Annotated in this window: 51 protein-coding genes (1 of these 51 only partly in view); 21 read left to right on the forward strand and 30 right to left on the reverse strand. The window is 70.1% G+C overall.

The window, feature by feature from the left end; all coding sequences use genetic code 11:
* The first annotated feature begins 159 nt into the window (after nucleotides 1–159).
* From ACUTR7_RS16225 to ACUTR7_RS16250, 6 genes are all read left to right on the forward strand, one after another.
* Entirely contained in the window at nucleotides 160–423 is a 264-nt protein-coding gene (locus tag ACUTR7_RS16225) for a hypothetical protein (protein ID WP_071957157.1), read from the forward strand.
* A gap of 42 nt (nucleotides 424–465) precedes the next feature.
* Nucleotides 466–1,080 carry an RNA polymerase sigma factor gene (locus tag ACUTR7_RS16230; protein ID WP_445609275.1) on the forward strand — a complete coding sequence of 205 codons (615 nt, stop codon included), beginning with the start codon at nucleotides 466–468 and terminating at the stop codon, nucleotides 1,078–1,080.
* Entirely contained in the window at nucleotides 1,077–1,604 is a 528-nt protein-coding gene (locus ACUTR7_RS16235; protein ID WP_445609276.1) for a hypothetical protein, read from the forward strand. The genes ACUTR7_RS16230 and ACUTR7_RS16235 overlap by 4 nt, the downstream gene beginning before the upstream one ends.
* 2 nt (nucleotides 1,605–1,606) lie before the next feature.
* Nucleotides 1,607–2,164: a periplasmic heavy metal sensor gene (locus ACUTR7_RS16240; protein WP_445609277.1), complete on the forward strand. Its 558-nt coding sequence runs from the start codon at nucleotides 1,607–1,609 to the stop codon at nucleotides 2,162–2,164.
* 62 nt (nucleotides 2,165–2,226) lie between these two features.
* Nucleotides 2,227–3,597 carry a DUF1800 domain-containing protein gene (locus tag ACUTR7_RS16245; RefSeq protein WP_445609278.1) on the forward strand — a complete coding sequence of 457 codons (1,371 nt, stop codon included), beginning with the start codon at nucleotides 2,227–2,229 and terminating at the stop codon, nucleotides 3,595–3,597.
* Nucleotides 3,598–3,602: 5 nt separating this feature from the next.
* Nucleotides 3,603–4,844, forward strand: a complete 1,242-nt coding sequence (locus ACUTR7_RS16250) for a DUF1501 domain-containing protein (protein WP_445609279.1) — start codon at nucleotides 3,603–3,605, stop codon at nucleotides 4,842–4,844.
* Between the two features lie 110 nt (nucleotides 4,845–4,954).
* Here ACUTR7_RS16250 and ACUTR7_RS16255 read toward each other — a convergent pair whose 3' ends face one another.
* The 3 genes from ACUTR7_RS16255 to ACUTR7_RS16265 form a co-directional block, all read right to left on the reverse strand.
* Nucleotides 4,955–5,284 carry a hypothetical protein gene (locus tag ACUTR7_RS16255; RefSeq protein ID WP_445609280.1) on the reverse strand — a complete coding sequence of 110 codons (330 nt, stop codon included), beginning with the start codon at nucleotides 5,282–5,284 and terminating at the stop codon, nucleotides 4,955–4,957.
* A 117-nt stretch (nucleotides 5,285–5,401) separates the two neighbouring features.
* Complete coding sequence (locus ACUTR7_RS16260; RefSeq protein ID WP_445609281.1) at nucleotides 5,402–6,385, reverse strand: hypothetical protein; 984 nt, start codon at nucleotides 6,383–6,385, stop codon at nucleotides 5,402–5,404.
* Nucleotides 6,386–6,423: 38 nt separating this feature from the next.
* Entirely contained in the window at nucleotides 6,424–6,750 is a 327-nt protein-coding gene (locus ACUTR7_RS16265) for a hypothetical protein (protein ID WP_225971107.1), read from the reverse strand.
* Nucleotides 6,751–6,850: 100 nt separating this feature from the next.
* Here ACUTR7_RS16265 and ACUTR7_RS16270 point away from each other — a divergent pair, with 100 nt between their 5' ends.
* Entirely contained in the window at nucleotides 6,851–8,020 is a 1,170-nt protein-coding gene (locus tag ACUTR7_RS16270) for a hypothetical protein (RefSeq protein ID WP_445609282.1), read from the forward strand.
* 21 nt (nucleotides 8,021–8,041) lie between these two features.
* Nucleotides 8,042–8,869 (forward strand): isocitrate lyase/PEP mutase family protein, encoded by an 828-nt coding sequence (locus ACUTR7_RS16275; RefSeq protein WP_216294299.1) that lies wholly within the window; start codon nucleotides 8,042–8,044, stop codon nucleotides 8,867–8,869.
* Here the strand turns inward: ACUTR7_RS16275 and ACUTR7_RS16280 are convergent.
* From ACUTR7_RS16280 to ACUTR7_RS16315, 8 genes are all read right to left on the reverse strand, one after another.
* Nucleotides 8,854–9,159 (reverse strand): hypothetical protein, encoded by a 306-nt coding sequence (locus tag ACUTR7_RS16280; protein WP_216294300.1) that lies wholly within the window; start codon nucleotides 9,157–9,159, stop codon nucleotides 8,854–8,856. The two genes, ACUTR7_RS16275 and ACUTR7_RS16280, sit on opposite strands and share 16 nt — an antisense overlap.
* Nucleotides 9,156–10,820 carry an SWIM zinc finger family protein gene (locus tag ACUTR7_RS16285; protein WP_445609283.1) on the reverse strand — a complete coding sequence of 555 codons (1,665 nt, stop codon included), beginning with the start codon at nucleotides 10,818–10,820 and terminating at the stop codon, nucleotides 9,156–9,158. Before ACUTR7_RS16285 ends, ACUTR7_RS16280 begins: the two co-directional genes overlap by 4 nt.
* Nucleotides 10,817–12,010, reverse strand: coding sequence for a VWA domain-containing protein (locus tag ACUTR7_RS16290; protein WP_445609284.1), 1,194 nt, complete (start codon nucleotides 12,008–12,010; stop codon nucleotides 10,817–10,819). The genes ACUTR7_RS16285 and ACUTR7_RS16290 overlap by 4 nt, the downstream gene beginning before the upstream one ends.
* Before the next feature lie 47 nt (nucleotides 12,011–12,057).
* Nucleotides 12,058–14,472 carry a DUF5682 family protein gene (locus tag ACUTR7_RS16295; RefSeq protein ID WP_445609285.1) on the reverse strand — a complete coding sequence of 805 codons (2,415 nt, stop codon included), beginning with the start codon at nucleotides 14,470–14,472 and terminating at the stop codon, nucleotides 12,058–12,060.
* On the reverse strand, nucleotides 14,462–15,586 hold the full coding sequence (locus ACUTR7_RS16300; protein ID WP_445609286.1) for an ATP-binding protein: 1,125 nt from the start codon (nucleotides 15,584–15,586) through the stop codon (nucleotides 14,462–14,464). Before ACUTR7_RS16300 ends, ACUTR7_RS16295 begins: the two co-directional genes overlap by 11 nt.
* Complete coding sequence (locus ACUTR7_RS16305; protein WP_445609287.1) at nucleotides 15,586–18,513, reverse strand: DUF4132 domain-containing protein; 2,928 nt, start codon at nucleotides 18,511–18,513, stop codon at nucleotides 15,586–15,588. Before ACUTR7_RS16305 ends, ACUTR7_RS16300 begins: the two co-directional genes overlap by 1 nt.
* 23 nt (nucleotides 18,514–18,536) lie before the next feature.
* Nucleotides 18,537–21,533, reverse strand: a complete 2,997-nt coding sequence (locus ACUTR7_RS16310) for a DUF4132 domain-containing protein (protein WP_445609288.1) — start codon at nucleotides 21,531–21,533, stop codon at nucleotides 18,537–18,539.
* A 70-nt stretch (nucleotides 21,534–21,603) separates the two neighbouring features.
* The gene (locus tag ACUTR7_RS16315) at nucleotides 21,604–24,546 is read right to left on the reverse strand and encodes a DUF4132 domain-containing protein (RefSeq protein ID WP_445609289.1); all 2,943 of its coding nucleotides are present in this window, start codon (nucleotides 24,544–24,546) and stop codon (nucleotides 21,604–21,606) included.
* Between the two features lie 385 nt (nucleotides 24,547–24,931).
* Here ACUTR7_RS16315 and ACUTR7_RS16320 point away from each other — a divergent pair, with 385 nt between their 5' ends.
* Complete coding sequence (locus tag ACUTR7_RS16320) at nucleotides 24,932–25,102, forward strand: hypothetical protein (RefSeq protein WP_445609290.1); 171 nt, start codon at nucleotides 24,932–24,934, stop codon at nucleotides 25,100–25,102.
* A gap of 38 nt (nucleotides 25,103–25,140) precedes the next feature.
* On the forward strand, nucleotides 25,141–25,851 hold the full coding sequence (locus tag ACUTR7_RS16325; protein WP_216294308.1) for an alanyl-tRNA editing protein: 711 nt from the start codon (nucleotides 25,141–25,143) through the stop codon (nucleotides 25,849–25,851).
* A gap of 28 nt (nucleotides 25,852–25,879) precedes the next feature.
* Here ACUTR7_RS16325 and ACUTR7_RS16330 read toward each other — a convergent pair whose 3' ends face one another.
* Nucleotides 25,880–26,170, reverse strand: a complete 291-nt coding sequence (locus tag ACUTR7_RS16330; protein WP_043821386.1) for a hypothetical protein — start codon at nucleotides 26,168–26,170, stop codon at nucleotides 25,880–25,882.
* Nucleotides 26,171–26,498: 328 nt separating this feature from the next.
* Here ACUTR7_RS16330 and azu point away from each other — a divergent pair, with 328 nt between their 5' ends.
* On the forward strand, nucleotides 26,499–26,957 hold the full coding sequence (gene azu, locus ACUTR7_RS16335) for an azurin (RefSeq protein WP_216294309.1): 459 nt from the start codon (nucleotides 26,499–26,501) through the stop codon (nucleotides 26,955–26,957).
* A gap of 142 nt (nucleotides 26,958–27,099) precedes the next feature.
* On the opposite strand, the gene ACUTR7_RS16340 is transcribed toward azu, so the two are convergent.
* From ACUTR7_RS16340 to ACUTR7_RS16350, 3 genes are all read right to left on the reverse strand, one after another.
* Nucleotides 27,100–27,609 carry a hypothetical protein gene (locus tag ACUTR7_RS16340; protein WP_216294310.1) on the reverse strand — a complete coding sequence of 170 codons (510 nt, stop codon included), beginning with the start codon at nucleotides 27,607–27,609 and terminating at the stop codon, nucleotides 27,100–27,102.
* Complete coding sequence (locus ACUTR7_RS16345) at nucleotides 27,596–28,933, reverse strand: hemolysin family protein (protein WP_216294311.1); 1,338 nt, start codon at nucleotides 28,931–28,933, stop codon at nucleotides 27,596–27,598. Before ACUTR7_RS16345 ends, ACUTR7_RS16340 begins: the two co-directional genes overlap by 14 nt.
* Nucleotides 28,934–29,113: 180 nt before the next feature.
* Nucleotides 29,114–29,476 carry a hypothetical protein gene (locus tag ACUTR7_RS16350; RefSeq protein WP_216294312.1) on the reverse strand — a complete coding sequence of 121 codons (363 nt, stop codon included), beginning with the start codon at nucleotides 29,474–29,476 and terminating at the stop codon, nucleotides 29,114–29,116.
* A gap of 133 nt (nucleotides 29,477–29,609) precedes the next feature.
* On the opposite strand from ACUTR7_RS16350, the gene ACUTR7_RS16355 reads away from it, so the two are divergent.
* From ACUTR7_RS16355 to ACUTR7_RS16365, 3 genes are all read left to right on the forward strand, one after another.
* The gene (locus ACUTR7_RS16355; RefSeq protein ID WP_012206033.1) at nucleotides 29,610–30,116 is read left to right on the forward strand and encodes a hypothetical protein; all 507 of its coding nucleotides are present in this window, start codon (nucleotides 29,610–29,612) and stop codon (nucleotides 30,114–30,116) included.
* Nucleotides 30,117–30,340: 224 nt separating this feature from the next.
* Nucleotides 30,341–30,949 carry a cysteine hydrolase family protein gene (locus ACUTR7_RS16360; RefSeq protein ID WP_216294313.1) on the forward strand — a complete coding sequence of 203 codons (609 nt, stop codon included), beginning with the start codon at nucleotides 30,341–30,343 and terminating at the stop codon, nucleotides 30,947–30,949.
* 147 nt (nucleotides 30,950–31,096) lie between these two features.
* Complete coding sequence (locus ACUTR7_RS16365; RefSeq protein ID WP_216294314.1) at nucleotides 31,097–31,984, forward strand: class I SAM-dependent methyltransferase; 888 nt, start codon at nucleotides 31,097–31,099, stop codon at nucleotides 31,982–31,984.
* Nucleotides 31,985–32,051: 67 nt separating this feature from the next.
* On the opposite strand, the gene ACUTR7_RS16370 is transcribed toward ACUTR7_RS16365, so the two are convergent.
* The 8 genes from ACUTR7_RS16370 to ACUTR7_RS16405 all read right to left on the reverse strand — a co-directional run bounded on the left by ACUTR7_RS16370 (nucleotide 32,052) and on the right by ACUTR7_RS16405 (nucleotide 39,006).
* Nucleotides 32,052–32,693: a nitroreductase family protein gene (locus tag ACUTR7_RS16370; RefSeq protein WP_216294315.1), complete on the reverse strand. Its 642-nt coding sequence runs from the start codon at nucleotides 32,691–32,693 to the stop codon at nucleotides 32,052–32,054.
* Nucleotides 32,690–33,193 carry a ferric iron uptake transcriptional regulator gene (gene fur, locus ACUTR7_RS16375; RefSeq protein ID WP_034394641.1) on the reverse strand — a complete coding sequence of 168 codons (504 nt, stop codon included), beginning with the start codon at nucleotides 33,191–33,193 and terminating at the stop codon, nucleotides 32,690–32,692. Before fur ends, ACUTR7_RS16370 begins: the two co-directional genes overlap by 4 nt.
* The gene (locus tag ACUTR7_RS16380; RefSeq protein ID WP_198819070.1) at nucleotides 33,190–33,795 is read right to left on the reverse strand and encodes a DUF2325 domain-containing protein; all 606 of its coding nucleotides are present in this window, start codon (nucleotides 33,793–33,795) and stop codon (nucleotides 33,190–33,192) included. Before ACUTR7_RS16380 ends, fur begins: the two co-directional genes overlap by 4 nt.
* Nucleotides 33,796–34,098: 303 nt before the next feature.
* On the reverse strand, nucleotides 34,099–35,130 hold the full coding sequence (locus tag ACUTR7_RS16385; protein ID WP_445609291.1) for a c-type cytochrome: 1,032 nt from the start codon (nucleotides 35,128–35,130) through the stop codon (nucleotides 34,099–34,101).
* A 17-nt stretch (nucleotides 35,131–35,147) separates the two neighbouring features.
* Nucleotides 35,148–35,909, reverse strand: coding sequence for a c-type cytochrome (locus ACUTR7_RS16390; RefSeq protein WP_445609439.1), 762 nt, complete (start codon nucleotides 35,907–35,909; stop codon nucleotides 35,148–35,150).
* A 157-nt stretch (nucleotides 35,910–36,066) separates the two neighbouring features.
* On the reverse strand, nucleotides 36,067–37,608 hold the full coding sequence (locus ACUTR7_RS16395) for an ATP-binding protein (RefSeq protein ID WP_088164478.1): 1,542 nt from the start codon (nucleotides 37,606–37,608) through the stop codon (nucleotides 36,067–36,069).
* A complete protein-coding gene (locus ACUTR7_RS16400) occupies nucleotides 37,605–38,267 on the reverse strand; it encodes a response regulator (RefSeq protein ID WP_012206042.1) in 663 nt (220 codons plus the stop codon). The genes ACUTR7_RS16395 and ACUTR7_RS16400 overlap by 4 nt, the downstream gene beginning before the upstream one ends.
* 151 nt (nucleotides 38,268–38,418) lie before the next feature.
* On the reverse strand, nucleotides 38,419–39,006 hold the full coding sequence (locus ACUTR7_RS16405) for a TetR/AcrR family transcriptional regulator (protein ID WP_088164477.1): 588 nt from the start codon (nucleotides 39,004–39,006) through the stop codon (nucleotides 38,419–38,421).
* Nucleotides 39,007–39,150: 144 nt separating this feature from the next.
* Between ACUTR7_RS16405 and ACUTR7_RS16410 the strand changes: the two genes are divergently transcribed.
* From ACUTR7_RS16410 to ACUTR7_RS16425, 4 genes are all read left to right on the forward strand, one after another.
* On the forward strand, nucleotides 39,151–40,350 hold the full coding sequence (locus ACUTR7_RS16410) for an MFS transporter (protein WP_445609292.1): 1,200 nt from the start codon (nucleotides 39,151–39,153) through the stop codon (nucleotides 40,348–40,350).
* A gap of 85 nt (nucleotides 40,351–40,435) precedes the next feature.
* Nucleotides 40,436–41,434 carry a TlpA family protein disulfide reductase gene (locus ACUTR7_RS16415; protein WP_445609293.1) on the forward strand — a complete coding sequence of 333 codons (999 nt, stop codon included), beginning with the start codon at nucleotides 40,436–40,438 and terminating at the stop codon, nucleotides 41,432–41,434.
* Entirely contained in the window at nucleotides 41,431–42,237 is an 807-nt protein-coding gene (gene dsbG / locus ACUTR7_RS16420; RefSeq protein ID WP_445609294.1) for a thiol:disulfide interchange protein DsbG, read from the forward strand. The genes ACUTR7_RS16415 and dsbG overlap by 4 nt, the downstream gene beginning before the upstream one ends.
* Before the next feature lie 11 nt (nucleotides 42,238–42,248).
* Entirely contained in the window at nucleotides 42,249–42,650 is a 402-nt protein-coding gene (locus tag ACUTR7_RS16425) for a DsrE family protein (protein WP_445609295.1), read from the forward strand.
* On the opposite strand, the gene ACUTR7_RS16430 is transcribed toward ACUTR7_RS16425, so the two are convergent.
* Nucleotides 42,635–43,099 carry a hypothetical protein gene (locus ACUTR7_RS16430; RefSeq protein ID WP_012206046.1) on the reverse strand — a complete coding sequence of 155 codons (465 nt, stop codon included), beginning with the start codon at nucleotides 43,097–43,099 and terminating at the stop codon, nucleotides 42,635–42,637. The two genes, ACUTR7_RS16425 and ACUTR7_RS16430, sit on opposite strands and share 16 nt — an antisense overlap.
* 366 nt (nucleotides 43,100–43,465) lie before the next feature.
* Here ACUTR7_RS16430 and dsrO point away from each other — a divergent pair, with 366 nt between their 5' ends.
* The 3 genes from dsrO to ACUTR7_RS16445 all read left to right on the forward strand — a co-directional run bounded on the left by dsrO (nucleotide 43,466) and on the right by ACUTR7_RS16445 (nucleotide 48,650).
* Nucleotides 43,466–44,311 carry a sulfate reduction electron transfer complex DsrMKJOP subunit DsrO gene (gene dsrO / locus ACUTR7_RS16435; protein ID WP_063325938.1) on the forward strand — a complete coding sequence of 282 codons (846 nt, stop codon included), beginning with the start codon at nucleotides 43,466–43,468 and terminating at the stop codon, nucleotides 44,309–44,311.
* A 16-nt stretch (nucleotides 44,312–44,327) separates the two neighbouring features.
* Nucleotides 44,328–45,371 (forward strand): NrfD/PsrC family molybdoenzyme membrane anchor subunit, encoded by a 1,044-nt coding sequence (gene nrfD / locus ACUTR7_RS16440; RefSeq protein WP_097202135.1) that lies wholly within the window; start codon nucleotides 44,328–44,330, stop codon nucleotides 45,369–45,371.
* A 78-nt stretch (nucleotides 45,372–45,449) separates the two neighbouring features.
* On the forward strand, nucleotides 45,450–48,650 hold the full coding sequence (locus tag ACUTR7_RS16445; RefSeq protein WP_445609296.1) for a tetrathionate reductase subunit A: 3,201 nt from the start codon (nucleotides 45,450–45,452) through the stop codon (nucleotides 48,648–48,650).
* On the opposite strand, the gene ACUTR7_RS16450 is transcribed toward ACUTR7_RS16445, so the two are convergent.
* The 6 genes from ACUTR7_RS16450 to ACUTR7_RS16475 all read right to left on the reverse strand — a co-directional run.
* The gene (locus tag ACUTR7_RS16450) at nucleotides 48,651–50,087 is read right to left on the reverse strand and encodes an efflux transporter outer membrane subunit (protein ID WP_313235557.1); all 1,437 of its coding nucleotides are present in this window, start codon (nucleotides 50,085–50,087) and stop codon (nucleotides 48,651–48,653) included. It lies immediately after the preceding gene.
* Nucleotides 50,084–51,271 carry an HlyD family secretion protein gene (locus ACUTR7_RS16455; protein WP_445609297.1) on the reverse strand — a complete coding sequence of 396 codons (1,188 nt, stop codon included), beginning with the start codon at nucleotides 51,269–51,271 and terminating at the stop codon, nucleotides 50,084–50,086. The genes ACUTR7_RS16450 and ACUTR7_RS16455 overlap by 4 nt, the downstream gene beginning before the upstream one ends.
* Nucleotides 51,272–51,300: 29 nt before the next feature.
* Nucleotides 51,301–53,076, reverse strand: coding sequence for an MFS transporter (locus tag ACUTR7_RS16460; RefSeq protein ID WP_445609298.1), 1,776 nt, complete (start codon nucleotides 53,074–53,076; stop codon nucleotides 51,301–51,303).
* A gap of 1 nt (nucleotide 53,077) precedes the next feature.
* Nucleotides 53,078–53,626: a TetR/AcrR family transcriptional regulator gene (locus ACUTR7_RS16465; protein ID WP_034394679.1), complete on the reverse strand. Its 549-nt coding sequence runs from the start codon at nucleotides 53,624–53,626 to the stop codon at nucleotides 53,078–53,080.
* Between the two features lie 105 nt (nucleotides 53,627–53,731).
* Nucleotides 53,732–54,649: a pseudouridine synthase gene (locus tag ACUTR7_RS16470; RefSeq protein ID WP_445609299.1), complete on the reverse strand. Its 918-nt coding sequence runs from the start codon at nucleotides 54,647–54,649 to the stop codon at nucleotides 53,732–53,734.
* A gap of 12 nt (nucleotides 54,650–54,661) precedes the next feature.
* On the reverse strand, nucleotides 54,662–54,696 hold the final stretch of the coding sequence (locus ACUTR7_RS16475; RefSeq protein ID WP_012206055.1) for a putative toxin-antitoxin system toxin component, PIN family. It continues 382 nt past the right edge of the window; 35 of the gene's 417 nt are visible here — the last part of the coding sequence; its start codon lies off the right edge, out of view; the stop codon is at nucleotides 54,662–54,664.

Consider the following 54,696-nt stretch of genomic DNA (forward strand, 5'->3'; position numbering starts at 1 on the left):
ATCCCACGGACCGCCTTCCGCGCGGGCCCGATCTCTCCCGCCTCCGACGGCACCCCCGCTTTTCTCCGCGACATTTTTTCGCTCCTCCGCGACGGATCCGTGCTGCCCGCGCGTTGAACGCAATAAGGCCGCCTGATGTGGCCGATGCAGGAGTCTTTCATGTCCTCATTGCGTTTGACTGTTCGCCGCGCCGTCCGTCCGCTTGCGCTGGCGCTTGCCGCCGGCAGCCTGGCCGCGCTGGCCGGCTGCGTGGTAGCGCCTGTTGCCCCCGTGGCGCCCGGCCCCTATGTGGTGCCGCCGGGCGTCGCCTATGTGGCGCCTGCCTATCCGATGCCCAGCGTCGGCTTCGTGTGGCAATACCACCCGCGCTACGGCTGGGGCTGGCACCATCCGGTCTACGGCTGGCATCGCGGCTGGCGTTGAGCCGCGCGACACTGGCTGACCCCGCCACTACACCGATGCCCTTTGGCTGAAATCGATGACCCGGATGCCGACCTGCTGGCGAGACTGGCCCGCGGTGAGCCGCAGGCCGCCCGCGAACTGGTGGAGCGCAAGCTGCCACGCATGCTGGGTCTGGCCCAGCGCCTGCTGGGCAACCGGGCAGAGGCTGAAGAGGTGGCGCAGGAAGGCCTGGTGCGCGCCTGGCAGCAGGTTGGCCACTGGCGGCCGGGCCAGGCCCGCTTCGACACCTGGCTGCATGAGGTGGTGCTCAACCTGTGCCGCGACCGGCTCCGCCGGCGCGCGGTGCGGCGCGAAGAAGCGCTGGACGAGCACGCCGAAGCCGCCGCCTTCGCCGACCCCGGGCCCACACCGGAGCAGCAGCTGGACCACGCGCAGCACAGCGCCCGGGTCGCCGCAGCCCTGGATGCACTGCCGCCGCGCCAGCGCGAGGCGCTGGTGCTGCACTACTACCAGGCGCTGCCCCAGGCCGAGGCGGCAGCACTCATGGGCGTCTCCGTGGATGCCCTGGAAAGCCTGCTGGCCCGTGCGCGGCGCAGCTTGCGCGCCCGCCTGCAGGACGCAAGCACGAGCACAATCGCTGCACCCGCACCCGCAGACCCTGGAGGATCACCGCCATGACGCCAGAACGCTTTGAACAATTGGCCGACGCCTGGGGCGCCGACCTGCGGCACTGGCCGGCACAGGAGCAGGCTGCGGCACGCGCGCTGATGGAACAGCCGGCCTTTGCGCCTGCGGCCCGGGCCTTGCTCGCCCGTGCAAATGAACTCGACACGCTGCTGGACAGCCATGCCGTCGCGCCCCCCAGCGCAGCGCTGGCAAGCGCAGTGCTGGCCGGTTTGCAAGCTCGCCCAGGCATGGCGACTGCACCAGGCCAACCATTGCCGCATGCATGGCCGCAGCCCCGTGGTACTGCGCCCGCACGGCCGGTGCGCGCCAGCGGCCGCAAGCCCTGGCATGGCTGGTGGTCCGGCGCCAGCATCGCCGGTGCGGGCCTGGCCGGTGTGGCCGCAGGCGCCCTGGCCGTGGCCTTGCTGATAGGCACGGCCTTGCCCACGGCCCGGCCGGCACAGTCCGAAGGCGGCTGGTGGCCCGGCACCGCCTTCGACACGGGTGGCGCCTTGGTGGAAGGAAGCGAGGAATGACGATGAACGAATCCCCCATCGGCGACGCCCCCCGCACGACGCACCTGCGCCGCTGGCTGTGGGCCTCTGCCCTGCTGAATCTGTTTCTGGTGGGCGGCATTGCCGGTGGCACCTGGCGCTGGTGGGCACACCAGGCCGAGGCCAGGTCGGTAGCCGCATCCACGCAGACAGGAACGCCCACCGGAGCACCGGCGGGCAGCCCCCCGGCCACTGCGCGCGGACTGCGCTTTGCCGCAGACGGCCTGCCGCCCGAGCGGCGCCAGGCTTTCCGTACAGGACTGCGTGAAGTGCGGCGCGAGGCTGCTGCGCTGACCCAAGGCAGCCGCGAAGGCCGCGCCGAGGTGGTTCGCCTGCTGGCTGCGCCGCAGTTCGATCGCGCTGCCGTCGAGGCTGCATTGGCACGCACCCGGGCCGCCGACACGGCGGTGCGCGAGCGCGTGGAAGCGCACGTGGTCGACTTCGCGGCCCAGCTCACGCCGGCCGAGCGACAGACACTGGTGCAGGGGCTGGCAGCGCAGCAAGGCCCCTTCCATGTGCCCGCATCCCCGGCCAGGCGCTGAGGAGCACAGGACACGCCTGCCACGCCCGCCCCGCCCCGCCCGCGATTTTTCGAGGTGAAGCCATGAATTCTGCCGCCATCGCCCTGAACCGATTCGGGCTGGGTGCCCGCCCTGACGAAGCACTGCCTGCCGACCCGCAGCGCTGGCTGCTGGACCAGTTCGCGCGCTACCAGCCACAGCCCCCTGCCTGGGCCGGTCACACGGAAACGGACGCGCTGCTGTCCGACTACCAGTCCCGGCAGCGCGAGCTGCGCAGCCTGCCTGAAGACCAGCGCGCCGCCGCCCGCCAGCAGCTGCGCCGTGGCGCACGCAACGGCTACCTGGACGCAGTGAACGCGCGCCTGGCCAGCGCCATCGACACACCCGCGCCGTTTGTGGAACGCCTGGTGCATTTCTGGTCGAACCACTTCGCGGTCTCGGTGGAAAAGCCCGTGGTGCTCGACCTGGCCGGCGCCTACGAGGCCGAGGCCATACGCCCGCACGTGCTGGGCCGATTCGAGGACCTGTTGCTTGCCGCCGTGCGCCACCCGGCCATGCTCGTCTATCTGGACCAGGCCCAGTCGGTGGGACCCGCCAGCCCCGCTGCACAGCGCGCCGCCCGGCGCAACCCGGACAAGACACGCGGCCTGAACGAAAACCTGGCGCGGGAAATCATGGAGCTGCACACCCTGGGCGTGCGCAGCGGCTACACCCAGCAGGACGTGACCGAGTTCGCCCGCGCGCTCACTGGCTGGAGCCTGGGCAATGACGCAGGCAGCCCGGCCGCCGGCGCCGGCTTCCAGTACCGCCCGGCATTGCACGAGCCCGGACCGCGCCGCCTGCTGGGCCGCAGCTATGCCGCAGGCGGGCAGGAGCAGGCGCTGGCCATCCTGCGCGACCTGGCGGCCTCCCCCGCTACCGCGCTCCATGTCGCGACCAAGCTGGCACGGCACTTCGTCGCCGACGATCCGCCGCCCGCGCTGGTGCAGCGCCTTGCGGCCGCCTACCAGCGCAGCGGCGGGGACCTGCCAGCCGTCTACCGCGCGCTGATCGATTCGCCAGAACCCTGGGCCGCGCCAGCCACGAAGTTCAAGACACCCTGGGAATGGGCCGTCTCTTCCATGCGCGCACTGGGCCGGCGCGAGTTGAAGGGTGCTCAGGCCGCCGGCCTGTTCAACCAGCTCGGCCAGCCGGTGTGGCGCCCCGGCTCGCCGGCCGGCTACGACGACATCGCCGCCAGCTGGGCTGCGCCCGATGCGCTGGTGCGCCGTGTCGAGCTGGCGCAGCGGCTCGCAGCCCAGGCCGGCAACAGCGTCGATGCGCGCGCGCTGGCACCCCGATTGCTGCCCGGCGATGCACTGGGCGCGGGCACGGCCGAGGCCATTGCCCGATCCGAAAGCGGCAGCGGCGCACTCGCGCTGCTGCTGGTCTCGCCCGACTTCCTGCGCAGGTGAACACCATGACCACGATCCATACGACCGCCACGAACATCGCGACCAGCACGGCGATCGCGGCCACCACGATGGCCAGGCGCAATCGCCGACATTTCCTGGGCCTGCTGGCCGCAGGAACCGGGCTGGCACTGGCCGCGCCCCACCTGGCGCTGGCGCGTGTTGCCACCGAGCGCCGCTTCGTGTTCATCATCCAGCGCGGCGCGGCCGACGGGCTGGAGACCCTGATTCCCTATGCCGACCCCGGCTACGCCCGCCTGCGCGGCGCCATCGCCGTGGACACGGCTGCGGCCACGCGGCTGGACGGCATGTTCGCGCTGCATCCCTCGTTGGCCGAGACCGGCAGGCTCTACGCCCAGGGCCAGGCGCTGTTCGTGCACGCGGTCGCATCGCCCTACAGCGACCGCTCGCATTTCGACGGTCAGAACGTGCTGGAAACCGGAGGCAGCGCGCCCTACCAGGTCAAGGACGGCTGGCTCAACCGCCTGGTCGCCCAGTTGCCGCACCGGGAAGAGGCCATTGCCTTCGCGCCCACCGTGCCCATGGCGCTGCGCGGGGCGGCGGAAGTGGCCTCCTACGCGCCTTCCTCCCTGCCCCAGGCCAGTGACGACCTGCTGCTGCGCGTGGCCAGGCTCTACGAGGGAGATGCGCAGCTGCATGCTCTCTGGACTTCCGCCATGGACACGCGCGGCGTGGCCATGGACGGTGGCAACAACCGGCCGCGCCTGGATGGCGCCAGCCTGGGCAAGCTGGCAGCCGGCTTTCTTGCCCGCCAGGACGGGCCGCGCATCGCCATGATCGAAACCGGCGGCTGGGACACGCACAGTGCACAAAACAACCGGCTGGCAGCCCAGCTCAAGAACCTCGATGCACTGATTGCGGCGCTGCATGACGGCCTCGGCGATACCTGGTCGCAGACCGTGGTGCTGGTGGCCACCGAGTTCGGCCGCACGGCCGCGGCCAACGGCACCGGCGGCACCGACCACGGAACAGGCGCCGTCGCCATGCTGATGGGCGGCGCGGTTCAGGGCGGCCGCGTGCTGGCCGACTGGCCTGGCCTGCAGCCCGGCCAGCTATTGGAGAACCGGGATCTGAAACCGACCACCAGCGTCGATGCGCTGATTGCCTCGGCAGCCGGCGAGTGCTTCGGCATCGACCCGCAGCGGCTGGCGCGCAACCTGTTCCCCCAAGGCCATGCCCTACCAGGCGGTGCCCCGGCGCGGTCGCTGCCGCCATTGCTGAGGTCCTGAACGCGGGCCGCACGCCAACATGAAAAAGGGCCGGCGCCTCAAGGCGGCCGGCCCTTGTGTCATGTGCGCAAGATCTGGCGAGATCTGACCGGTGGCTGCTCGGTGCCTGCTCAGTGGCCGATCTCACGGCTGACCTGGTTCTCCTGCTGGTTCAGCACATGCTGCTCGCTGCGCGTGACATGACCGCCGTTCTGGCTGGCCATGAGGCGTTCTTCCTGGCGGATCTTGCGGTCCTGCTGGTGCAGCGCAGCCGCCTGGCCATGGCTGATCTCGCCCTTGCGCACTTCGTTGTGGATGCGGCGGTCCTGGTTGGCCAGGCGGCCGTTGACCTCGGCACGGCGCGGATGGGTCTGGTCCCAGGTGGCGGCGGATGCGGCACTGCCGAGGCCGGCCAACGAAGCAGTGGCAATGACGAGCATGAAGGCTTTGCGCAGGGACATGGTGTTTCTCCTTGAAAGGATGTGGACGGACGTTGCTTGCAGAAAGCCGATGTCGGCTTGCCACATCACTTCAACGCACGGCCAAGGTCAATCCGTCGCGGCGCTTGTGCGGGGCTGCTACGCCTCGTCCTCCGCATCCCCGGTATCCCCGGTATCCCCCTCCGGCCCTACCCACCAGGCCCAGCTTTCTTCCTCGTCGGGCACGGGCAGTTCGCGGGTCTGCACTGCGTCGATACGGCGCCCGGCGCCACCGGCTTGCCATGCGTTGAGCAAGGCATCGACGGCGGCGCGGTCCACTGCGGCGATGCCCAGGTTGCGATCGGTCTGCCAGGGCGGTTCGCCCTCGCGTGGCGAAGCTTCCTCGGCATGCTGGTGGGGCGTGCCGTAGCTGCAGCGCATGCAGTAGTGGCGGATGCTGGCCGTCCAGTCCTCGGCATAGCCGATGCCCGGGGCTTCGGTACCCAGCAATTCCTGCAAGTCCTGCGCATTGGCGCAGGTGATGAAGACCACGAAGGTCTGGAATGCCGAGGGCTCCAGCCGCTGCAGCTCGTTGAAGACCGGCACTTTGCGCTGGCCGTTGAACCGCTGGCCGGTGGAGGCGCCGTCGTGCAGCACGATGTCGCCGAAACGATGGCCGCTTTCGGGCAACGGCACGTTGAGCAACTGGGCGCGCACGGGGTCGATGCGGCGCATGAACACGGTCTCGCCGCCTTGCCAGGGGTGCAGGCGCACCACGGCCACGCCGTAGTCACCCTCGATGGGGCCCTGCTCACCGGGCACCTGGATGCCGCAGGCCTTCCACAGCCTGCGCGCCGTGGTCCAGTCGGACAGCGCCGTGGCCGCGATGGCGCCATTCCAGAGGCTGGCTTCATCGTCTTCGCCGGCCAGTGCAATGGCGCGCAGGTTGTGGTCCAGCGATGGCTGCCAATCGCGCTGGTACTTGCGCGCCAGGCCCAGCATGTAGTGGTAGTGGCGGTTGTCCGGCATGTGGGCTGCCAGCGCCTCGAAGGCCTGGGCGGCCTCGGCCAGCGCGCCGCATTCCATGTCGGCATAGGCCTGGTCGTGCAGGGCTTCGAATTCGTCGGGTGTGGAGGAGGTCACGGTGCTGCGATGGGGCAAGGCTGGACAGCGCCAGGCGGCTATCGCACGCCGGGCGACGAGCTGCCCATGTCGACTTTCAGGTCCGGGAAGGAACTGACCATCTGGACCTTGAAGTCGGGGAAGGAGGTGACGATCTTCCACTCCCCGCAACTGTCTGCAAAGGAGTCCACCACCTTGACCTTGAGATCCGGGAAAGAGCTGGTGGCCTGGACTTTGATGTCGGGAAAGGAGTGCACGATCTGGACCTTGCCGTAGAGGCGGATGCCTTTGTAGGTGCAGTTTTTCTTGTCGAAGTCTGCGGCGTGAACGAAGGCCGGCAGTGCGAGACAGGCAAGGACAAGGCTGAAACGCGGCAGAAGTGGCATATGCGACAAGGGAGTGGGTCTTGAGAAACAAGCCAGGCCATGGCTTGCGGCCGCCCGCATACTAGCAGGCCGACCCACCCCTGCGAATGACGTCCCGCACATGCCGTCCATCCGTCCTCTGCGCCCCCTGCTGTTGCTGTTTCTGGCGATCTCGGTCGAGGCGCTGGCGCAAGCGCCAGCTCCCGAACCTGTCCCCGCCGCTGTGTCCGCGGCTGCATCCGCCGATGCTTCCGTTTGCAGGCACCGGGCCGACACCGCCTGCCTGCAATCCTTCAACCTGCCGGGCGATGCGGGGCGCATGCGCTACTACGCATCGCAGGCGCCGGGGGCCAGCAACGGCGCCATGCCCCGGTCCGCGCTGGTGGTGATGCACGGGCATCCGCGCGATGCCAACCGCAGCTTCGAGGCCGGCCTGCGGGCCGCCGAAGGCGCGCAGCGTCTGCAGGACACCCTGATCATCGCCCCGCTGTACCAGGTGCCCGAGGACCAGGCTGCGCATTGCCACAGCCGTGGCGTGCCCGCAGCCGGGAGCGCAGACGCGGTATGGACCTGCGCGGGCTGGCTGGCCGGCGAGCCCTCGCTGGGGCCGCATCCGATAGGTTCTTTCGCCGCGCTGGATGCGCTGGTGGCCGAGCTCGTGCAGCGCTGGCCCGGCCTGCGCAGCGTGACCCTGGCGGGGTTTTCGGCAGGGGCGCAGATGCTGCAGCACAGCGTGGCCTTTGCAGCCGATGCGCCGGGCACAGTCACCTTGCGCTACGTGATCGCCGACCCGGGCACCTGGCTGTATTTCGATCCCGTGCGGCCACAGCCGCAGATGGCCGGGCAGAGCACCGACTGGGCAGCCTGCGGCACAGGCGCGGCGTTTCCGAGGGCGTGCAGCTATGCCTTCCAGGTGCCGCCCGCCGCCAGCGCCTGCCCGGGCCATGACCGCTGGAAGTACGGCCTGCAGGACCTGCCCGGCCACCTGGGGCGCGATGGGGCTGCCGCGCGGGCCCGCTATGCGGCCGCGCAGATCGACTACCTGGAAGGCGCCCTGGACAGCAGCGCGGACAAGGGCGCGTTCTATCCCATCCTCGACAAGTCCTGCGCCGCCATGCTGCAAGGCCCGTTCCGGCTGCAGCGAGGCCACGCCTTCGCGGCCTACGAGCGCGAGCTGCTGGCGCCGCAGCGGCCACGCCGCTTCGTCGTGGTGCCGGACTGCGCCCATGATGTGGCTTGCGTGCTGCCGTCCCTGGCCGCGCGGCCCCTGCTGTTTCCACCAGCGCCCTGACCCCGCAACGGAGTGCCCCCCATGACCCCCACCACCGAACAAAAGCGCGCCACCTTCCACGCCCTGCACCGCCAGGGCTGCTTTGTGCTGCCCAATCCCTGGGATGCGGGCAGCGCCCGCATGCTGCAGGGCCTGGGCTTCAAGGCGCTGGCCAGCACCAGCTCGGGCCATGCCTGGTCGCTGGGCCAGCCCGATGGCGCCATCTCCCGCGAGATGACGCTGGAGCATCTGCGCAGCCTGGTCGCGGCCACCGATCTGCCCGTGAATGCGGACTTTGAAAGCGGCTTCGGCCTGGACCCGCAGGAGGTTGCCGAAAGCGTGCGCATGGCCGTGGACACCGGCGTGGCGGGCCTGTCCATCGAAGACTCGTCGGGCGATGCAGCCAACCCCTTGCGCAGCATCGAGGACGCCGTGGCCCGGCTGCGCGCCGCCCGTGCCGCCATCGACGAGGCCGGTGGCGGCACCTTGCTGGTCGGGCGTGCGGAGAATTTCTTCGTGGGCCGGCCCGATCTGGACGACACCATTGCCCGGCTCAAGGCCTATGCCGAGGCCGGCGCGGACTGCCTGTACGCACCCGGCATCCGCAGCGCCGAGCAGATCCGCGCCGTGGTGGCGGCCGTGGCACCCAAGCCGGTGAATCTGCTGATCGGAGGGGCCAGCGAATGGAGCCTGCAGGATGCCGAGGCCATGGGCGTGCGCCGCATCAGCGTGGGCGGCGCACTGGCGCGCGCAGCCTGGGGCGGCTTTCTGCATGCGGCGCGCTCCATTGCCGAGACGGGGCGCTTCGACGCGTTCGCCCAGGCCACGCCGGGTGCCGAACTGAATGGCTTTTTTCAGGGCAAGGACTGATCCGCACCGGCCTGCAGCCGCTGCGCGGTCATGACCCAGACCGCGATATCGAGCAGGGCGGCCGCGCGCTCCGCCGGCGGAAGCTGCGGGTTCAGCACGCCGTCCATCTGCCTTGCCAGGGCGCCCCAGCCCAGCAGCGCGCCCTCGTCGGCCCAGGCCCGGCCTGCGGCCAGCAGCGGTGCGCCGGCACCCGTCAGGCCTGCGGCCTGCATGTCGGCCAGCCAGGCCTGGCCTTGTTCCAGCCAATGGCGCAGCGGCGCCTCGGCGTTTTCGTTCGTTGCCGTGCTCATGGCTGTTTCTCCACGCTGCCCTGTGCAAGCGGCGGCTTCCAGGCCGTGCTGGGATGGTGCCAGTGCGCGCTGTCCTGCCAGCGCACGGAAGCCACGGCAATCTGCAACTGCCCTGCCACGAATTCCACGCGGCCAAAGACTTCCTGCAGCACGCGGCCGCGCGCCAGCTCCCTGCGCAATGCCTCACCCGCCCTGCCCTGCATGCCGTGCAGATCGCCCACAAGGGACAGGGAAGGCCCGGGCACCGGCGACTGCAATGCAATCGTCCAGCGCTGCAGCAGCTCGTCACGCTGCGCCAGGCCGCTGCCGGTCACCTGCAGCCGTGCCCAAAGGGGCGGCTGCTGACGCCAGGGGTCGGCATGCAGCTCCTGCAGATGGCGCTGCAGCAGGGCCTGGGGATCGTCGGCCCCCGGCTGTGCGCCTGTCTCCTGGGCCGGTGCCAGCCGCGTGGCGTCGCGCGCCGACAGGCGGCCATCGTCGCTGGCCCAGCCGTCCAGCAGCACATGGGGGCCTTGCAGCAGCTGCCTTGCGGTGAGGCCGCCCAGGGTTTCCGAGTCCAGCGCCTTGGCCGGTTCCCACTCCGGGTCGAAGCCTTCGGCGCGCGATGCGGACCAGGTCAGATACCGACCGCTGGCCGCGTCCTGCAAATGCACGGAAAACCCGCGCTGCCCGCCGCGCGCATGCCATAGCTCGGCTGCCACGGCGTGCAGGCAAAGGCCTTGCACGCGCCGGTAGCTGCGCCTGTGCACGCCCGCCAGTTCGCTCAGGGGCCGTGGCATGGGCTGTTGCGCCAGGCCGCGCAGCAGCATCCACAGCGCGGCGAGCAAGGGCGCCACGCGTTCGGCCGCACCGGCACGCCCTGCGCGCTCGTCACGCAAGGCGCGTACCAGCAGGTTGAGCACGCTGGCAGGGCGCGGCAGGTCGGCCTGGCGCAGTTCGGTGGCCAGCGCTTCGCCCTGGTCGAGGAAGGCAGGGCTCATGCCTGCACGGCCCTGCAGCACCCAGCCGGTCAGCCATTGGCGCGCCTGGGCCAGCCGCTGCAATGCGCCGGCTTCCAGTGCATGCGCCGGCAGCTCCGGCATGGGTGCGCCCGCCAGGCGCCGGGCCTGCAATGCCACCAGGGCGCGGTGGGCGCAGGCCGCTGCCTTGCAGCTGCAACTGGCCGCCGCCAGGCCACCGGCACGCGGCAGGCGCACGGTGACTTCGTCGGGGTTGGACAGTTCGCCGATCAGCGTGGCCGGGGCCTCTTCCAGCACTGCCTCGAAGCCCTGGACCATCCAGCGCAGGGCCTTGCGCTGGGCGGCCATTCCAAAGGCCTGGGCCACGGCGCCGGCATCGCCGTCGAGCCACGGGGCAGCGGGCGCCTGGGCCACGCCATCGGCCGGGGTCTCGTGGGCCAGCCGCGCCCGCAGGCCCAGCAGCAAGGCGCACAGATGGTGGCAGGGGCCAAAGGCGGGGCAGCTGCATTGCAGCGTGGCAAAGCCCGCGCCGGCCAGGGTCTGGACATGGCCTTCGATGCCGGCGCGGGCCTGGTTGGCCGCCAGCTCCCACTGCCCTGCATCCACCGCCGCCAGGGCCTTGGCCCCGCGCTTGAGCAGGCCCTTGTTGGCCCAGTCGGCAATGGCGTCATCGTCCAGGGTGCGCAGCCATTCCTGCATCATGAGGGCCGCCCTCCCTGCATGGCCCGGGCCAGCCAATCCACCAGATGGTCGGGCGTCATGGCGGCAACCTGGGCGCCTCGCGCCACCAGTTGCGCGGCCAGGTCGCGGTCATAGTCGGGGTGGGCGCGGCGGTCCAGCGCAGCCAGCACCAGCACGCGGGCACCACTGGCAACCAGCCGCTCGGTCTCGGCGATGACGCGGGCCTCGTCATGGCCTTCGTACAGGTCGGTGATCAGCACGATCACGCTGCGGCGCGGCGCGGCAAGCTGCCCGGCCACATGCGCCAGTGCCGCGCCGATGTTGGTGCCCCCGCCCAGTTGCGCGCCCAGCAGAAGCTCTTCGGGCGCATGCAGCTGGCCGGTGACATCGGCCACCGCGTCGGAGAACAGCAGCACATGGGTGCGCAGGGCGCGCACGCGCGCAAAGATGCTGCCCATGACGGCGCTGTGGATGACGGATTCATGCATGGACCCGCTCTGGTCCACCACCAGCCACAGGTCCCAGGTCAGGCGCTGTGCTTCGTTCTCCCTGAAGAACAGGCGCTCCAGCACCAGCACCTGCTCCTCGCTCTGGTAGTGGCGCAGGTTGTGGCGCAGGGTGCGCGGCCAGTCCAGATCGCTCATCTGCCCCTGGCCCCGGCTACTGCGGCGCCTGCGCCGCCGCCCCAGGGCCGAGTGCACGCGCGAGGACAGCCGCGCCTGCAGATCGGCCACCACGCGCGCCACCAACCGGCGGGCCTCGGCCAGCACCTCGGGGGGCAGGCTGGTGCGCACCGCCATCAAGGCGGCCACCAGTTCGATGCTGGGCGTGGCCTCGGCCAGGACCTGGGGATCACTGAGCAGGCCATGGAGCCCATAGCGCGACAGCGCATCGCGCTGCAGCGTTTCCACGGCGCTGCGCGGGAACAGGTCGCGCACCTCGCCCAGCCAGTGCACGGCCTGGGGCTCGGGCACGCCGCTGCCGCCCTGGCGCGCGGACAGCCCGCCTGTGCCCTGCCAGGCGTCGGTGCCTGCACCGTCGGGCTGCTCGCGCAGGCGGTGCTCGCGCTGGTAGAGATAGTCCAATGCCGCGTCGCGGCGCGCATCGGCGGCATCGAGCGGCTGCGCGGCAGCCAGGGGCTGGGCGGCTTCCGGCCCGAGGATGAGGCGCCAGCGCCGCAGGGTGGCGGCATCGATTGCCTGTTCCTGCATTGGCGGCTCGTGCATTGGCGGCTCGTGCATTGGCGGATCTTCCCGGCTCATGACAGTCCCCAGGGTTGCAGCAGCCGGCCCACCTGGGCCGCCAAGGCGCGGCTGTGTGCCAGGGCCTCGTCCGATGGCAGGTGCACGCAGGCCAGCGTGGTTGCGCCAGGTGGCGGGGCCGCGCCCGACAGACCCGCCAGCCGCCCGGCCAGCTGCCGCAGTTCGGCACGGGTCAGCTGGGCAAAGGCCAGCCGCAAGGCCGGCAGGCCGGCCAGGAAGGCTTCTTCCGGCCAGTGCGCAATGCCGTCACTGAGCAGGCGCAGCAGCGGCGGATGGCTGAGCAGCCAGCCCTTGGCCACGCGCAAAAAGCCCTGCAGGTATTCGCCCATGGCGGCGCCATCGACCTGCGCCAGGCCCAGCATGGCGCGCAGGGCGACATCGGTCTGCGCGATCTGCCAGCGGCCGGCCATGCTCAGAATGCCGGCGGTGGCGCCGCGCACGCGCGCGGGCGTGCTGTCGGCGCCTGCCTCATGAAGGGCGGCACAGGCATCGTGGAACAGGCCGGCGTCGGCCCAGGGCGCGTGGCGGCAGACCATGCCGTGCAGATCGGCCAGGGCATCCAGGGCCTGTACCTGCTGGGATGCATCGCCCTCGCCCAGCCAGGGCAGGCGCAGGCAGGCCTGCGCAAAGCAGCGCCGCAGCAGCGGCAGCAGGCGCGCCAGGCCCACGCCGCCCAGCGCATGGCGGGCCTCGTAGGCCAGGGCCAGGCAGCCCGTGGCGCGGGCCAGGGCCAGCGCGTCGTGGCTGCGCTCCATCCAGGCCTGCACGGTGTCCAGCACCTGCTGGGCGATGCCGTCCAGCCCCATGACCAGCACTTCCAGCACGCGCTGCGCGGGCTCCGTGTGGGCCGTCTGCGCCAGGCGCTCGCGTACCAGGTGCACCGCGGCTTCCTCCAGGCTGGAGCCATGGCACATGGCCTCGGTCAGGGCCACCGTGGTCTCGACCTGCCAGCCCAGCGTCCAGACTTCGCGCACACGCGCCAGGCCCGTGCCCGCCACGAAGTCCGGCCCGGCCAGGCGCTGCGCATAGGGCACGCCCAGGTAGCACAGGCGGTGCAGCCCCTGCGACAGCCGGCGGTGGCGCGCGCTGCGGTAGATGTCCAGCTCCTTGCGCACGGGTGCGGCAGGCCGCACGGGCAGGCGGTGGCGCAGGCAGAAGGCCTGCACATCGACCAGCAGCGGGGCGGCCGGCGCGTTGGGTGGCAACTGGCCGTAGTCGTCGGCGTCCAGCAGCCATTGACCAGTCTGCTGCCCGGTCTGCTGCCCGGCCTGCTGCACCATGGGCTGCGGTCGCAGGGCCTGGGCATGCTCCTTGAACACGGCGCTGTCCAGCGCCTCCAGCAGCTCGGCCCGGCCGCCGCGGCATGCGCGCAAGGCGGCCAGGCCATGGGCCAGGCGCACGGCCTCGGCCGCGTCAGGCAGGCTGGCGGGCATGCCCCGGGCGCGCAGGCTGTTCACGGTGCGCGCCGCCATCTCGGGCCAGGCCTGGGCATCGGGTTGCGAAGCGCCCTGCTCCAGCGCCTGCCAAACGCCCTGGTAGTAGCCGGGCATGGGCATGCCGGCCGCGTAGCCGCTGGCGCGCTCCAGCCGCTGCAGCGTGTAGGCAATGAGGTGCACGCCCACATCGATGGCGGGCCTGGCGTCCGCAGGCCGGGCGGGGGCCGAGAGGCCGGCAACGATGCCGGGCACATGGAAGCCGCCGCAGACCACCAGGCAGCGCCCGCCTTCGGCCAGGGCCGCGCTGACCTGGGCGGCCATGTGGGCCTCGCGCGCCACGTCCTCGGCATCCATGCCGCTGCCGCCCGCGCCCTGCTCGCGCTCGCGCAACAGCTGGCTGAAGGCCAGCACGCCGGCAAAGTACGCCTGGGGCGAGGCGTCCTCGTTGCCAGATTCGTAATGCCGGTCCCACCATTCGTCGAAGTCGCGGCAGCCGCTGGCCTGGATGAGGCCGGCCAGCACATCGGGCGCGCGCCGCGCGGGCTCGTCGGCCAGCAGGGGTTCGGGCGCGCAGGCGAAGTAGTCCAGCTGCGCGGCCTGCGCCAGCCTGTCGGCATAGGGCAGGTCGATGAAGCGCACGGCGCTGCGCAGCCGCGCCGCCTCGCGCAGGGCCACCCATTCGGGCGAGAAGGCGGCAAAGGGCACGTAGCAACGGCAGCGCCAGTCTTGCTCGGCCGCGCCGGGCCCGGCCATGGCCGCATGCAGGTAGGCGGCCAGCGGGGGACGCGCCTGGGCGTGCTGCAGCGCGGGCAGCAGGGCATCGAGCTCGCCCGGGCCTTCGATCAGCACGTGGGTGGGCTTGAACTCGCGCATCAGCGCGCGCAGGTGGTGGGCGCAGCGCGGGCTATGGTGGCGCACGGGCACCAGGCGCAGCTGCGGCAGCGGCGCCAGCCACGCGGCAGCGTCAGTGCTCACGGCCGCCTGCGACAAAGTCCTGCCACTGCGGCTGCCCTGCGCGCTGGCGTGCCACCACGCGCAGGTATTCGGCGAAACGGCGCCGGTCCTCGTCGTCGTCCTTGATCACCGTGCCCAGCAGGTGGCGCGCCAGGTGGGCGGGTCCCACCTGCTCCTGCCCGAAGTACCAGCACTGGCAGGCGGCGTTGAAGGCCACGTCGATGGCCTCGGCCGTGGACAGCACGGTGCCAGGCCGCTCCACGGCCGTGCCCTCCACGCTGCCGCTGCGCAGCTCCTGGAAGGCCGTGGCCAGCAGGGCCAGCACATCGGGCGCGACGGTGGTGCCGATGCGCTGCTGCGCCAGTGCGCGGCCCACCTCCTGCCCTATCAATGCGGCCTGCGCGGCCACGCCTTCGAGCGGGCGCATGGTCTCGAAGTTGAAGCGGCGCTTGAGCGCGGCCGACATCTCGTTGACGCCGCGATCGCGCAGGTTGGCCGTGGCAATCACATTGAAGCCCGGCCGTGCCAGCAGCCAGGGCTGCTCGTGCTTGAGTTCGGGAATCTGCAGCAGCCGCTCGGAGAGCACGGGCACCATGCAGTCCTGCACTTCGGTGGAGCAGCGCGTGATTTCCTCGAAACGCAGCAGCCGCCCTTCCCCCATGGCGCGGTGCAGCGGGCCGGGCACCAGGGCTTCGGGGCCGGGGCCGTCACGCAGCAGCAGGGCGTAGTTCCAGCCGTAGCGGATCTGCTCTTCCACCACGCCGGCACCGCCCTGCACGGTGAGCTTGCTGTCGCCGCTGATGGCGGCGGCCAGCAGCTCGGACAGCAGGGACTTGGCCGTGCCCGGCTCGCCCACCAGCATCAGGCCACGCTGGCCGGCCAGGGTGACGATGGCGCGCTCGACCAGGGCATCGTTGCCGTGGATCTTGCGCGCGATGGCCGGCCCGCCGCCGTCAGGTTCCGCACCGCCCAGGATGAAGCGCCGCACGGAGCGCGGGCTCAGGCGCCAGCCGTCGGGGCGCGGGCCCTGGTCGGCGGCCTGCAGGGCCGCAAGTTCCTGGGCGTGGGCCATTTCGGCCGGCAGCCGCTGGGCGGCAGGTTCCGGGGTGGGCGCTGCAATGCGTTTGGTGGCCATCAGTCGCTCTCTTTGGTGCTGGCCGATTTGGCGACGATGGCCGCGAACTGCGCCATCAGCGTGGCCTGCAGTGCGCGCGGCCACTGCTGCGGCTGCAGCCGGGGCCAGCGGCCATCCTCGCCGCGATGGCTGCTGTCATAGACCACGGCATGGGTGATGTCCACGCGGTTGTCCAGGTCCATGAACGGCAGGTAGCGCCCGTGGTGGAGTTCGATGTACAGCTGCGGGCCTGCCAGGTCCAGCTTGTGCTCGTAGATGCCGGGGCCGTCCCCCACGGGGCCGGGGCGGTAGTTCCACTTGGCCAGCAGGCCGGACAGCGCGCCCTGGCGTATCTGCAGCGGGCCGGCGGGGTGCAGTGCATGGTTCTTCCACTGCCCGGCTTCGGGCAGTTGTGCGCCTGCGCCCAGCTGGTCGATCAGCGGCTGCAGCTCGTAGTCGGCCAGGCAGGTGCGCCAGGCTTCAACCTCGCCCGCTGCGGCATTGACCGGATGCCAGAGCAGCACCTGCGCATCGTCGGGCAGCTCCACGGCATCGTCTGCGGCATCGAGCAGGGAAAAGTCCTCGGCAATGCGAAAGCTGGCGCCCTGCTCCAGCCGCCAGATCAGGCTGCGCCCCACGATGCGCAGCAGGGGATGCAGCAGGAACAATCTGCGCCAGCGCGGGACGGACCAGCGCTGGCCCGTCATGAAGGCGGTACCCAGGCGCGGCACCTGCTGCCTGGCGATGGCCTTGACGCCAGCGGCAACGGTCTTGAATTCGGCCTGGGCCGCATTCCACTGCAGGCGCAGCGATTCGTCCTTGAGCGCAGGCAGGGTCTTGGAGGCCTTGCCCTTGTCGCCCACCACGCGCAGGCTCAGGTCGCCCTGCAGCTGCAGGCGGTAGCGCTGCGGGCCCACCTCCAGCACCAGGCCTTCGCCGCCCAGGCCGAAATCGGGCGTCAGCTCGTCATACAGCTCGATCAGGCTCAGGCCGCGCCGCTGGGCGGCCGCCTTGAGCGCGTCATGCGTGGTTTCAATCACCAGGTCCTTGAGCTTGCGCGAGGTGGACAGGGTCTGGACCTGGGACAGCGCGTACAGCGTGTCCAGCGCACCGAGCTGCTCCACGGCGATGATGGCGCGCAGCTTCTTGCTCCAGCCCCAGGCCTTCACGGCGGCCACCAGGGTCTGCACCAGGCGGTCATCGACATGGCCGGTGGCCAGCCGCAGCGCCCAGCGCGCCTTGGGCTCGCCCTCCAGGGCCACCCAGGCATTGACCAGGTGCAGGGACAGCTGGGCGCGGCTTTCGGCCGGCACATGGGCCAGCAACTGCTCCACCAGCGGCGGCAGTTCTTCCTCGGCCGTGGCCACCAGGTGCAGCACGGTGCGTGCCGCATGCCCGGACAGCGGCGCGAACAGGGCCAGGGTCTCTGGCTGGTCATAGGCCTTGATGCTGCTGGAAAAGCGCTTGAAGCGCGCCACGCGGGCCTCCAGCGCATCAAGCGGGACCCGGCCCCCCTCCCCCTGCGCCACGGTCAGAGCGCCTGGCACTGGGACACCCAGGGCCAGCAGCCGGCTCTCGACCATGCTTTCGGAGCCCAGGTCCAGGCCCGTGCGCAGCAGCGCCTGCAGCAGCGGTGCGACCCCGGGATCGGGGTGGGCCAGCAGGATGTCGCGGCAGGCCAGCTGCATCGCTTTCTCGCGCCGCTGCAGCCAGGCGTTGGACTCGAAGACAGCGCCTACGGCCTGCGCATCCAGCCCTTGCATGAAGCGCGCCACCGCTTCGCGCAGCGCCCGCGAGCTGCTGGCCGCCAGCAGTTCGCCCAGCAGGGGCAGCCGGGCATGCAGCATGGCCCGGTCCAGCTGCGCCAGCAGCGGGGCCAGGCGCACGGTGGGAATCTCGCGCAGATAGTCGGGCTGCTCGGCCAGCATCTGGTTGAGCAGGCCGATGAAGGGCTCAATGCGCGACACCTGCAATATGCAGCGCAGCAGATGGGGCAAAAGCTCCGGGTAGCGTGCCGTCCAGATCTGCCGGGCGACCACCGCATCGAAGTGGTATTTGGGCTGCCATCCTTCGATCCAGGCGACGAAGGGCGCGGCATCCTCCCGCACCAGGCGGTCGAAAATGGGGATGAAGTAATCAGCCGGCTCGCGGTCCGCCCTGCCCAGCAGCAGGTTGACCAGTTCCAGGCGCCGCTGGGCGTCGGCGCCCAGGTCCCAGCGCAGCGCGATCAGGCCTGGGTCTTCGTTGATGGGCTTGTCGTCGAACCAGTCGGGATGGCGGCGGTAGAAGTCGTACCAGGGCGCGCAGCGCTGCGGGTGCGGAACGTCGCTGTGCCGCTTCATGTAGACATCGCGGATGTCGGCATAGAGCGCGCCGCCGCGCTCGGCCAGCTCCATCAGGTCCTGGTCGTCCAGGCTGCCCAGCAGCAGCTTCCAGTCGACTCTGTCATACCTGCCGCCGGACTGGACGTTCAGCTCTGCGGCCCAGTCCAGCAGCTGCATCACCCGTTCGCGGCTGATGCCCGGGTACCAGAGCCAGCCGAACATGTCCAGGATGCGGATTTCACGGTAGTCGTTGTCGCCGTCCGGCGCAGGTGGACGGGCCAGGCTGGCGCGCGCCATCTGCTCGAACTCGGCCGCAAGCTCGGGGCTGTGGCGTGGAATGTCGCCGTCCAGGCTGCCGTCAATCCTGCGCCCGAAGGGGATGGTCTGCCGCGCGAAGGCCAGCCACAGGTCATGGTCATGGGTCCAGGGCAGATCGAAGTTGCCCAGGGCGCGGATGGGGTTGGAATAGTCGTCGAAGGCCTTGCGCGTGAAGGCGCCCACTTCGTCATGCCGGCCCGCGCGCATGCGGCTGGCCAGCACCTGGACCAGTTCGGCGGGTGGCAGCGAGGCGCTCAGTTCCTCCAACGTGGCCTGGTCGGTGTGTTCTAGGGTCGAAGAGGTCATGGATTCAGGGGTTCTGGAGGGAGTCAAACCTGGGCTGCAGCTGCTGCGGCCGCCGCGCCCGCGGCTCGCGAGGCCAGGGCCTGGAGCATGGCGCACAGCGATGCCTGCAGCGGCAGCGGCCATTCGGCCGGGGGCAGCAGGCGGTCGGCGGCCATGTCGCGCAGGGCAAAGCCTTCGATGTCGATCTCATGGCCGGGCTCGTAGTACGGCATGGCCGCGCTGTGCAGCAGTTCCACGCGCCAGCGCTGCACGGCAAAGTCCCGCAGGTGCAGGTAGATGCCGGGGCCATCGCACACGGGGCCGGCATGAAAGCGCCATGGGCCTGCCAGGCCGTCCAGCGCCTGCTGCGTGAGCCGTATCGGTGCCAGGGGTTGCAGCAGTTCCTGCTGCCACTGGCGGGCCAGCGGCAGGTCGGCGGGCGCATCGACCTGCTCTATCAGGGCCTTGAGGCCGTAGTCGGCCAGGCATTCGCGCCACTGCGCACGCTCCTGTTCGGTGGCCTGCGCGGGGTGCCACAGGGCGATGCGGCCCTCGCCCGGCAGTTGCACCGCGTCGCTCTCGGCATCGACCAGGGACAAGTCTTCGGCAATGCGCAGGCTGAACGGCTGGCCGGCCGCGGGCTCCACCCGCCAGACCAGGCCCTGTGCCACCACGCGCAGCAGCGGGTGCTCCAGGAAGAGGCGGCGCCAGGTGTCCAGCGGCCAGTGCCGGCCCAGCATCAGGCAGGACTGCAGGCGCGGCGCCTGCTGCTGCAGCACGGCCTTGATGCCCTTGGACAGCGTCTTGAGCCGCGCGTCGGCCGCATCCCACTCCGTGCGCAGGCCCTCGTCGGCCAGGGCCGGCAGGCTGCGCACCAGCTTGCCGGCCGGCGTGCGCAGGCGCAGCGACAGGTCGCCCTGCAGCAGCACGTCATAGGCCTGCGCGCCCACCTGCAATTGCACGCCCCGGCCCAAGTCGAAGTCCGGGGTCAGCTCGTCGCTGAGGTCGGCCAGCGCCATGCCGCGCCGCGCGGCGGCCTCGGCCAGCACGGCCTGCGCGGCAGCCAGCACGCTGGGCTTGAGCGTCTTGCCGGTGGCCAGGGCCTGCACGCAGGACAGGGCATAGACCGTGTCGAGCCGGCCGAGCTGCTGCAGCGCGACCACGGCGCGCTCCTTGCGCGTCTTGTGCCAGGCCAGGGCGGCCGAGGACAGCACATCGACGATGCGGTCGTCCGCCGCGCCGGGCAGCAGCTTGAGCACCCAGCGCGATTCGGGCGCGCCATCGGCAGCCACCCAGTGCTGGACCAGGGCCAAGGCCAGCCGCGCACGGTTCTCGGCGCTGGCCTGGGCCAGCAGTTGGTGGGCCAGCGCAGGCAGCTCCTGCGGGCTGGTGGCCGCCAGGTGCAGGAGCGCGCGCGCGGCCTGAGCCGACAGGGGCGCGAGCAGGTCCAGCAGCGCCGGCTGGTCCAGCGCGGCAATGGCGGGCGACAGGCGCTGCAGGCTGGCGGCCTGGGCTTCAAGCTCTGCCAGGGAGCCGGCACCATCGCTGCCAGCTGGCGCGGCCTCGCCGGCAGATGGCCTGGCTGCGTCCGCAACCGGGGCTGCGGCACCCAGATCCTTCAGGCGCGCCTGCACCGGGCCTTGCTCGGCCACGTCCAGCAATCCACCAGACAGCAGTGCCGACAGCAGGCTGCCAGACGCCGGATCAGGATGGGCCACCAGCACATCGCGGTAGGCCAGCACCAGGTTCTTGTTGGGCTTGGCCAGCCAGCCGGCGGCCTGGGGCGCATCCACGGGCAAGGCAGACAGGGCCTGGGCCAGCGCCGCACGCAAGCCCTTGGAGGCACTGCCGGAGGCGGCCTTGCCCAGTTGCGGCAGCAGCCGCTGCAGCGTGTCCACGCGCAGCGCGGGCAGCAGGTGCGTGAGCGGGCCGGCGGCCAGCCGGGCCAGGTCGCCAGGGCGATCGGCCAGCAGGGTCTCGGCCACCGGGGCGTAGCCGGCGCGGTCGGATTCGTGCTTGCAGCCGTCTGCGCAGGCCGGCAATAGCAGCGGCAGCAGGGCCGGCCACCGGGCGTCCCACAGCCGCTGCGCCACGGCGGGATTGATCGCCAGGTGGCCCAGTTGCTTGAACCAGGCGACCAGGGGGGCGGCATCGGTCTGCAGCATGCGCTCCACCAGGACACGGTCATGCGGCCAATCGTCTTCGGAGGCAAAGCACAAGGCCTTGAACAGGTCCTGGGCCAGCAGGTCGCGGCGCGCGGCATCGGCCGTCTCCCAGCGCGATGCAATCAGCACGGGCTCGGGCAGGCGCAGCTGGTCAAGCACGGCGGGGAATTGCGCAAAAAAATCCCGCCACAGCGCCCAGCGCTGCGCTGCAGGCCGCGTGCGCTGCAGCGGCAGCTGGCGTTGGACGATGTCGCGGCTGAGCTGGCCGCCGCCGTCCTCGATGGCCATGGCCAGCAGTTCGGGCTCGGGCAGCTGGTGCAGCAGGTGCTGCCAGTGACAGTAGTACTGCGCGCCGGGCGCAATGCCGGCCTTTGCGCTCAGTTCCCGCGCCCAGCGCAGCAGGCCGGTGATCTCGGCACTGGACATGCCTTCATGGCCCAGCACGCCAAACACCTGCCTGAGCACGAGGTCGTATCCATCGCGCAGTCTCCAGGGCTGGTGGGTGCGGCTGCCCCAGTCATCCAGCCAGGCGCGGGCCAGTGCCGTCAGCTCCGCGGTCAGCTCGGCACTGCGCCGGGGCACGCCCGAGTTGCCCCCATAGAACTGTCCCAGCGGAAGGCTGATGCGCGCCAGCGCCAGCCACAGCGCGTGGTCGCGCTGCCAGGGCGCATGCTCGCCGGGCAACTGGTGCAGCCGCTCCTGGCACAGGCTGCTGCTGTCGCGCAGGAAGTCCGCCACCTCGGCATCGCGCCCCTGGGCCAGGCGCTTTGCCAGTTCGGCGGCAAAGGCCGGCATGCCCTCGCGCCCGGCCGGCGCGGCCGTGTGCAGTTCGTACAAAGCCTGCAGGGGAAGCGCTGCTGTCTCGTTGTTGCTCATGGTCTGTGGAGTTTTCGGTGATGGGCGGTCGGGCGGCCAACGTTTCAAGGGAGCAAAGGTTCACAAAGGCTCAGGCAGCCGCCTTGGCCGCCAGGGCCAGCCACTGGCCTTGCAGCGTGGCAAGCAGCGGCTTGGGCAGCCGGGCCGGGTCGGCGCTGGCCCCGTATTCCTTGCTCAGGTCGTGCACGCGCAGGCCTTCCACGGCCACGGGCAGGCCCAGGTCCAGGTAGGGCGGGAAATAGCCGTGCGACAGCTCCAGGCTCAGCTCCAGCGCGGGCAGGCGCCACACATGCTCGTTGATGCTGGGGCCGTCGCCCACGGGGCCGGGCCGGTAGCCGAACTTCTTGAGCAGGCCGCCCAGCTGCTCCTGCGCCAGCGTGATCGGCGCAGGCGGCAGCAGCATGCCGTTCTTGAACTGGCCTGGCGCGGGCTGCTCGGCGCAGGCGCCCAGCTGGTCGACCAGGGGCTCCAGCTCATAGTCGGCCATGTAGGCCTGCCAGGCTTCGCGCTCGCCGGGCTGGGCCGTGGCCGGGTGCCAGAGGCTGATGCTGCCGCCTGCCGGCAGGGTCACGGTTTCATCCTCCACATCGACCAGCGAGAAGTCCTCGGCCAGACGGAAGCTGGTGCGCGCCAGGCCCGGCGCATCCTCTGCGCGCCAGATCAGGCTACGCCCCACGATGCGCAGCAGCGGGTGGGCCACGAACAGCCGCTGCCAGCGATCCAGCGGCCAGCGCTTGCCGCTGACCAGGGCCGCCAGCATGCGCGGCGCCTGCTGCTTGACCACGGTCTTGAGGCTGGTGGCCAGGGTCTTGAGCTGCGCGGTGGCGGCCTCCCATTCGGGCTTGAGCGCCTCGTCCTTGACCGCAGGAATGGTCTTGCTGGCCTTGTTCTTGTCGTTGATGACGCGCAGGCTCAGATCGCCCTGCAGCTCCACGCGGTAGCTCTGCGGCCCGACCGTGACCGTCAGGCCCTGGCCCAGGCCGAAGTCGGGGGTCAGCTCGTCGAAGAGTTCAGGCACGCTCATCTTGCGGCGGGCAGCGGCGGCACGCAGGGCGATGCGCGCCGTGCGCTGCACCTGGTCCTTGAGCGAGCGCGACTCGGAGATCTCCTGCACGCGCAGCAGAGCGTAGAGGCTGTCCACCTCGCCCAGATGCTCCACGGCGGCGGCCGCGCGCTGCAGGCGCGGGCGGTTCCAGGCCTGGACGGCGGACACCAGCGCATCGACCACGCGGTCATCGGCATGGCCGGGCAGCAGCCTGAGCGCCCAGCGCTGCTTGGGCTCGCCCTCGGAAGCAATCCATTGCTGCACCAGGGCCAGCGCCAGGCGGGCACGGTTGTCGGCCGGAATGCGCGCCAGCAGCTCGCCGGCCAGCGGCGGCAGGCCGCCTTCGGCAATGGCGGACACATGCAGCAGCACGCGGGCCGCGTGTTCGGACAGCGGCGCGCACAGCGCCAGCAGCTCGGGCGTATCGAAGGGCTTGATGGCCGCGCTCAGGCGCTTGATGGAGGCAAGCTGGACTTCCAGATCCACGCCGCCAGCGGCAGACGCTGGCGATGCGGCATCTGCCTGGCTTTCATCCGATACCGAGGCGCCCTGCCCTGTCAGGCCCAACTGCTGCAGCCGCTGCTGCACGCTGCTGGCCGAGGCCGCGTCCAGCTTGCCGCCGGCCAGCAACTGCGCCAGCAAGGGACCGACAGCGGGGTCGGGGTGGGCCAGCAGCACGTCGCGGCAGGTCAGCAGCAGGTTCTTGGGCGGTTTGTTCAGCCAGCCGGCATCCACCAAGCTGGCCAGCGGAATATGGGCGGCCAGACCGGCCATGGCGGCGCGCAGGCCCTTTGCGCTGCTGCCTGCGATGAGGGGGGTCAAGGTGGGCAGCGCAGCCTTCAGGCTGGCGGTGTCGAGCACGGGCAGCACATTGACCAGGTCCTTGACAGGCACCTCGGCCAGATCGGCCGGGCGGCGGGTCACCAGTTCGCGGATCACGCTGCGGTAGCGGCGCAGCTCGTCCTCGCGGTCGCAGCGCTGGGCCATGGCGGGCAGCAGCAGGGGCAGCAAGGCGGCATCGTCGTGCTTCATGACATGCATGGCCAGCGCCAGGCTGATCTGGTAGCGGCCGTTCTCGCGCAGCTGCTTGGCAAAGGGCGCGGGATCCTCGGCCACGAGGCGGTCCAGCAATTGCAATGCGCTCGTCCGCTCGGCGCGCTGGGAGTAGGTCAATTGGCTGAGCAGCAGCGCGGCCAGTTCCTCTCGCCGGGGCGCGCCGGCACTGGCCCAGCGCTGCCCGATCAGGTCGGGATCATCTATGTAGGATTTGTCGAAGAGCTGGGGATGCTCGGCAAAGAAAGGCAGCCAGTCCTTCCAGCCCTGGCCCTTGGGCTGCCTGGGCTGGCGCTCGTTGCGGTAGTGGTCCAGCACATCGTCGAACAGCTTGCCGCCCACGGCGGCGTAGCGCTGCAGGTCGGCATCGTTCAGCTGGGCGACCAGGGGCTTCCAGGCCGCGTGGTACTCATGGTTGCGGCGGAACCCGGCCTCCTCGCGCAGCGCCAGCGCCCAGTCCAGTGTGGACGTCACCTCGTCATAGGGCATACCGGGATAGCTGAGCCAGGGCAGCAGGCTGCCGAGCACCAAGCCTGTGCCCTTGTACACAGGCAGGTCTGCGCTGCGGGCGTGGGCCAGCCATTGCTCGGCCAGCACGCGCACTTCGGCAGCCACATGGGCATTGGTCAGCTCCTCGCTGCGGCCCGACAGCACATGGCCGCGCGGCACGGTGAGCCGCGCAAAGGCCAGCCAGCGATCGCCGTCACGCGACCAGGGTGCGTCGCTGCCGCTCAGATGCCCCAGGATGTTGAGACAACGCTCCTCGCAGCCGCGCAGGAAGGTGCGTACCTCGTCGGCCCGCCCGTCATGCAGGCGGGCGTCGAGTTCGGCGGCAAAGGCCTCGTCGCTGAGGCTTTCATGCAGCCGGTCATAGAGATCGCTCAGGGAAGCCGCGTGAAGATCGGTAGTGCTCATAAAGATGAGGAGATGAACAATGTGGGCAGCCGCAAACCAGGGCCTGCCGGGATGGAGACGGGGGTGGAGCCTGCACCGGACGGAAGCAGAAGTTCTTGATCCATCCGGACAGTCCCTCGGAAAACTCACAGATTCATGCCCTGCGTATGTCGTCAGCTTTGGAAAAATCTGTAGCGCCATCCGCAACGGCCATGCCATTGTTCCCCGGCACGCAGGCGGTGCGGGCGCCGATCTTGTCAGGTCGCGGGCACCGCCACTTGACAGGCTGTCAAGCAGGCGACTGCCACCGCTGCGGGCCATGGACTGTACTGGGGACTTTTCGCCCAGGCGTACTGGCCGGCCCCGCCATGCCGCCGATACCATGGACCGCGACATGACACGCGCCATGACACGGGAGCCTGACCATCTCATCGCCGCCGCAGCCGGCCTGGACCGCGGCGCCCGGCATGCGGCCGGCATGCGGCCGACCTTCGGGGCATTGCACCCCGGGCCGGCGGCTCCCACGCCCCCAGATCCCAAGATGGAAACCGCCCAGGGCCTGTGCGCCCTGCGCTGAAGCCCCTAACCCAAGAACCACGACCCCGGAGACACCCCATGCCCCAGACGCACAAGCTCTTTGATGACGACGCCTACCTGGACCGCTGCGAAGCCACCGTGACGGCCGTCAGCCCCGAAGGCATCGAGCTCGATGCCACGGTCTGCTATGCCCGGAGCGGCGGCCAGGCCGGCGACACCGGCACGCTGACCCTGGCCGATGGCCGCAGCCTGGCCCTGATCGACACCGTCTATGCCGATGACCGTCAGCGCATCCTGCATGTGCTGCAGACCGATGCCCCGCCCCAGGTGGGTGAACGTGTCCAGGTGGTGATCGACTGGGACAGGCGCCACCGGCTGATGCGCCTGCACACCTGCCTGCACCTGCTGGGCGTGCTGGTGCCTGTGCCCGTGACGGGCTGCAGCATCTCGCCGGACTCGGCACGCCTGGATTTCGACCTGCCTGAATCCACGCTGGACAAGGCCGATCTGACGGAGCGCCTGAACGCCCTGATCGCCGCCAGCCATGCCGTGAACGTGGACCGCATCACGCCCGAGCAACTGGCCGCCCAGCCCGACCTGGTGCGCACCGCAGGCGCGGCGCCCCCGGGCGGCACCTCCGCGATCCGCATCATCGACATCCCCGGCCTGGACCGCCAGCCCTGCGGCGGCACGCATGTGCGCAGCACGGCCGAGATAGGCACGGTGGCCGTCACCAAGATCGAGAAGAAAAGCCGCACCAACCGGCGCGTGGTGGTGCAGTTCGCCTGACACCCCCCAGACCTGTCGATGCCAGGCCTCAGGACATCCAGGACCTGGGCGCCACAGGCCCGCTCGCCTCAGGGGGCCCATCGCCTCCCTGGGCCAGCCCCTCGCCCTGGCTGCCGGACTTTCGCACCAGTTGCAGGATCTGGTCGAGCTGGTCATGCTCGACGGCGATCGAGTGCAATCTGAACAGCACATACGGAATGAGGACGCTGGCGCAGGCCATGGCCGCCAGCGCCGCCTGTTGATGGGAGCTGTCGACGAAGAACGCCGTCAGCAGAAAGATGGCGCCGATGATCGAGCCTATGAAAACAAGCAATCTCATACATTCCCTCTATTTCCAGCAATCGTACCCAAATGTGACTGACGTGAGTAGAGGCATGCGAGCTGTGGGGTTGCCCGTCGCCAAAAGACCACGGGCGGCAAAACCGTTTTCCTGCGGCAGCCCGAATGCATGCCCTGCATGCGCAACGCCATACCGCATGCTCCAAGCGCAAGTCTTCGAACTCTTTTGACTTGATTCAAATCAACCTGCCGCCCCCGATCCTGTCTATGCTTGAGGCAGCCATACAAAGCATCCATGGCGACAGACCGCCTGCCGGTCCATGGCCCTCGGATGCCAGCCACCTCACCCGCTTTTCAAGGAGAAAACAATGGCAAAGCAATGGAAGCCCGTCCTCTTGGCCCTCGCAATGACTGCCGTCGCCGCGCCTGTGCTGGCCGCCGACTGCGCCGTCGAGATCGAAGGCAACGACGCCATGCAATTCAACAAGCCCACCATCAGCGTGCCCGCCAGCTGCAAGCAGTTCACGGTCAAACTCAAGCACGTGGGCAAGCTGCCCAAGACGGCCATGGGCCACAACTGGGTGCTGAGCAAGACGGCCGACCTGCAGCCCGTGGCCAATGACGGCATCGCCGCTGGTGCGACCAAGGACTTCGTGAAGGAAAAGGATGCCCGCGTGATCGCCCACACCAAGGTGATCGGCGGCGGCGAGAGCGATTCCGTCACCTTCTCCACCGCCGCCCTGAAGGCCGGCGAGGCCTACAGCTACTTTTGCTCCTTCCCCGGCCACTCCGCTCTGATGAAGGGCACGCTGACGCTGGCCAAGTAAGCCGGCGATCTGCCTTGGCGCGGGGCTCTCGTCCCGCGTTCAAACCGGCGGCACTTCGGTGCCGCCTTTTGCTTTCAAGGGCGCGCAAAGCGGCTTGCCTGCCGCGCTCCGTGCCATGCCGATGCCGCCTTCAACGCCAGTGTCAGTGCCGGCTTGCAGCCCTGCCATGCGGGCGGCCCTGCATTTCCACGCAGCCCTTTTGCATCAGGCGCAGCAGCAGCTGGGTCCAGCTGGCGTCGGCCCATTTGGCGCTTTCCAGCACCAGGGAGCGCGCGGCCTGCAGGCCGTCGCCGGGCTGCAGCTCCACGCGGAAACTGCCGCGTTCGCGCTGGGCCGTGACGGCCACCACGCTGCCCAGCAGGGCGATGTCATGCGAAGGCCTGGGGCCCTGCGGGCCGTCCAGGTCCACGCGCAGCACGCAGCCGGGGCGCAGTTCGTAGGTCCAGCGATGGTCGGCATGGCCGGCCGCGCCCATGACGTTCATTTCGGCAAGCCGCTGCTCCTGGGTCATGTCGTAGGGGCTGATGATGGGCGCCTGCTGCTGCGGGTAGCCCTGCACGCCGTCCAGGCAGGCGGCCATGAAGACCACGGCCGCCGCGCATGCCAGCAGTTTCCATGCGCCGCGCGGGCCCCGGCGTTCAGCGCGCGGCATGGGCCGCACCGCCGTCTTCATCACCCGGTACCTGCAGCGACACGTCCACGCGCATGGCCAGCACCTTGTCGATGGCCTTGCCGTCCATGTCCACCACCTCGAAGCGCCAGCCTTCCCATTGCACGGTGTCGGTGACACACGGCAGCCGGCCCGTGAGCAGCATGACCATGCCGGCCAGCGTGTGGTAGCGGCCGCGCTCTTCCTCGGGCACGGTGGCCAGCTCCAGCCGGTCCTTGAGTTCGGGCACGGGGATGTGGCCGTCCAGCAGCCAGCTGCCGTCCTCGCGCTGCAGCGCCCAGGAGTTGCGCGGATCGCGGGGCTGGAATTCGCCCGTGATGGCCTCCACCAAGTCCTGCAGGGTGACGATGCCCTGGACCTCGCCGTACTCGTCGATCACGAAGGCCATGTGCACGTCGGACAGGCGAAAGCTCTCCAGCAGTTCCATGCCGGTGATGGTCTCGGGCACATAGAGTGCGGTCTGCATGGGCTGGTCGGTCAGGCCCTGCTCCTTGCCCTGCAGCGCGCGCGACAGCCACTGGCGCGCGTTGAGCACGCCGATGATGGAGTCCATGCCGCCGCGCACCACCGGAAAGCGCGCGTGGTCGGACTGCTCGATCACGCGCAGGTTGTCCTCGAACGGCGCATCGGCATCCAGGCAGACCACGTCGCTGCGCGGCACCATCAGCGAGCCGATCTGGCGGTCATCCAGGCGGAACACGTTGCGCACCATGGTGTGCTCGTGCGATTCGATGACGCCGGCCGTCGTGCCTTCGGCCAGCATGGCGTGGATCTCTTCCTCGGTGACAACGCTGCCGCTGTTTTCCTTGACGCCCAGCAGGCGCAGCAGCGCATGGGTGGACACGGACAGCAGCACCACGAAGGGCTTGGTCAGATGGGCCAGCCAGTTGACTGGGCGTGCGATCAGGCGCGCAAAGGTCTCAGGATAGGTCTGGCCTATGCGCTTGGGCACCAGCTCGCCGACGACGATGGAGAAATAGGTGATCAGCACCACCACCAGCGCCGTGGCCGTGTAGCCGCCATAGGGCGCGGGCACGCCCAGGCGCTGCAGCCACTCGGCCAGGGGGGCGGCCAGCGCGGCCTCGCCGACGATGCCGTTGAGCACGCCGATGGAGGTGATGCCGATCTGGATGGTGGACAGAAAGCGCGTGGGGTCGGCCCCCAGCTGCGCGGCGGCGGCGGCGCCGGCATCGCCCTCGTCAATGAGTTTTTGCAGGCGCGCCTTGCGCGCCGTCACCAGCGCGATCTCGGACATGGCGAAGACGCCATTGAGCAGGATCAGCGCAAAAAGTATGGCAATTTCCATGATGCGTGTTGTGGGAACCGGGAGCCGCAGCTGCGGCAGAAAGGGCCCATGCGGCGATGGGTCCGGGAAGAAGGAAAGCCAGGGGCCAGCCCGGCAGCCGGGCATTCAGGACAGGGTCCCGAAGCGGCAGAGGCACCGCAGGCGCAGGGCACTGCAGGTCAGAAAAACGGCAATGGGGGATCAGGCTGCCCGGGGAGGCCGGTCGGGCGGGGCCAGGCTGCGCCAGGGGCCTTCGCGCAGGCTGGCGGTGATGTGGCGCCCGGCCTGCAGACGGGGTGCCGCCATGCCGTCCACGGCGTGCACGACATCGGGGAGGTCCTGCTGATCGTCCATCAGCGCGTGGTCGAAGTCATCGAGCAGGGAGACCGTGTCCACCCGCGGCGCCGCCGCGCGCTCCGGGCCGGCGCAGGCCGCGCGCGGGTGGCCACCGGGCGGCTCGCATGGCTCGTCCTGCAGGGCGCGCCATGGCGCAAGCCCCAGCGTGGACAAGGCCACGCTGACGACGAAGTGCAGGGAGAAAACCGCGATGAACCATCTGGACATGGTCCTCGGATTCTATCCATGCCCGTGAACCGCAGACAGGCAGGCCGCCTGTCCACCGCTGTTCGCCGCTTCCTACAAGCGGCGCGCCGGCGCCGTGGAAACATGCGCCACGGCCCACTCTCCGCCCTCTGCCATGAAAGCCATCCATACCCTTTTCACCGTGTTGCACGCCCTCATCGCGCTGCTGTTTTCGCTGGCCGCCGTGGCCCTGCTCTGGATCGCGGGCCTGAAGGGCTGGAACGCCATGGCGCATGGCGTGGATGGCGAATCGGGCCTGCGCATCGTCGAGGCGCTGGGCATCCTGGCCTCCGGCGTGGTTGCGCTGCAGATCGCCCAGACCATCACCGAAGAGGAAGTCATACGCGAGGCCCACATCAGCGGCCCCACGCGCGTGCGCCGCTTTCTCTCGCGCTTTCTGGTGGTGCTGGTCGTCGCGCTGGCCGTCGAAGCACTGGTCGCCGCCTTCAAGACGCAGGAAGAGCCCGCCCACCTGCTCTACCCCGCCGCCCTGGTCAGCGCCGTAGGTGTCCTGCTGCTGGGCTGGGGCGCCTTCATCCACCTCAACCGCTCCGCCGAGGAACTGGAGCCCGAGGCCATGGAAGAAGCCAAGGGCGAGGACCACAAGGTCAACAAGTCGTGAGGGCCAGGCCCGCGCACGCAAGGGTTGACAGGCCGCATCGCCGGCCTCAGGATGCGCGGATGGTTTTTGCCACGCACCGCCTCACCACCACCACGACCGCCAACGGCGGACCGTGGACGGATACCTGAGCGCCGCAAGGCAGCCACCATCCCCCAAGGCCCCGCCCACGATGGACGGGGCCTTTGCGTTTCTCCGTGCATCCAGGGCATCACCGGAGAGACTTCATGCAGATTCCCCCTTCCGCCCCTTCCGCCCCTTCCGTCGCGTCCGCCGCTTCCTCCCCCTCCTCGACGGCCGCACCGGACGGCCCACGGCGTGCCCTGCTCGTCATCGACATGCAGCAAGGTCTTTTCAACGGCAGCGATGCGCCGTTCGACAAGGACCGCGTGCTGGCGAACACCCGACAACTGATCGCCCGCGCCCGTGAAGCCGGCGCGCCCATCTTCGCTGCGCGCCACACCGGCCCTGCAGGCTCGCCGATCGCCCCCGGCAGCCCGCTCACGCAACTGCTGCCGCAGCTGGGCATCGATGCGCAGCGGGACCGCGTCTTCGACAAGACACGGCCCAGCTGCTTCGAGGGCACCGGCCTGGCCACCTGGCTTGCCGAAGCCGGCATTGCCGAACTGGTCATCGCCGGCATGAAGACCGAGTTCTGCGTGGACACCACCTGCCGTGCCGCAGCCGGCCTGGGCTTTCGCCCGGTGCTGGTGGCGGATGCCCATACCACCACCGATTCGCCGCTGCTGCAGGCCGGGCTCATCATCGGCCACCACAACCGCACGCTGGGCGGCGCCTTTGCGCAACTGGTGCAGACTGCGGACTGCCGGTTCTGAACGGACTTCGCGCATGATGGCCCTGGAAGCGTCGCGGGTCGTGCCGTGGCAGCCTTGCATCAAGCCAATATGAATGATTCCCGTTAACTGGTTCATGACGTGCGCAGGCCTGGCATGCTGGCCTGCAGCGCACCACAGGAGCGAGCAATGCCCGAACCTCTTGCACCGTCGGCCGGCCCGGCTTTCACCGATGCGCCGCCCTCCACGCCCCGGCAGGAAAAACTGTCCGACGTCAGCGAGACGCTGCGCATTCCGCTGACCGCCCGCGCCCTGGGCGACCGGCTGTTTCCGGGCATGGCCGTCAGTGACGCCCACGCCTTGGACACCCTGACCCAGCTGGGCGACGACGGCAGCCGCTGGCTTCAGGACAGGCAGAGCATCTACGGCGTGCTGGCGCGCACGCACTGCTTTCGCGCGCTGGCGCAGGACTTTCTCCGGCGCCAGCCGCAGGGCCATGTGGTGAACCTGGGCTGCGGCCTCAGCGACTATTTCCAATGGCTGGACAACGGACAGATGCGCATGACGGATGCGGACCTGGGGCCGGTGGTAGCCCTGCGCAGGCAGTTGCTGCCCTGGCCATCGGAGCGCCAGGAGATCCGCGAATTCGACCTGGCCGACGCCGACTGGTGGCGGCGGCTGGGACTGCCGGCCGACAGGTCAGGGCCTGCCGTGTTCATGATGGCCGAAGGCGTTTCCATGTACCTGCAAAAAGAGCAGATACAGGCGCTGTGGACCACGTTTGCGCAATGCAGCCCGCCGGGTTCGGAACTGGTGTTCGACGCCATGTGCTGGCTGGCCGCCGGGCGCGCAAGCCAGCACCCCTCGGTCCGGCTCACCCAGGCCCAGTTCCATTGGGGCCTGCGCCGCGAGGCCGATCTGGCGCAAGCCCATCCGCGCCTGCAACTGGTGGCCGCGCACCAGGTGATGGAAGGCTATGGCCCGCCCTACTCGCTGGTGGGGCCGGCATTCCGCTGGACCTTTGGCGTGCACTTCTATGCCATCTACCAGTTGAAGTCGGTCGAGACGGCGGCATAGGCCGATTGAGCAGCCGCAACGAAAGATGCCCGGTCAAGCCGGGCATCCTTGTTTCAGGGAACCAGGATCAGCCTTCGTCGGCCGCGCTGGCGGACAGCGACAGGCCTTGCACCAGGTCTTGCCCGGGCTGCCATTCGCGCACAAAGCGGTTGCGCGGCGGCCGCAGGGCTTCGCGGCCGGCCGAGACGGGCGTGCCCACATACAGCAGGCCGACGAGCCGGTCATGGGGCTCGAATCCCAGGGCCTCGCGCACGCGCGCATCGTGGCTGTTGGCGCCGCTGGCCCAGAAGCCGCCAAAGCCCAGGATGTGCAGGGCGTTGAGCATGTTCATGGCGGCAGCGCCACCGGCCAGCAGCTGCTCGCTTTCAGGCACCTTGTGCTCGGGCTGCAGGTGCACGCCCAGCGCAATGATCAGCGGGGCAGACAGGGCCTTGGCGCGGAATCGCTCGGCGTCGGCCTGGGGGTCGCGCGCCTTGGCGGCCTGCACGAATACCTCGCCCAGCGCATGGCGCGCATCGCCCTGCACCAGCACGAAGCGCCAGGGGCGCAGCTGGCCGTGGTCGGGGGCGCGCAAGGCCGCGTCGATGACGGTGTCGATCACGCCAGGGCCGGGCGCCGGCTCCTGCAGCGGCCAGCGTGACTGGCGCGACATCAGCAGGTCCAGCGCGGCGCGCTGCTCGGGGGTCAGGGATCTGTCGTTGGTGCTCATTCGTTGTCCTGCAGCGCAGGCTGTCTTGCCTGCACGGGCTGTGCCGGTGATTCGGGTGGCAGCTGCGAGCATGCGCCGCAATGGCCGTACAGGGCCAGGCGGTGGTCGGCCAGGCGGTAGCCGTGGGCCTGGGCCACCTGGTGCTGCAGCGCCTCGATGTGGTCGTTGCTGAATTCATCCACGCGTCCGCACTGCAGGCAGATCAGGTGGTCATGGTGCGGCCCCTCATTGAGCTCGAACACCGCCTTGCCGCTTTCAAAGGTCTGGCGCAGCAGCAGGCCTGCGGCCTCCAACTGCGACAGCACGCGGTAGACGGTGGCCAGGCCCACCTCGGCACGCCGCTCGGCCAGCAGGCGAAACACGTCTTCGGCGTGCAGGTGACGCGACTCGCTCTGGCGAAACATCTCCAATACCTGCATGCGCGGCAGCGTGGCCTTCAGGCCGACGCTGCGCAGTTCGGGTTCGCCGCCCGGGCTCAGGGGCATCTTGCTGCGTGTCATGCGGTGGTGTCTCCGTGTGTCAGTGTCATGGCGGGGTTGTCGCCGCCTTCGGCACCCCGGTGTATGCGGACGATGCGCAGCGCATCGGGCTGCTCCACCAGCACGCAGGTCTTGCCCGTGCGCTGGCAATGGTCCTGCATGCGCCAGTACTCGCCGTGGCTCAGGCAGCCGGTCTGGCAGATCACCAGATCGGCCTCGCGCAGGCTGGCCTCGAAGGCCTCGGCGTCCTGTTCGGGCTTCCGCGCAGGCATGGCGGGCTGCGCCAGGGGCGCGGCCGTCTGGCGCTGCCAGCGTGCGCGCTCGCGCAACAGGTCCTGCACGCGCACCAGCAGCGACTCCACGCGCCGTGCCAGCGTGACGCGGCGCGAGAGGCCGGGAATGGCATTTTCCAGCGCCTCGCGCTCCTCGCGCGCCCACAGCAGCTGGGTTTCCTTGGCCATCAAGGCCGCGCGCTGGCGGATCACCAGCCTTTGCAGCCTCTCTATTTCCTGGGCTTGAAGGCACAGCAGCTCGCTGCTGCGCAACTGGGCGTGGCCGTAGCCACGCAGCAGCACTTGGTGCTCATGCGCCAGTTGCTGAATGTCGTCCAAGGTCTGGGTCATGGTTTCCTCGGCAAACCTGAGCATTGCGCGGTGGTCGCGCGAAGGCCTTTGCGCATGGCTCCGTGCGGCACGGGCCTGGCTTGCCGGCAAGGCAGTGTGCTGCGGTGCAAGCCGGATGCGCTGGCAAATCAGTGAGAATGATTCTTATTAAATCATGAAATGCCGGCCGTCAAACCGATGACCGTACGCCGTCTGGTGCAAAGGCCGCACCCGCGCAGATGCGCTTGCAGGGCGGCCGTCAGCGCCCTGCCATGTACGGCAACGCAGGCCTGCGCCCGGCCTGCCGTTGCCTGTCCGACCGGCTCAAAGACCCTTGAGCAGCCGGCCGTTGACCTCGGTGCCGTACAGCGAGAACGGGGTGTCGTGGAACTGCTTGCGCGTGTCGGCCACGTTGCCGGTGAAGCGCGGGTCCTGGGGGCGCTCCATGCTGTTGATGTAGGTGGCCACGTCCCAGGCTTCCTGGTCGTCCAGCGTGGGGTTGCCGTAGGGCATGTTGCCCTTGATGAAGCTGGCGGCCTTGTCCACCTCATGCGTGCCTGCGCCCCAGTTGTAGGACTGCTTGCCCCACAGCGGCGGGAACACGGTCACGCCGCCCGCTTCCTGGCCCTGGCCCTGCGCGCCGTGGCACAGCGCGCACTTGGCCTCGTAGACCTTGGCGCCGCGCTCGAAGCTGGGCTCCTGCGCGGCCTTGCCCACCTTGGTGAAGCCCGCGCCCGGCAGCTTCTCTCCCGTGGGCGCCTTCTGGGCCATCCAGTAGGCGTAGGCCTCCAGCGCCACGAGGATGTCGTGGCCGTCGTCGGGGGCCTTGCCGTTCATGCTGTACATGAAGCAGCCGCGCACGCGCTCGGCGAAGGTGTCCACGTGGTTGGTCTTCTTGCGGTAGGCGGGGTACAGCGGGTAGGCACCCCACATGGGTGCGGCGCCCTTGAGCCGGCCTGCGTCCAGGTGGCAGTTCACGCAGTTGAGGGTGTTGCCCGAAAAGCCCACGGCGTTGGCCGGCGTGCGCAGGAAGATGGCCTCGCCACGGCGGATCCACTCGCCCATGGGCGTGTCGGGAATGTCGCGGGCGCCGGGGGGGGTGAAGGCGCCGCCGTCGGCAGCCACTTTCACGGCCTGGGAGGTGACCTGGGCATTCGCATTTGCATCGGCCCTGGCTGCGGTGGCAGCCGCAGCGGGGACCGCGCCCACGCGGGCCGGCGCAGGTGGCATGTCTGGCTGGCTGATGTACATGCCATAGGCGAGCGCGCCCGCCAGGCCGGCGAACAGGCAGGCGACGACGACGTACTCGGCGGTATTGGAGTTTTTGGAGGCGCGGGTGGGTTGTGTGTCGGACATGTTCGGCTCCCGGTCCATCAGGGTTTGGCTGGCGCGGAGGCCGTGGCTGCGTTGCTGGGGCTGGGGCTGGAGCCATGCAGGCGGGCGTAGTAGGCCGCCACGGCCTGGATGTCCGCGGGCGTGAGCTTTTGCGCGACCTTGCCCATGAGGCCCAGCGGGCCGGCCTCGCGCTGGCCCTTGTTCCAGGCGGCGACCTGGCTTTGCATGTAGTCGGCCGTCAGGTGGCCGATGGCCGGGAAATCGGCGCCCACGCCCACGCCGCCCGGGCCGTGGCATTGGGCACAGGCGGGAATGCCGTCCGCCCAGCGTCCGCGCTCGACCAGCCAGGCGCCGTCATCGTCCTTGCCCTTGGGCAGGGGGCCGCGCACGGGCTGGATGGGCAGCGGCAGGCTGGCGTAATAGGCGGCCACATCGGCGCGGTCCTGGGCCGACAGGGCCTTGGCCATGGGCGCCATCACGGGGGCCTGGCGGCTGCCGTCGGCCAGGTGCTGGAGCTGGCGCGCCAGATAGCCGGCGTGCTGGCCGGCCAGGGCCGGAAAGCCCGCCATGCCCTCGCCCTTGGCGCCGTGGCAGGTGGCACATGCCGCCGCACCCTGGGGCGTGCCCGACTGGGCGATTTTCTGGCCGGCTGCTGCACTGCCTTGCACCGCAGCTGCGGGCGCTGCTGCGGGCGCTGGTGCCTTGGGCGCGGCGTCTTGCGCCCAGGCGCTGCCCATCAGCATGCAGATGCCGATGGCGATGCACGACCGGGACAGGGTCTGTTTGTTCATGCGGATCATCGTGGGAAGAGGCATTTGCCCTGCCATGCGTCCGCGCCACGCACCCAGGAGCGCGCGGCTGCGGCGGACAGGATCGAATAGGGATACCGGCCGCCGCCCCGCAAGGCGCAATGCCCGCAGGGCTGGCCAGCCAGGCCCGCACGATACGGAGCCGAGATTAAGCCGGCGTTAATGGGCCAGGGTCCGGGGCCTGCGGGCCCGGGCCGTCCGCCAGCGGCAGGTACAGGCGCGCGACCAGGCCGCTGGCCTGGCCTTCCTCGGGCCGCCACAGGCTGCGCGGCTGCAGCAGCAGGCAGCCGCCTGCGCATTCGGCGATGCGCTGCACGATGGGCAGTCCCAGGCCGCTGCCATGCTCCTGGGGACGCTTGCGCCAGAAGCGGCGCGTGGCCTCTTCGCATTCCTCGGCGCTGAGCCCCGGGCCGTGGTCGGCCACGGTGAACTCCACATAGCCCGTGCCCGGCTGCTGCGTCTTGCCCGGCATGGTGCCAATGGGGCGCACGGCCAGTTCCACGGGATGCTGCGGCGCATGGCGCAGGGCGTTTTCCAGCAGATTGCGCAGGGCCGAGACCAGCAGGGGCTCGGAGATGGCCAGCGGCCAGTCCTGCACGGGCTGGCCGTTGTCCAGCCATGTGCGCAGCGCGGGCGCTGGGGCCTGGGCGCTCACGGCATTCACAGCCAGTTGCCAGGCCTTGTCCAGCGCCTGCAGCGCATCGGCAGGCGCATCGCCGCAGGCCAGCACGGAGGCAGCGCCAGGTTCATGCTGCTCCAGCCGCGCCAGCAGCAGCAACTGCTCCAGCGTGTGCTGCAGGTGCTCCACGCCCTCGCCCGCCTGGGCCAGCGAATCGCGGGCCATGGAGCCGGGCGGCGCGGCCAGAAGGCCGGCAGGCATGCCGGGCGCCGCCAGCGCCATCTGCGCCACCTGCACATGGGTCTTGATGGCGGTGAGCGGCGTGCGCAGCTCATGGGCGGCGTCGTCGCTCCAGCGGCGCTCGCGGTCGATGGCGGCGCGCACGCGATGCAACAGCTGGTTGAGCGTGCCCACCAGCGGCGCCAGCTCGCGCGTCTGCAGGCCCTGGGCCACGGGCGAGTCGTCGCCGGGCGGGCGGCGCGCCAGTTCGCGCCGCAGGGCCTCCAGCGGCCTGAGGCCCTGGGTCACGGCCCACCACATCAGCCCCATGCTGGCCAGCAGCGCCAGCACGAAGGGCAGGACGATGGTGTAGGCAAAGCCGTGGATCAGGCCCTCGCGCACATCGATGCGGTCGGCCGTGGCGATGCGCACGCCGTGGTCCTCCAGCACATAGGTGCGCCAGGGCTTTCCCCCCTTGATGATGGTCGAGAAGCCCAGCGGCATGCTCTGCGGGAACACGGGGCTGCCCTCGGTCTTGGCCAGCACCTGCGGCAGGGCCGATTCGGGCCGCACGGGCTGGACCTCGCCGCGCACCAGGCTGACCTCGCAGGCCACGCCGTCGCGCGCGATCACGTTGAGCATGGGGCTCCAGTCCTGCGGCAGCTCCCGGGCAGGCCGGAACTGGTGGACGATGCCTGCCACCATGCGCGCCGAGGCGATCAGCCGGTCATCCAGCACGGTGCGCAGTTCGTTGCGCATGTCCGAGAACATCCAGGCCGCCACCCCGCCCCACAGCGTGCACAGCGCCAGGCACAGACATGCCAGCAGGCGCACGCGCAGGCTGCGCATCATGGGTGCAGGCCCAAGCGATAGCCCTCGCCGCGCACCGTCTCCACCAGTTCATGGCCCAGCTTGCGGCGCAGGTGGTGCACATGCACGTTGACGGCATTGCTCTCCACGTCCTGGCTGTAGCCGTAGAGGCTGTCGCGCAGTTGCTCGGTGCTCAGGATGCGGCCCGGCGACTGCAGCAGCGCGCGCAGCAGCGACCACTCGCGGCGCGACAGCTCCACCGTGCGGCCCTGGCGCTGGATATGGCCTGCAGCGGGGTTGATGCGCACCTCGCCCAGCTCGATCCAGTCCACGCTGCGGCCGGCCGCGCGGCGCAGCAGCGCATGCAGGCGCGCCGCCAGTTCGTGCAGGTCAAAGGGCTTGACCAGGTAATCGTCGGCGCCGGTCTGCAGGCCTTCGATGCGCTGTGACACGGCATCGCGCGCCGTCAGCACCAGCACGGGCACCTGCAGGCCCTGGCCGCGCCAGCGCGCCAGCAGCGAGAGGCCATCCTCGTCCGGCAGGCCCAGGTCCAGCACGCAGGCATCGAAATGCGAGGAACGGATGGCCGCATCCGCCTGCCCGGCCGAGGCCACGGTATCCACGCCGAAGCCCTGCAGCTGCAGGCCGGCTCGCACGCCGCTGGCCACCAGCGCGTTGTCTTCCACCAAGAGAACATGCATGTTGTTGTCCGCAGGGCCTGGCGCCAGGCCCCGCCGTCTGTATCCAAGTCGGGAACGAAAAGCGACTGAGCATCGCAGATTTGTAGCTAGGTGTGCGCCAGCATGCCGAATCTCGCAGGCACGCGTACAAGAATGCGGCCAGGCGGCCCGCTCAGGGCCGGGCCAGCAGCCCGCCCAGCAGCAGGTCCAGCGCCGCCGCGCCGCGCTCCAGCCGCAGGTCAGCGTCCTCGCCCTCGGCAATCCAGAAAGCCGCTTCGGCCAGGCTGCCGTAGATCAGCGATGCCAGCGCCTGCGGATCGGCCCGGGCCACGATGCCCTGCGCCATGAGGTCCGCAATCAGTGCCTGCATGGACGCAATGCAGTGGCGCTGCGATTGCGGCAGCGCACCGCCCAAAGCCGCGCGCGCATCGCGCAGCACGATGCGCTGGATTTCAGGCTCCAGCGCCATTTCCAGGTAGGCCCGGCAGCGGCTGCGAAAGCCCTGCCAGGGATCCTGGGCATGGGCGGTGATGGCCTTCAGGCGTTCATCCACCTCGGCATCGATCTGCTCGACCACGGCGGCCAGCAGGCCCTGCTTGTCGCCGAAATGGTGGTACAGCGCGCCCCGCGTCAGGCCCACCTGCGCGGTGAGATCGTCCATGGAGGCATCGGCGTAGCCCTGCTCTCCAAAGGCCTTGCGGGCCGTGGCCAGCAGCGTGGCGCGGGTTTCTTCCATCTCGGCGCGGGTGCGGCGAACCATGGCCAATCTCCTTACATACGGCGTGCATGATTATTTACATACGCTGCGTATGTATATAGGATTCTATTCATACGCAGCGTATGTATTTTCTCTGTCCCGCGACGGCGGTGCAACACCCCCCACCTGTTTGAAGGGATCTGGACCATGAATTCGTCTTCCTCCACGCGGCCCGAACCCGCCGCGCGCCGCCCGTGGCTGGCCGTGTCCGCCGTGGGCCTGGCCACCTTTTCCGTGGTGACCACGGAAATGCTGCCGGTCGGCCTGCTCACATCCATTGCTGGCAGCCTGGGCACCTCCATGGGCAGGGCCGGCCTGATGCTCTCGCTGCCGGCGCTGCTGGCCGCGCTGTTCGCGCCGCTGGTGGTGATGGCGGCGGGCGGCATGGACCGGCGCCGCATCCTGTGCGGACTGCTGGCCCTGCTCGTGCTGGCCAACCTGGCCTCGGCGCTGGCGCCGTCGCTGATCTGGCTGCTGGCCGCGCGCGTCCTGGTGGGCTTTTGCATGGGCGGCATCTGGGCAATCGCGGGCGGGCTGGCGGCACGGCTGGTACCCCAGGCGTCGATGGGCCTGGCAACTTCCGTCATCTTTGGCGGCGTGGCGGCGGCCTCGGTGCTGGGCGTGCCGCTGGGCGCGCTGATCGGCGATTTCGCGGGATGGCGCTGGGCATTCGGTGGCATGGCAGGCTTCAGCGCACTGGTGCTGGCGCTGCACGTGGCCGTTCTCCCCTCCCTGCCTGCCACAGGCTCGGCCAACCTGCGCCAGTTCAGCCATCAGCTGGCCAACCGCAGGCTGCAGGCCGGGCTGGCACTGACGCTGCTGCTGGTGGCCGGGCATTTCATGTCCTTCACCTTCGTGCGCCCGCTGCTGCTGACGGTGTCGGGGTTCGATGCGCAATGGATGAGCGCGCTGCTGCTGGCTTACGGCATCGCGGGCATTGCGGGCAACTTCCTGGCGGGCATCATCGCGGCTCGCCGCACGGTGCCGAGTCTGACGGCGATCGCCATGGGCCTTCTGCTGGCGCCTGTGCTGTTCCTGTCCATGGGCGACTCGCCAACCGGTGGTGGCGCCGTGCTGCTGGTCTGGGGCCTGGCCTACGGCGGCGTATCGGTGGGACTGATGACCTGGATGATGCAGGCTGCGCCACGCGCCGTGGAAATTGCCACGGCGCTGTACGTTGGCGTCTTCAACATCGGTATTGCGCTGGGCTCATGGGCGGGCGGCCAACTGGTCGATGGCTGGGGGCTGCACGCCACGCTCTGGCTGTCTGGCGGATTTGCCGCTGCGGCCTTGCTGCTGTCTGCGGCCATGGGATTGGTTGGGCGAAATGGACCGGTCGCAGCCTGATGGCCATGAGGCCGTTAACCCCCCGTTAATTCCCCGCTGCCAGCATCCACGACCTGTCAGCCTGCATGGCTGAAACTCCTTGCCCATGCATCTCCGGTCATCCCCTCTTCTTTCGTCCTTCCTGCCCTTGCTTGCCGGCCTGCTGCTGGCGCCTTCGCCTGTTCTTGCCGGAGCGGCAGAGCCTGGCGGGCCGTCAGCGCTATCGGCGCTGGGCGCCTGGCTGCACCTGCCTGCCAGCCTGGCGCTGGGGCCGCTGGTCCTGCCGATGGGCGTGGTGGTGGCCATGCTGGCCTGGCTGCTGGCGCAGTGGCTGGCGCGCAGGAATGAAAGGCGCACGGGCCAGGCCGTGGATGCGCTGCTGTGGCAAAGCACCCTGGCCGGCCTGCTGGCGGCGCGCCTGGCCTATGTCGCGCAGTGGTGGACAGAGTACGCGCCGGCCCCCTGGGATTGGAGCGGGATGCCGGCCTTCGCAGGCCGTGTCGTCGATATCCGCGACGGGGGATGGAACCTGTGGGCCGGCCTGCTGGCCGCGCTGCTGTACATGCTGTGGCGCAGCCGCCGCTCCCCGGTGCTGCGCCGCGCCACAGGGCTGGCGCTGGGCGCGGGGGCGGCCCTGCTGGTGCTGGGCAGCTTGCTGCAGGCGCTGCCCTCCGCAGATGCACCTGCCCTGCCGGCCTTCACCCTGGTCAACGGGCAGGCGCAGCCGGTCTCGCTGCAGCAGTTGCAGCAGGCCGATGGCAAGCCCATGGTCATCAACCTCTGGGCCACCTGGTGCCCGCCCTGCCGGCGCGAGATGCCGGTGCTGGCCCAGGCCCAGCAGCAGCGGCCCGATGTGCGCTTCATCTGGATCAACCAGGGCGAGCCAGCCGAGACCGTGATGGGCTATTTGCAGCGCGAGCAGGCAGCAGCCCCGCTGCCGCTGGCCCAGGTGCTGTTCGACCCGCAGCAGCAGGCCGGCCGGCACTGGCGCCAGCGGGGCCTGCCTTCCACCTATTTCTATGGCGCCGACGGCCGGCTGTGCGGCATGCGCATGGGCGAGCTGTCGCGCGCCAGCCTGGCCCAGCATCTGAAGGAATGTTCATGAGCGCTTCCCCCCTGTTCCCCCTGCCTGCACTGGCAGGAGCCCTGGCCCTGTCGGCAGCCTTGGCCCTGCCGGCTGCGGCGTCCGAGCTGCCATCGGAGGATTTCCTGGCCCAGCAGGGACTGACCCTGGTGGGACCGCTGCCGGCCGTGGGCGGACTCAAGGCCTGGGCCGCCTACCGCGACCGCCAGCCCGTGCCCATCTACCGCATGCCTGACGGCAAGCACTGGGTGCTGGGCACGGTGATCGACGCCCAGGGCCGCGACGTGAACGCCCAGGCCCTGCAGGCCGCCGTGCAAAAGCCCATGGGCGAGCAGCTGTGGAGCGATGTGCAGCGCGCCCAGTCCATACCGGATGGCCGCGCCGACGCGCCGCGCACGGTCTATGTGTTCACCGACCCCAACTGCCCCTATTGCAACCAGCTGTGGAACGATGCCCGGCCCTGGGTGGAAAGTGGCCAGGTGCAGTTGCGCCACATTCTGGTGGGCATCCTCAAGCCCAGCAGCGAGGGCAAGGCCGCCGCCTTGCTGACAGCGCGGCAGCCAGAGCAGGCCCTGGCCGAGCACGCACGCGCCTATGCCAAGGCCGGCCGCGCCAGCGCAGAAGGCGCGGGCGCCACGCCGCTGGCCCCGGTGCCGCAGGCCACGCGGCAGGTGCTGGCCAACCATGCCTCGCTGATGTCCACCTGGGGCCTGCGTGCCACGCCGGCCCTGGTCTGGAAGGATGACAAGGGAGTGGTGCAGGTACGCACCGGCCTGCCGCCGGGCCTGCTGGAAGAGGTCATGGGGTCGCGTGGCAGGAAATGACGAGGACGACCATGAGCGCAAGCCGCTCTCCCGCCGCTTCCACATCCTCCAGCGACTGGAGCGACCTGTTCCCCGCCAGGCCGGATGCGCCGCCGCTGCGCATCGTGCTGCATGCGCCCACACCCGGCGCCCTGGCCCGTGCACGCAGCAATCTGGCCAACCTGCGCCAGGACCGGCCCAGTGCCGAGGTCCGCATCGTCATCAACGGCCCGGCCGTCGAGGCACTGCTGGACGCCGCGCCGGGCACGCCGCAGCATCTGGATGCGGCCGCCCTGGCCCATGCGCTGGTCTGCCCGAACACGCTCAAGAAGCTGGGCCGCGAGGCGCCTGCCGGCATGCGCGTGCTGCCGCAGGGCGGGATCGAGTCACTGGCCCTGCTGCAGCAGTCGGCCTGGTGCTACGTGCGCTGCTGAGCGGCCTGCGCCAGCGAGGCCAGGCAGCGCGCCTGCCATTGGTATTCAGGCTCGAACGATTCGCGGTCCGTGACGGCGCCGTGGCCGCCCTCGCCATAGACCATGGCGTAGGCCGCATAGTCGGCCGCCTGCAGCGCCCGGCCCGCCAGCCCATGGGCCGTGGCATAGGTGGCGGACACGGCGGCATGGCCGCAGCCGTCGAGGGAGCGTGATCCCTGGTGGTGGTTGGCCAGGCTGGCAGCCTCGCGGGCCAGGCGGTCCAGTTCCTGCCTGTCGATCTGGCCGTCCAAGTAGCGGCGAAGGCCTTGTGCGCAGCGGATGACGTCCGGGTCTTCCAGCAGGTGCGCGATGCGGTCCACGCAGGCCTGTGTGAATTGCAGCCTCAGGTGCTCGCCGGCTTCGGCGGCAAGGTCCAGTTCCGAAGCAAGGCTGTTCAGGGCATGGTTCATGGAGAACTCCTTGGCAGTGGCGACACAAGCAGCGTAGACCGGGGCCGCGCACGGAAACAAGAGGGTGATTTCCGATACGCGCCCCGCATTCCCGAGGAATGCAGTCACCCTGTTAACCCCGTCTTAATCCCTGCGCCACACGCTATGGACTGCCTTGGGCGCCTGTCCATGGCAGGCAGCCGATGGCACTTTGCAAGCACTCGGCAGGCACTCAGCAGGCACTTGGAAAGCCCATTGCTTGACTCACATCAAGCCGCCAAGGCCCTGAATTTCATATATTAAATTCAATATAAAAAGCATATTTTTAATGCTTTATTGAGTTTGAGCGACCACGATCCGTGGCCGCAGGACGATGAAAGACAGGCCATGCCAAAAACATCCCGCGCCGGCAGCGGCTGCAACGACTGCAGCTGCAAGCCCTCCTCCCAGGACATCCCCGCCCGCACCGCCGCCCATGCACAGCCCGCCGCAGGAAAGCGCGGCTTCCTGCAGGACCTGCTGGCCGCTGCCATGGCGGCCGTGGCCCTGCCCGTGGCGGCGGCCACGCCCGGCACCCCAGGTTTTCAACCACCGCGCCGCCCCGGCGAGGCCGGCAGGCGCTACGGCATGCTGGTGGACCTGCGCCGCTGCATAGGCTGCCAGGCCTGCACGGTGAGCTGCTCCATGGAGAACCTGCCGCCGCTGGGCCAGTTCCGCACCACGGTGCTGCAGTACGAGGTGCAGCACGCGGGCAACGAGGACCTGCCGCCGGCCATGCTCAACCTGCCGCGCCTGTGCAACCACTGCGACAACCCGCCCTGCGTGCCGGTCTGCCCGGTGCAGGCCACCTTCCAGCGCAGCGACGGCATCGTGCTGGTGGACAACGAGCGCTGCGTGGGCTGCGGCTACTGCGTGCAGGCCTGCCCCTATGACGCACGCTTCATCAACCACGAGACGCAGACCGCCGACAAGTGCACCTTCTGCGAGCACCGCCTGGAAGCCGGCCTGCTGCCGGCCTGCGTGGAAAGCTGCGTGGGCGGCGCCCGCGTGATCGGCGACCTCAACGACGAGGGCAGCGAGATCCGCCAGCGCATGCGCGAGCACGCCAAGGACCTCAAGGTGCTCAAGCCCGCCATGGGCACGGACCCGCATGTGTACTACCTGGGATTGCCCGACGCCTTCGTCGACGGCGTGGACGGGCAGGCCAGCGTGCGGCTGGTCACTTCCCACTGAACGCAAGGAGCACCCCATGCACATCGTCGAACTCCTGACCCCCGCCTACGAATCGGCCTGGCTGCCCTGGGCCGTGCAGTACTTCTTCCTGGCCGGCATTGCCACGGGCGCCGCCCTGCTGGCCGCCGCCTGCGCCTGGGCGCCGCGCGGCAGCGCCATGGCGCGCCTGCTGCCGGCCGCCGTGCTGGTGCTGGCCGTCAGCGCCATCGCCGCACCCGTGTCGCTGCTGGCCGACCTGCACCAGCCTGCGCGCTTCTGGCATTTCTATGCGCACTTCACGCCGTGGTCGTGGATGTCGGTGGGCGCGCTGCTGCTGCCGGTCTTCGTGGGGCTGGCGCTGGCCTTCGTGCTGGCCTGGTGGCTGGGCCGGCCGCAGTGGCTGCGCTGGCTGGCGCCGCTGCTGGCCGTGTCGGCGCTGACCATCACCGCCTATACCGGCGCCGAGCTGATGGCCGTGCGCTCGCGCCCGCTGTGGAACACGCTGTGGGTGCCGCTGAACCTGGCGCTCACGGGCTGGCTGGCCACGGTGGGCTGCATGCTGGTGACGGCGCGCTTTCTGCCCGCCCGCCACCGCCCCGATGCCGGCGCCCTGCAAGCCCTGCGCGTGCTGGGCCTGGCGCTGGCGCTGTGCCTGCTGGCCATGGTGGCGGTCTGGGCCGTTGCCGGCTGGCTGGGCCAGGGCCGCTCCTTCCAGGCGGCGCTGCAGCTGTGGCAGCAGTTTCCGGTCTGGCGCCTGAGCATGCTGGGCTCGGCCGTGGCCGGTGCCGCCCTGCTGTGGGCCCTGGTGCGGGGTGGGCAGCGCATGGCCTGCCCGCGCTACACGCTGGCCCTGGGGCTGGGCCTGGCCGCCGCGGCCTGGGCCTTCCGCTGGGCGCTGTTCATGGGCGTGCAAGGCGTGCCCAAGTACGGCGCGGGCCTGTACATCTACCACATGCCGCTGGGCGGCGACGGCCTGCTGGGCATGCTGGGCGTGGCCGGCCTGTGCATTGCACTGGTGACGCTGGCCACCTGGGCGCTGGAGCTGTTTCCCGCGCGTTCGGCCACGGCCCGCGCCCTCTGACAACGCCGCCCAAACGACCCCTCACCCATTCACGGAGCGCGGCCTGCCACCGGCCGGCCGCGCCACAGAAAGCCTTTCATGACCGACAAGAAGAAACTCCCCCAAGCTCCCGAAGATTCCCTGGATGCCGAGGCCGCCCGCCGCCGCCTGCTGCTGCGCGGCGGACTCACCGCCGGTGGGCTGGCCGCCTTTGCGGCCGGCTACGGTGAAACACTGGCGCGCGGTGCCAAGGGCCTGGTCGCAGGCACCTCGGGTACGCCCACGGCCAGCGCCACGCGCGGCAATTCGCTGACGCCGGAGTTCCGCATCGACCCGGCCACGGGCGCGCTCGCCACCCAGCCCGGCCAGGTGGTCAGCCCCTCCAGCTGCCTGGGCTGCTGGACGCAGTGCGGCGTGCGCGTGCGTGTCGATACCGCCAGCAACCGCATCCTGCGCGTGGCAGGCAACCCCTACCACCCGCTGGCCACCACGCGCCCGGCCGCCATGGAAGAACCCGTGCGCGAGGTCTACGCCAAACTGGGCAAGGAGCTGGGCCTGGAGGGCCGGGCCACGGCCTGCGCGCGCGGCTCGTCCATGCTGGAGCACCAGAGTGCGCCGCACCGCGTGCTCACCCCGCTCAAGCGCGTGGGCCCGCGCGGCAGCGGTCGCTGGCAGAGCATTTCCTTCGAGCAGCTGGTGCAGGAAGTCTGCGAGGGCGGCGATCTGTTCGGCGAAGGCCAGGTCGAGGGCCTGCGCGCCATCTGGGACACCAGGACGCCGCTGGACGCCGACAACCCCGAGTTCGGTCCGCGCTCCAACCAGTTGCTGGTGACCGACGCCTCCAACGAAGGCCGCGCCCAGCTGCTGCGCCGCTTTGCGGGGCCGTCCTTCGGCACCGTGAACGTCAGCAACCACGGCGCCTACTGCGGCCAGAGCTTTCGCGTGGGCGCGGCAGCGGCCCTGGGCGACCTGCCCGGCATGCCGCACGGCAAGCCGGACTGGAGCCATGCCAGCTTCGGCCTGTTCATCGGCGCGGCACCCGCGCAGTCCGGCAACCCCTTCCAGCGCCAGGGCCGCGAACTGGCCGAGGCCCGCTCGCGCGAGGACAACCGTTTCCGCTACGTGGTGGTCTCGCCCGTGCTGCCGACCTCGTCCAGCCTGGCTGCGGGCAGCGGCAACCGCTGGCTGGCCGTCAAGCCGGCCAGCGACCTGGCCCTGGCCATGGCGCTGATCCGCGTCATCCTGGACGAGGCGCGCCATGACACGGGCTTTCTCGCCCAGCCCGGCCCGGCCGCCATGCAGGCGGCGGGCGAGGCGTCCTGGAGCAATGCCACGCACCTGCTGGTCAACGAGCCCGGCCACCCGCGCCATGGCAGCTTTCTGCGCGGCGCCGACCTGGGCTGGGCCCTGCCCGCGCCAGCAGAAGACGGCAAGCCGGCCCAGGATGTGTTCGTGGTGCAGCGTGCCGATGGCAGCCTGGCGCCGCACATCCAGGCCGAGCCTGCACAGCTGATGGTGCGCACCCGCGTGGCCGTGCCCGGCATGAAGGCCGAAGGCGCGGACCAGGCCCCCGAGCTGTCGGTCTGCTCCTCGCTGGCCAAGCTGCATGAGCAGGCCAGCCTCAAGACACTGGACGAATACGCGGCGCTGTGCGGCGTGGCGCGCGGCGAGATCGAGGCGCTGGCGCGCGAGTTCACCAGCCATGGCAAGCGCGCCGTGGCCGATGCGCATGGCGGCACCATGAGCGGCGCGGGCTTCTACACCGCCTACGCCATCAGCATGCTCAACACCCTGGTGGGCAACCTCAACGTGCAGGGCGGCCTGGTGCTGGATGCCGGCCCGTTCGGCCCCTTCGGCCCGGGCCCGCGCTACGACTTCGCCAACTTCGACGGCAAGGTCAAGCCGCGCGGCCTGGCGCTGTCACGCCACCGCCAGCCCTACGAGAAAAGCGCGGAATTCCAGCGCAAGCGCGAGGGCCAGCCCGAGGGCGCGAAGGACTACCCCGCCGCCCAGGCCCCGTGGTACCCGGCCGTGGGCGGCCTGTCCAGCGAGATGCTGGCCAGTGCGCTGGCCGGCTACCCCTATCGCGCCAAAGCCTGGATCAACCACATGAGCAACCCCGTCTACGGCATTGCGGGCTTTCGCAATGCGCTGGTGGACGATCTCAAGGACCCGAAGAAGCTGCCGCTGATCGTCTCCATCGATCCCTTCATCAACGAGACCAGCGCGCTGGCCGATTTCATCGTGCCCGATACCGTGACCTACGAGAGCTGGGGCATCTCGGCGCCCTGGGCCGACGTGGTGGCCAAAAGCTCCACCGTGCGCTGGCCCGTGGTGCAGCCCGCCGTGGCGCGCACGGCCGGCGGCCAGCCCGTGAATGTGGAGAGCTTCCTCTTTGCCGTGGCAGAACGGCTGGGCCTGCCGGGCTTTGGCGAGGCCGCCATCAAGGACGCCCAGGGCCAGCCCCATGCGCTGCGCTCGGCCGAGGACTTCTTCATCCACGCCCTGGCCAACGTGGCCTGGGCAGGTGGCAAGCCCGTGCCGGCGGCCAGCGATGACGACATCGCCATCACCGGCGTGGACAGGCTGGTGCCCGCGCTGCGCCAGCGCCTGAAGGACGATGAATGGCGCCAGGTGGCCATGCTGCTGACGCGCGGCGGGCGCTTCGACCGCATCGAGGACGCCTGGAAGGACGGCCACACCCGCAAGGCCCACGCGCCTGCCCTGCAAGTGTGGAGCGAGGAGCTGGCCCGCATGCGCCACGCCATGACGGGCGAGCGCTACAGCGGCTGCCCCACCTGGTATCCGGCGCGGCTGGCCGACGGCAGCGCCATGCGCACGCATTTCGGCGAGCAGCAATGGCCGCTGCTGCTGACCTCGTACAAGTCCAACCTGATGAGTTCCATGTCGATTGCCGTCTCGCGGCTGCGCCAGGTGCATCCGCACAACCCGGTGTCCCTGCACCGCGATGACGCCGAGCGGCTGGGCATCGCCAACGGCGACACGGTGCGCATCCGCACGCCGGGCGGCGCGGTGACGGCCGTGGCCATGGTGCGCGACGGCGTGATGCCGGGCACCGTGGCCATCGAGCACGGCTACGGCCACCGCGAACTGGGCGCAGGCCGCCACAGCATTGACGGCCAGCCCATGCCGGTGAACGCCGAGCATGCCAATGGCGTGAACCTCAATGACCTGGGCTTTGCCGATCCCACGCGGCCCGGCTGCAAAAACGTGTGGGTGGACTGGGTGTCTGGCGCCACGGTGCGCCAGGGCCTGCCTGCGCGCATCGAGAAGGTCTGATCAGCGGGTGGGGCTGGCGACAGGTGCAGCGTCGGCCTGCCAGCCGCCCCCCAGCGCCTGGTACAGCGCAATGGCGTTTTCCAGCTGGCTCTGGCGCAGGCGTATCACCTCCTGCTGCGCCTGGAAGAGATTGCGCTGGGCGTCCAGCTCTTCCAGGTAGCTGGCGTAGCCGGCCTCGTAGCGGTCCTTGGCAAAGCCCAGGGAGCGCTGCAGCACGGCCTCGCGCTCGCTGGCGTGCTGCCACTGCGACTGCAGGCGCTGGGTGCCGACCAGGGCGTTTTCCACATCGGCCAGGGCCTTGATCACCACGCCACGGTAGGCATAGGCGGCCTGGTCGCGCTGGGCGGTCACGGCGTCGAACTGCCCCTGCAGCCGGCCGCCCGTGAACAGCGGCGCCAGCACGCTGCCGCCCAGGGCCCAGACCGTGGCCGGGTGGTATTGCAGGGCGTTGACCAGCAGGCTGCCGGCGCTGGCCGTCAGCGAGACCTGGGGCAGGAAGGCGGTGCGCTGCACGGCCAGGCTTTCGTCGGCGGCCGCCAGCTGCAGCTGCGCCCGTGCAATGTCGGGGCGGCGCTGCAGCAAGGCAGAAGGCAGGCCGGCGGCCGGCGCAGGCGGCGGTGCGCCCAGCGCAGCGGACTGGCCGTCGGTTGTTGCCATGAGCGCGGCTGCCTGCTCGTCACCCTCGCCGCCGGCCAGCAGCAGGAGCGCCGTGCGCTGGCGCGCCAGCGACAGCTCCAGCTGCTCCACGGCCTGCTGCACGGATTGCAGCTCGGCCTGGGCCTGGGTGAGCTGCAATTGCGAGGTGTAGCCGACGCGCGCCTGCTCATCGGCCAGGCGCAGGGCCTGTTCGCGCGAGCGGGCCGTGGCCTGGGCCACTTGCAGCTGCGATTGCAGCGAGCGCAGGCCCACATAGGCCTGGGCCGTGGTGGCGGCCACGGCCAGGGCCACGGCGTCGCGGTCGGCCTCGCTGGCCTGCAGGCGCAGGGCGGCGGCCTTTTCCAGGTGGGCGATGCGGCCCCACAGATCAGGCTCCCAGCTGGCCTGCAGGCCGGGCTGAACCGAGCGCGTGTGCGCCAGGCCCCGCGCGCCCAGGCTGCGGCCCGTGGAGGCGCCGGCCGTGGCCGAGAGCTGGGGCAGGCCCGCAGCGCCTGCCACATCCAGGTTGGCCCGCGCCTCATCCACGCGCGACAGGGCCAGCAGCACATCGTTGTTGCGGGACTGGGCCAGTTCCACCCAGCGCGTGAGCAGCGGATCGCCAAAGGCCTGCCACCACGATGCCTGGACGGCGGCGGCCGGCTCCTGCCCTGCCCCGCTCCACTGGGCGGGCATGGCGGGCCGGGCCGCTTCGGGCGCGGTGCTCAGCGGCGGCACGCTGCAGCCGGCCAGCGCGGTGGCGCAGGCGATGGCCAGGGCCAGGGCCAGTGCGCGGGCGGTCATGGGCGGGCCTCCGGTTGCGGTGCGGGCTGCTGTGCGGGTTGGGGCTCAGGCTGCGCCGTATCCAGCCGCACCACCACCGACATGCCCGCGCGCAGCCGCGCGGCCAGCTCCTGGTCGGGATCGATTGCGATCTTGACCGGCAGGCGCTGCACGACCTTGGTGAAGTTGCCCGTGGCGTTGTCGGCCTTGAGCACGCTGAATTCCGAGCCCGTGGCCGGCGCGATCTCCAGCACGCGGCCCGTGAGGTGGGCGCCGCCCAGCGCATCGACGCTGAAGCGCACTGCCTGGCCTATGCGCACCTGGGCGGTCTGGGTTTCCTTGAAGTTGGCCACCACCCACAGCGTGTGCGGCACCACGTACATGAGCTGGGAGCCGGCCGTGACGTACTGGCCCCGGCGCACGCCGACTTCGCTGACCTGGCCATCGCCGGGCGCGTGCACCACGGTGTTGTCCAGGTTGATCTGGGCCTGGCGCAGCTGGGCCTCGGCCATCTGGACCTGGGCTTCGAGCGAGGCGCGGTTCACCGTCGTCGCCTTGATCTTCTGGGCGTTGATCTCGATGTCGGCCTGGGCCTTGGCCACGTTGGTGGCCGCCAGGCGCGCGGTGGCACGCACCTTGTCGCGCTCGTTGAGCGAGACGGAGCCGCGCTCGGACAGCGCCTGCACGCGCTGCAGTTCGGCTGCGGCGCGGTCGGATTCGGCCTGTGCCGCCGCCAGGCCGGCGCGGCTGGCGCCCAGCGTGGCGCGGTTCTGGGCCTGGGTCTGGTCGGCATTGGCCAGCTGTGCGCGGGCATTGGCCAGCTGGGCCTGCGCCTGGGCCTGGGCGGCTTCGTAGGTGCGTGCGTCGATGCGCACCAGGGGCTGGCCGGCCTTGACGTTCTCGTAGTCCTGCACCAGCACCTCGGTCACATAGCCGCTGACCTGGGGCGCGAGCACGGTGACGGCGCCGCGCACATAGGCGTTGTCGGTGCTGACCACGGTGCCCGCGAAGGGGAACAGGTTCCAGGCACGCAGCACCAGCAGCACGCCGGCCAGTGCGACCACCAGCATCACCAGCACGCTGCGCAGCGAGGGCTTGATGAGCTTGGGCGATGGCGAAGGTGAAGGCGAAGGCGCCGCAGCGGGAGCCGGCGCAGGCGAGGCAGAGGCGGCCGTGCCGCCATTGGTATTTTCGGAGTCACTCATGTTGTTGTCTTTTCTCTGGGCGAACGGTTTCAGGCGCGGGCGACGGGTTGGGTGGGCGGCTGGCCCGGCGCGTCCTGCGGCGCGGCGGCATCGGTGCCGCGCATGGCCGAGGCATCGGCAGCGGCGGCGCGCATGCGCTCCACGAAGGCGCGCTGGCGTGCGCGGCCGGCCAGGGCCAGCATCCACAGCAGGTAGAGCACGGCCACGCCGGCCGTGAGCGCGAACACGTCGTTGTAGGCGCGCACATTGGCCTCGCGGCGTGCGGCCTGCGCCAGCTGGGCCGTGCCCTGGGCCGCACGCAGGGCCGGGTCGGCGATGACGCGGGCCAGGCTTTGCTGCTGCAGGCGCAGGCGGTCGGCCACGATGGGGTCGGTGGGATCGACATCGGCCACGATGGCGGCCGAATACACCTGCTCACGGTGCATCTGGTAGGTGCTCAGCAGGGCCGAGCCCATGAGCGCGCCCATGGCCTGCGTCATGGAGATGGTGACGATGGCCGTCAGCATGTAGTGCGCGCCGAACTTCAGGCCCTGCACCACGCCGATCAGCATCAGCGGCCCCATGAACAGGCCCGCGCCCACGGCCATGAGGAACTGGCTGCCGAAGAAGTCCTCGGGCCGGGCCAGGCTGGTGCGGCTGTGGTCCAGCCAGGCCGCCAGCGCGAACAGCACGATGGAGCCCACGATCTGCTTGCCCATGTTCTCCAGCCCGAAGGTCAGCGCCGACACGGCAATGCCTGCGATGGTGCCCAGCAGGATGACGATGAACAGCGGCTGCATCTGGTCCACCGTCATGCCCAGCATGCGCTGCATGCCGATCACGCCATAGGTCTGCTCGGTGGTCAGAAAGCGCAGCAGCAGCGCACCGATCACGAAGCGCACCGTGGGCGCCAGCACGAACCAGCGCGTCTGCAGCATGGGGTTGCGGCGGTGGTGCTCGATGTACAGCGCCACGCTCAGCAGGACGATGGAGCCGATCAGCATCCAGGCCAGCCAGGGCGTGTCCAGCCACCAGTGGTTGTAGCCCTGCACCAGCACGGCGATCAGCAGGCCCACGCCGGGCACCATCAGGAAGAAGGTCAGGAAGTCCAGCCGCTCGAAGCTGCGGATGTGCACGCCCGGCGGCAGCTTGAGCACCACCACGCCCGCGAACGAGATCAGGGCCAGGCCGGCCTCGAACAGGTAGAGGTTGTGCCACTCGCTGTTGAACAGCAGGCCCGGCGACAGGATCCAGGCCAGCGGCGTGGCGATCTGCCCCAGCCCCACGCCGATCACCAGCATCTTCAGCACATGCTTGCGCGGCGCAGCCTGCAGCATGTAGAGCGTGCCCAGCGTGCTGCAGGTGGCGCCCGCCAGACCGCTGGCCGCGCGCAGCATGAGCAGGCTGGTGTAGCTGCCCAGCACCAGGTGCAGCAGCGTCAGCAGCGCATACAGGCCCAGGCCGATCTCGGCGAACAGCCGCATGCCGAACTGCTGGCGGAATTTGTAGACCAGCAGGTTGGCCGTCATGTTGAGCATGACGTAGGCGCCGGTCAGCCAGGCGGCCTCGGAAGACGTCAGCCCCATCTGGCCCTGGATGGTGGGCAGGTTGGCCGTGAACAGTGCATTGCCCAGGCCGCCCGTCAGCGCCACCAGCACGGCGATCAGGCCATAGGCGGCGCGCACGGCCGGCTGGTGCAGCGGCATGGACGGCGAGCCCGGCAGGCTGGGCTTTTCATGCTCTTCCCAGTCCGGCGGGGGCTTGAGGTAGATGACGGGGGGCGACGGGGGCAGCACGGGCCCCGGTGGAGTGGGTGTGGTGGCCATGTCAGGCCTTCAGGCCTTGCCAGACGATCTGCAGCGCCTTGCGCGCCAGCGTGCGGCGCTGCTGCGGCGTCTCGCCGCGCAGCGAGGCGCCCAGCATGCCGAAGACCAGGGACAGCTCGGCCTGCGTCAGCGGCTGGCGGCAATGGCCGCAGGCCACGGCCCGGTCCATGGCCGGCCGAAAGATCTGCCACATGGCAACGCGGGCCTGGGCGATGACCTCGTCGCCGCGCTCCACGGTGCGCCAGTAATCGGTGATGGGGGCCGAGACCGCAATGCGCTCGGCCAGGCGGGACAGCAGCTTGTAGAAGGCATCGTCGTCCTCGGCCATGGCTTCGGCCGCGCTGCGCATGTTGTCCAGCGAGCGTTCCAGCAGCGCCAGCATCAGCGCGCGCCGGTCAGGAAACTGCCGGTACAGCGTGGCGCGGCCGACCTCGGCGCGCTCGACCACCAGGTCCAGCGGCGCGGTCACGCCGTGCTCGGAAAACACGGCATCGGCCGCGTCCAGCAACTGGGCGCGGCGGATATCGGCACTGGGTCTTTTGGAAGTCATGCGGACAATTATCGGACAAAGTTGTCCGTTAAATGTCCGCAACCGGCCTATCCCATGGCGGGGCCATGGGCAAAAAACCAACGGTTTCCGGCAGTGGAAAAGCCTCTACAGGTCGGTCAGCGGCAGCAGCTGGCGGCGGCTGTCAAAGCGCCGCGACTGGCCGTCCAGAGGATCGGTGAAGGCCAGGCTGCGCGCCAGCAGCTGCAGCGGACGCGAGTAGTCGCCCTCGGGCATGTCATGCACTTCGGGGTAGAAGCCGTCGCCCCACAGCGGCAGGCCCAGGGCGGCCATGTGCACGCGCAGCTGGTGGCGCTTGCCGCTTTCGGGCTCCAGCCGGTAGCGCGCCCAGCGGCCGTGCTGCTCCAGCACCTGCATGTGGGTGCGGGTGTTGGGCGCGCCGGCCACCTCGTGCATGCGGAAGAAGTGCCCGCTTTCTTCCATGCGGCTTTCATGCGTGCGCGGGAAAACCAGGTCCTCGCGCCAGGGTGCCACGGCCTCGTAGGTCTTGTGGATGGCGCGGTCGCGGAACAGCGCCTGGTAGATGCCGCGCGTGGCGCGCTGCACCGAAAACACCACCAGACCCGCCGTGTCGCGGTCTATGCGGTGGATGGGCGACAGCTCGGGCAGGTCGAACTCGCGCTTGAGCCGCACCAGCAGCGTCTGCTGCAGGTACTTGCCGGCCGGCACCACGGGCAGGAAATGCGGCTTGTCGGCCACCAGCAGATGCGCGTCGCGGTGGAGGACCTCGGCCTCGAAGGGGATGGGCGGCTCGGCCTGCAGCTCGCGGTAGTAGTAGTAACGCAGGCCCGGCGCAAAGGCCGTGCCTGCATCGGCGGCGCGGCCATGCTCGTCCACCACCTCGCGCAGCGCCAGGCGCCGCAGCCAGTCTTCGCGCGCCACGGCCGGCAGGCGCTCGGCCAGAAAATCGATCAGCAACCCGCCGCCCTGGCTGGGCAGCACCACGCAGCTGGGGCTGACGCCGTCGCGTATGGGAAGAACCTTGGGGTCGTGGGCGTTGTGCATGGATTCCTGCCCTCAGCGCTTGTGCAGCGCTGCCCACTCATCGGGCG

Source organism: Delftia sp. NA_296.1, assembly GCF_052692095.1.

Excerpts from the sequence above, each read along its gene's own strand:
- ACUTR7_RS16225 (WP_071957157.1), top strand. The coding sequence starts at position 160 with ATGTCCTCATTGCGTTTGACTGTTCGCCGCGCCGTCCGTCCGCTTGCG.
- ACUTR7_RS16235 (WP_445609276.1), top strand. The coding sequence starts at position 1,077 with ATGACGCCAGAACGCTTTGAACAATTGGCCGACGCCTGGGGCGCCGAC.
- ACUTR7_RS16240 (WP_445609277.1), top strand. The coding sequence starts at position 1,607 with ATGAACGAATCCCCCATCGGCGACGCCCCCCGCACGACGCACCTGCGC.
- ACUTR7_RS16245 (WP_445609278.1), top strand. The coding sequence starts at position 2,227 with ATGAATTCTGCCGCCATCGCCCTGAACCGATTCGGGCTGGGTGCCCGC.
- ACUTR7_RS16250 (WP_445609279.1), top strand. The coding sequence starts at position 3,603 with ATGACCACGATCCATACGACCGCCACGAACATCGCGACCAGCACGGCG.
- ACUTR7_RS16255 (WP_445609280.1), bottom strand. The coding sequence starts at position 5,284 with ATGTCCCTGCGCAAAGCCTTCATGCTCGTCATTGCCACTGCTTCGTTG.
- ACUTR7_RS16265 (WP_225971107.1), bottom strand. The coding sequence starts at position 6,750 with ATGCCACTTCTGCCGCGTTTCAGCCTTGTCCTTGCCTGTCTCGCACTG.
- ACUTR7_RS16270 (WP_445609282.1), top strand. The coding sequence starts at position 6,851 with ATGCCGTCCATCCGTCCTCTGCGCCCCCTGCTGTTGCTGTTTCTGGCG.
- ACUTR7_RS16275 (WP_216294299.1), top strand. The coding sequence starts at position 8,042 with ATGACCCCCACCACCGAACAAAAGCGCGCCACCTTCCACGCCCTGCAC.
- ACUTR7_RS16280 (WP_216294300.1), bottom strand. The coding sequence starts at position 9,159 with ATGAGCACGGCAACGAACGAAAACGCCGAGGCGCCGCTGCGCCATTGG.
- ACUTR7_RS16285 (WP_445609283.1), bottom strand. The coding sequence starts at position 10,820 with ATGATGCAGGAATGGCTGCGCACCCTGGACGATGACGCCATTGCCGAC.
- ACUTR7_RS16290 (WP_445609284.1), bottom strand. The coding sequence starts at position 12,010 with ATGCAGGAACAGGCAATCGATGCCGCCACCCTGCGGCGCTGGCGCCTC.
- ACUTR7_RS16300 (WP_445609286.1), bottom strand. The coding sequence starts at position 15,586 with ATGGCCACCAAACGCATTGCAGCGCCCACCCCGGAACCTGCCGCCCAG.
- ACUTR7_RS16305 (WP_445609287.1), bottom strand. The coding sequence starts at position 18,513 with ATGACCTCTTCGACCCTAGAACACACCGACCAGGCCACGTTGGAGGAA.
- ACUTR7_RS16310 (WP_445609288.1), bottom strand. The coding sequence starts at position 21,533 with ATGAGCAACAACGAGACAGCAGCGCTTCCCCTGCAGGCTTTGTACGAA.
- ACUTR7_RS16315 (WP_445609289.1), bottom strand. The coding sequence starts at position 24,546 with ATGAGCACTACCGATCTTCACGCGGCTTCCCTGAGCGATCTCTATGAC.
- ACUTR7_RS16320 (WP_445609290.1), top strand. The coding sequence starts at position 24,932 with ATGACACGGGAGCCTGACCATCTCATCGCCGCCGCAGCCGGCCTGGAC.
- ACUTR7_RS16325 (WP_216294308.1), top strand. The coding sequence starts at position 25,141 with ATGCCCCAGACGCACAAGCTCTTTGATGACGACGCCTACCTGGACCGC.
- ACUTR7_RS16330 (WP_043821386.1), bottom strand. The coding sequence starts at position 26,170 with ATGAGATTGCTTGTTTTCATAGGCTCGATCATCGGCGCCATCTTTCTG.
- azu (WP_216294309.1), top strand. The coding sequence starts at position 26,499 with ATGGCAAAGCAATGGAAGCCCGTCCTCTTGGCCCTCGCAATGACTGCC.
- ACUTR7_RS16340 (WP_216294310.1), bottom strand. The coding sequence starts at position 27,609 with ATGCCGCGCGCTGAACGCCGGGGCCCGCGCGGCGCATGGAAACTGCTG.
- ACUTR7_RS16345 (WP_216294311.1), bottom strand. The coding sequence starts at position 28,933 with ATGGAAATTGCCATACTTTTTGCGCTGATCCTGCTCAATGGCGTCTTC.
- ACUTR7_RS16350 (WP_216294312.1), bottom strand. The coding sequence starts at position 29,476 with ATGTCCAGATGGTTCATCGCGGTTTTCTCCCTGCACTTCGTCGTCAGC.
- ACUTR7_RS16355 (WP_012206033.1), top strand. The coding sequence starts at position 29,610 with ATGAAAGCCATCCATACCCTTTTCACCGTGTTGCACGCCCTCATCGCG.
- ACUTR7_RS16360 (WP_216294313.1), top strand. The coding sequence starts at position 30,341 with ATGCAGATTCCCCCTTCCGCCCCTTCCGCCCCTTCCGTCGCGTCCGCC.
- ACUTR7_RS16365 (WP_216294314.1), top strand. The coding sequence starts at position 31,097 with ATGCCCGAACCTCTTGCACCGTCGGCCGGCCCGGCTTTCACCGATGCG.
- ACUTR7_RS16370 (WP_216294315.1), bottom strand. The coding sequence starts at position 32,693 with ATGAGCACCAACGACAGATCCCTGACCCCCGAGCAGCGCGCCGCGCTG.
- fur (WP_034394641.1), bottom strand. The coding sequence starts at position 33,193 with ATGACACGCAGCAAGATGCCCCTGAGCCCGGGCGGCGAACCCGAACTG.
- ACUTR7_RS16380 (WP_198819070.1), bottom strand. The coding sequence starts at position 33,795 with ATGACCCAGACCTTGGACGACATTCAGCAACTGGCGCATGAGCACCAA.
- ACUTR7_RS16385 (WP_445609291.1), bottom strand. The coding sequence starts at position 35,130 with ATGTCCGACACACAACCCACCCGCGCCTCCAAAAACTCCAATACCGCC.
- ACUTR7_RS16390 (WP_445609439.1), bottom strand. The coding sequence starts at position 35,909 with ATGATCCGCATGAACAAACAGACCCTGTCCCGGTCGTGCATCGCCATC.
- ACUTR7_RS16395 (WP_088164478.1), bottom strand. The coding sequence starts at position 37,608 with ATGATGCGCAGCCTGCGCGTGCGCCTGCTGGCATGTCTGTGCCTGGCG.
- ACUTR7_RS16400 (WP_012206042.1), bottom strand. The coding sequence starts at position 38,267 with ATGCATGTTCTCTTGGTGGAAGACAACGCGCTGGTGGCCAGCGGCGTG.
- ACUTR7_RS16405 (WP_088164477.1), bottom strand. The coding sequence starts at position 39,006 with ATGGTTCGCCGCACCCGCGCCGAGATGGAAGAAACCCGCGCCACGCTG.
- ACUTR7_RS16410 (WP_445609292.1), top strand. The coding sequence starts at position 39,151 with ATGAATTCGTCTTCCTCCACGCGGCCCGAACCCGCCGCGCGCCGCCCG.
- ACUTR7_RS16415 (WP_445609293.1), top strand. The coding sequence starts at position 40,436 with ATGCATCTCCGGTCATCCCCTCTTCTTTCGTCCTTCCTGCCCTTGCTT.
- dsbG (WP_445609294.1), top strand. The coding sequence starts at position 41,431 with ATGAGCGCTTCCCCCCTGTTCCCCCTGCCTGCACTGGCAGGAGCCCTG.
- ACUTR7_RS16425 (WP_445609295.1), top strand. The coding sequence starts at position 42,249 with ATGAGCGCAAGCCGCTCTCCCGCCGCTTCCACATCCTCCAGCGACTGG.
- ACUTR7_RS16430 (WP_012206046.1), bottom strand. The coding sequence starts at position 43,099 with ATGAACCATGCCCTGAACAGCCTTGCTTCGGAACTGGACCTTGCCGCC.
- dsrO (WP_063325938.1), top strand. The coding sequence starts at position 43,466 with ATGCCAAAAACATCCCGCGCCGGCAGCGGCTGCAACGACTGCAGCTGC.
- nrfD (WP_097202135.1), top strand. The coding sequence starts at position 44,328 with ATGCACATCGTCGAACTCCTGACCCCCGCCTACGAATCGGCCTGGCTG.
- ACUTR7_RS16445 (WP_445609296.1), top strand. The coding sequence starts at position 45,450 with ATGACCGACAAGAAGAAACTCCCCCAAGCTCCCGAAGATTCCCTGGAT.
- ACUTR7_RS16450 (WP_313235557.1), bottom strand. The coding sequence starts at position 50,087 with ATGACCGCCCGCGCACTGGCCCTGGCCCTGGCCATCGCCTGCGCCACC.
- ACUTR7_RS16455 (WP_445609297.1), bottom strand. The coding sequence starts at position 51,271 with ATGAGTGACTCCGAAAATACCAATGGCGGCACGGCCGCCTCTGCCTCG.
- ACUTR7_RS16460 (WP_445609298.1), bottom strand. The coding sequence starts at position 53,076 with ATGGCCACCACACCCACTCCACCGGGGCCCGTGCTGCCCCCGTCGCCC.
- ACUTR7_RS16465 (WP_034394679.1), bottom strand. The coding sequence starts at position 53,626 with ATGACTTCCAAAAGACCCAGTGCCGATATCCGCCGCGCCCAGTTGCTG.
- ACUTR7_RS16470 (WP_445609299.1), bottom strand. The coding sequence starts at position 54,649 with ATGCACAACGCCCACGACCCCAAGGTTCTTCCCATACGCGACGGCGTC.